At 67.7% G+C, this 49,664-nt stretch carries 45 protein-coding genes; 25 read left to right on the top strand and 20 right to left on the bottom strand.

Annotated elements, in window-relative coordinates:
• Positions 1 to 431 (top strand): metal-dependent hydrolase (locus WAQ08_RS19335; RefSeq protein ID WP_422193915.1); only part of this gene is annotated, 431 nt, incomplete at its 5' end.
• Positions 432 to 500: 69 nt separating this feature from the next.
• Here WAQ08_RS19335 and WAQ08_RS19330 read toward each other — a convergent pair.
• From WAQ08_RS19330 to WAQ08_RS19320, 3 genes are all read right to left on the bottom strand, one after another.
• Positions 501 to 1,007, bottom strand: a complete 507-nt coding sequence (locus tag WAQ08_RS19330; RefSeq protein WP_422193914.1) for a hypothetical protein — start codon at positions 1,005 to 1,007, stop codon at positions 501 to 503.
• A 220-nt stretch (positions 1,008 to 1,227) separates the two neighbouring features.
• Entirely contained in the window at positions 1,228 to 2,205 is a 978-nt protein-coding gene (locus WAQ08_RS19325; protein ID WP_422193913.1) for a PEP-CTERM sorting domain-containing protein, read from the bottom strand.
• Between the two features lie 159 nt (positions 2,206 to 2,364).
• Complete coding sequence (locus WAQ08_RS19320) at positions 2,365 to 2,790, bottom strand: FKBP-type peptidyl-prolyl cis-trans isomerase (protein ID WP_422193912.1); 426 nt, start codon at positions 2,788 to 2,790, stop codon at positions 2,365 to 2,367.
• A gap of 123 nt (positions 2,791 to 2,913) precedes the next feature.
• Here WAQ08_RS19320 and WAQ08_RS19315 point away from each other — a divergent pair, with 123 nt between their 5' ends.
• From WAQ08_RS19315 to WAQ08_RS19305, 3 genes are all read left to right on the top strand, one after another.
• The gene (locus WAQ08_RS19315) at positions 2,914 to 4,218 is read left to right on the top strand and encodes a DUF445 domain-containing protein (RefSeq protein WP_422193911.1); all 1,305 of its coding nucleotides are present in this window, start codon (positions 2,914 to 2,916) and stop codon (positions 4,216 to 4,218) included.
• Between the two features lie 104 nt (positions 4,219 to 4,322).
• Complete coding sequence (gene yghU / locus WAQ08_RS19310; protein WP_422193910.1) at positions 4,323 to 5,195, top strand: glutathione-dependent disulfide-bond oxidoreductase; 873 nt, start codon at positions 4,323 to 4,325, stop codon at positions 5,193 to 5,195.
• Positions 5,196 to 5,204: 9 nt separating this feature from the next.
• Entirely contained in the window at positions 5,205 to 5,840 is a 636-nt protein-coding gene (locus WAQ08_RS19305; protein WP_422193909.1) for a glutathione S-transferase family protein, read from the top strand.
• Between the two features lie 18 nt (positions 5,841 to 5,858).
• Here WAQ08_RS19305 and WAQ08_RS19300 read toward each other — a convergent pair whose 3' ends face one another.
• Positions 5,859 to 6,794 carry a class I SAM-dependent methyltransferase gene (locus tag WAQ08_RS19300; RefSeq protein WP_422193908.1) on the bottom strand — a complete coding sequence of 312 codons (936 nt, stop codon included), beginning with the start codon at positions 6,792 to 6,794 and terminating at the stop codon, positions 5,859 to 5,861.
• 173 nt (positions 6,795 to 6,967) lie between these two features.
• On the opposite strand from WAQ08_RS19300, the gene WAQ08_RS19295 reads away from it, so the two are divergent.
• Positions 6,968 to 7,768, top strand: coding sequence for a CHAP domain-containing protein (locus WAQ08_RS19295; RefSeq protein ID WP_422193907.1), 801 nt, complete (start codon positions 6,968 to 6,970; stop codon positions 7,766 to 7,768).
• Between the two features lie 14 nt (positions 7,769 to 7,782).
• On the opposite strand, the gene WAQ08_RS19290 is transcribed toward WAQ08_RS19295, so the two are convergent.
• The 8 genes from WAQ08_RS19290 to nirB form a co-directional block, all read right to left on the bottom strand.
• The gene (locus WAQ08_RS19290) at positions 7,783 to 8,853 is read right to left on the bottom strand and encodes an alpha/beta fold hydrolase (RefSeq protein WP_422193906.1); all 1,071 of its coding nucleotides are present in this window, start codon (positions 8,851 to 8,853) and stop codon (positions 7,783 to 7,785) included.
• A gap of 148 nt (positions 8,854 to 9,001) precedes the next feature.
• Positions 9,002 to 10,738, bottom strand: coding sequence for a protein kinase domain-containing protein (locus WAQ08_RS19285; RefSeq protein WP_422193905.1), 1,737 nt, complete (start codon positions 10,736 to 10,738; stop codon positions 9,002 to 9,004).
• A 55-nt stretch (positions 10,739 to 10,793) separates the two neighbouring features.
• Complete coding sequence (locus tag WAQ08_RS19280) at positions 10,794 to 11,606, bottom strand: formate/nitrite transporter family protein (protein ID WP_422193904.1); 813 nt, start codon at positions 11,604 to 11,606, stop codon at positions 10,794 to 10,796.
• A gap of 237 nt (positions 11,607 to 11,843) precedes the next feature.
• A complete protein-coding gene (locus tag WAQ08_RS19275; RefSeq protein WP_422193903.1) occupies positions 11,844 to 13,205 on the bottom strand; it encodes a nitrate- and nitrite sensing domain-containing protein in 1,362 nt (453 codons plus the stop codon).
• Between the two features lie 114 nt (positions 13,206 to 13,319).
• A complete protein-coding gene (locus WAQ08_RS19270) occupies positions 13,320 to 13,481 on the bottom strand; it encodes a GreA/GreB family elongation factor (protein ID WP_422193902.1) in 162 nt (53 codons plus the stop codon).
• A 47-nt stretch (positions 13,482 to 13,528) separates the two neighbouring features.
• Positions 13,529 to 13,738, bottom strand: a complete 210-nt coding sequence (locus WAQ08_RS19265; RefSeq protein WP_422193901.1) for a hypothetical protein — start codon at positions 13,736 to 13,738, stop codon at positions 13,529 to 13,531.
• 273 nt (positions 13,739 to 14,011) lie between these two features.
• Complete coding sequence (gene nirD / locus WAQ08_RS19260) at positions 14,012 to 14,353, bottom strand: nitrite reductase small subunit NirD (protein WP_422193899.1); 342 nt, start codon at positions 14,351 to 14,353, stop codon at positions 14,012 to 14,014.
• Between the two features lie 20 nt (positions 14,354 to 14,373).
• Complete coding sequence (nirB, locus tag WAQ08_RS19255) at positions 14,374 to 16,917, bottom strand: nitrite reductase large subunit NirB (protein ID WP_422193898.1); 2,544 nt, start codon at positions 16,915 to 16,917, stop codon at positions 14,374 to 14,376.
• Between the two features lie 479 nt (positions 16,918 to 17,396).
• Here nirB and WAQ08_RS19250 point away from each other — a divergent pair, with 479 nt between their 5' ends.
• From WAQ08_RS19250 to WAQ08_RS19220, 7 genes are all read left to right on the top strand, one after another.
• A complete protein-coding gene (locus tag WAQ08_RS19250) occupies positions 17,397 to 19,271 on the top strand; it encodes a hypothetical protein (RefSeq protein ID WP_422193897.1) in 1,875 nt (624 codons plus the stop codon).
• A complete protein-coding gene (locus tag WAQ08_RS19245; protein WP_422193896.1) occupies positions 19,268 to 20,548 on the top strand; it encodes an MFS transporter in 1,281 nt (426 codons plus the stop codon). Before WAQ08_RS19250 ends, WAQ08_RS19245 begins: the two co-directional genes overlap by 4 nt.
• A gap of 73 nt (positions 20,549 to 20,621) precedes the next feature.
• Entirely contained in the window at positions 20,622 to 21,041 is a 420-nt protein-coding gene (locus WAQ08_RS19240; protein WP_422193895.1) for a hypothetical protein, read from the top strand.
• A gap of 185 nt (positions 21,042 to 21,226) precedes the next feature.
• Entirely contained in the window at positions 21,227 to 21,751 is a 525-nt protein-coding gene (locus WAQ08_RS19235) for a hypothetical protein (protein WP_422193894.1), read from the top strand.
• 87 nt (positions 21,752 to 21,838) lie between these two features.
• Positions 21,839 to 22,165, top strand: a complete 327-nt coding sequence (locus tag WAQ08_RS19230; RefSeq protein WP_422193892.1) for a nucleotide pyrophosphohydrolase — start codon at positions 21,839 to 21,841, stop codon at positions 22,163 to 22,165.
• Positions 22,166 to 22,355: 190 nt separating this feature from the next.
• A complete protein-coding gene (locus tag WAQ08_RS19225; RefSeq protein ID WP_422193890.1) occupies positions 22,356 to 22,823 on the top strand; it encodes a cyclic nucleotide-binding domain-containing protein in 468 nt (155 codons plus the stop codon).
• Between the two features lie 27 nt (positions 22,824 to 22,850).
• Positions 22,851 to 23,909: an HD domain-containing phosphohydrolase gene (locus WAQ08_RS19220; protein ID WP_422193888.1), complete on the top strand. Its 1,059-nt coding sequence runs from the start codon at positions 22,851 to 22,853 to the stop codon at positions 23,907 to 23,909.
• Between the two features lie 27 nt (positions 23,910 to 23,936).
• Here WAQ08_RS19220 and WAQ08_RS19215 read toward each other — a convergent pair whose 3' ends face one another.
• Positions 23,937 to 28,055: a response regulator gene (locus WAQ08_RS19215; RefSeq protein ID WP_422193886.1), complete on the bottom strand. Its 4,119-nt coding sequence runs from the start codon at positions 28,053 to 28,055 to the stop codon at positions 23,937 to 23,939.
• A gap of 75 nt (positions 28,056 to 28,130) precedes the next feature.
• On the bottom strand, positions 28,131 to 30,152 hold the full coding sequence (locus WAQ08_RS19210; RefSeq protein WP_422193885.1) for a cation:proton antiporter: 2,022 nt from the start codon (positions 30,150 to 30,152) through the stop codon (positions 28,131 to 28,133).
• A 44-nt stretch (positions 30,153 to 30,196) separates the two neighbouring features.
• Between WAQ08_RS19210 and WAQ08_RS19205 the strand changes: the two genes are divergently transcribed.
• Genes WAQ08_RS19205 through WAQ08_RS19190 form a run of 4 tightly spaced genes read left to right on the top strand, consistent with a single transcriptional unit; the run spans position 30,197 to position 33,341 of the window.
• Positions 30,197 to 31,240 carry a KpsF/GutQ family sugar-phosphate isomerase gene (locus WAQ08_RS19205; RefSeq protein WP_422193884.1) on the top strand — a complete coding sequence of 348 codons (1,044 nt, stop codon included), beginning with the start codon at positions 30,197 to 30,199 and terminating at the stop codon, positions 31,238 to 31,240.
• 30 nt (positions 31,241 to 31,270) lie between these two features.
• Positions 31,271 to 31,876 carry a KdsC family phosphatase gene (locus WAQ08_RS19200; protein WP_422193882.1) on the top strand — a complete coding sequence of 202 codons (606 nt, stop codon included), beginning with the start codon at positions 31,271 to 31,273 and terminating at the stop codon, positions 31,874 to 31,876.
• A complete protein-coding gene (gene lptC / locus WAQ08_RS19195; RefSeq protein WP_422193881.1) occupies positions 31,873 to 32,499 on the top strand; it encodes an LPS export ABC transporter periplasmic protein LptC in 627 nt (208 codons plus the stop codon). Before WAQ08_RS19200 ends, lptC begins: the two co-directional genes overlap by 4 nt.
• Positions 32,496 to 33,341, top strand: a complete 846-nt coding sequence (locus tag WAQ08_RS19190) for an SDR family oxidoreductase (protein ID WP_422193880.1) — start codon at positions 32,496 to 32,498, stop codon at positions 33,339 to 33,341. Before lptC ends, WAQ08_RS19190 begins: the two co-directional genes overlap by 4 nt.
• 27 nt (positions 33,342 to 33,368) lie before the next feature.
• On the opposite strand, the gene WAQ08_RS19185 is transcribed toward WAQ08_RS19190, so the two are convergent.
• Positions 33,369 to 33,767 (bottom strand): hypothetical protein, encoded by a 399-nt coding sequence (locus tag WAQ08_RS19185; RefSeq protein ID WP_422193878.1) that lies wholly within the window; start codon positions 33,765 to 33,767, stop codon positions 33,369 to 33,371.
• Between the two features lie 230 nt (positions 33,768 to 33,997).
• Complete coding sequence (locus WAQ08_RS19180; RefSeq protein ID WP_422193876.1) at positions 33,998 to 34,417, bottom strand: RNA recognition motif domain-containing protein; 420 nt, start codon at positions 34,415 to 34,417, stop codon at positions 33,998 to 34,000.
• A gap of 241 nt (positions 34,418 to 34,658) precedes the next feature.
• Here WAQ08_RS19180 and WAQ08_RS19175 point away from each other — a divergent pair, with 241 nt between their 5' ends.
• Entirely contained in the window at positions 34,659 to 35,648 is a 990-nt protein-coding gene (locus tag WAQ08_RS19175; protein ID WP_422193874.1) for a hypothetical protein, read from the top strand.
• 58 nt (positions 35,649 to 35,706) lie between these two features.
• Here WAQ08_RS19175 and WAQ08_RS19170 read toward each other — a convergent pair whose 3' ends face one another.
• On the bottom strand, positions 35,707 to 36,507 hold the full coding sequence (locus tag WAQ08_RS19170) for an SDR family oxidoreductase (RefSeq protein ID WP_422193872.1): 801 nt from the start codon (positions 36,505 to 36,507) through the stop codon (positions 35,707 to 35,709).
• A 107-nt stretch (positions 36,508 to 36,614) separates the two neighbouring features.
• Here WAQ08_RS19170 and WAQ08_RS19165 point away from each other — a divergent pair, with 107 nt between their 5' ends.
• Both WAQ08_RS19165 and WAQ08_RS19160 read left to right on the top strand, forming a co-directional pair.
• Entirely contained in the window at positions 36,615 to 37,022 is a 408-nt protein-coding gene (locus WAQ08_RS19165; RefSeq protein WP_422193870.1) for a YchJ family protein, read from the top strand.
• Positions 37,023 to 37,201: 179 nt separating this feature from the next.
• A complete protein-coding gene (locus tag WAQ08_RS19160) occupies positions 37,202 to 38,272 on the top strand; it encodes a sterol desaturase family protein (protein ID WP_422193868.1) in 1,071 nt (356 codons plus the stop codon).
• Here the strand turns inward: WAQ08_RS19160 and WAQ08_RS19155 are convergent.
• Positions 38,244 to 38,495 (bottom strand): YkgJ family cysteine cluster protein, encoded by a 252-nt coding sequence (locus tag WAQ08_RS19155; RefSeq protein WP_422193866.1) that lies wholly within the window; start codon positions 38,493 to 38,495, stop codon positions 38,244 to 38,246. The two genes, WAQ08_RS19160 and WAQ08_RS19155, sit on opposite strands and share 29 nt — an antisense overlap.
• Before the next feature lie 827 nt (positions 38,496 to 39,322).
• On the opposite strand from WAQ08_RS19155, the gene mnmG reads away from it, so the two are divergent.
• The 4 genes from mnmG to WAQ08_RS19135 all read left to right on the top strand — a co-directional run bounded on the left by mnmG (position 39,323) and on the right by WAQ08_RS19135 (position 44,032).
• Positions 39,323 to 41,419, top strand: coding sequence for a tRNA uridine-5-carboxymethylaminomethyl(34) synthesis enzyme MnmG (gene mnmG, locus WAQ08_RS19150; protein WP_422193865.1), 2,097 nt, complete (start codon positions 39,323 to 39,325; stop codon positions 41,417 to 41,419).
• A 140-nt stretch (positions 41,420 to 41,559) separates the two neighbouring features.
• The gene (gene rsmG / locus WAQ08_RS19145; protein WP_422193863.1) at positions 41,560 to 42,219 is read left to right on the top strand and encodes a 16S rRNA (guanine(527)-N(7))-methyltransferase RsmG; all 660 of its coding nucleotides are present in this window, start codon (positions 41,560 to 41,562) and stop codon (positions 42,217 to 42,219) included.
• A 79-nt stretch (positions 42,220 to 42,298) separates the two neighbouring features.
• Entirely contained in the window at positions 42,299 to 43,105 is an 807-nt protein-coding gene (locus tag WAQ08_RS19140; protein ID WP_422193862.1) for a PEP-CTERM sorting domain-containing protein, read from the top strand.
• Positions 43,106 to 43,252: 147 nt separating this feature from the next.
• Positions 43,253 to 44,032: a ParA family protein gene (locus tag WAQ08_RS19135; RefSeq protein ID WP_422193860.1), complete on the top strand. Its 780-nt coding sequence runs from the start codon at positions 43,253 to 43,255 to the stop codon at positions 44,030 to 44,032.
• Positions 44,033 to 44,035: 3 nt separating this feature from the next.
• Here WAQ08_RS19135 and WAQ08_RS19130 read toward each other — a convergent pair whose 3' ends face one another.
• On the bottom strand, positions 44,036 to 46,057 hold the full coding sequence (locus WAQ08_RS19130) for a PAS domain-containing hybrid sensor histidine kinase/response regulator (protein WP_422193859.1): 2,022 nt from the start codon (positions 46,055 to 46,057) through the stop codon (positions 44,036 to 44,038).
• Positions 46,058 to 46,219: 162 nt separating this feature from the next.
• Positions 46,220 to 47,692: a cytochrome P450 gene (locus tag WAQ08_RS19125; RefSeq protein WP_422193857.1), complete on the bottom strand. Its 1,473-nt coding sequence runs from the start codon at positions 47,690 to 47,692 to the stop codon at positions 46,220 to 46,222.
• Positions 47,693 to 47,808: 116 nt separating this feature from the next.
• Here WAQ08_RS19125 and WAQ08_RS19120 point away from each other — a divergent pair, with 116 nt between their 5' ends.
• On the top strand, positions 47,809 to 48,459 hold the full coding sequence (locus WAQ08_RS19120; RefSeq protein ID WP_422193855.1) for a TetR/AcrR family transcriptional regulator: 651 nt from the start codon (positions 47,809 to 47,811) through the stop codon (positions 48,457 to 48,459).
• Positions 48,460 to 48,625: 166 nt separating this feature from the next.
• Complete coding sequence (locus tag WAQ08_RS19115; protein WP_422193853.1) at positions 48,626 to 49,525, top strand: ParB/RepB/Spo0J family partition protein; 900 nt, start codon at positions 48,626 to 48,628, stop codon at positions 49,523 to 49,525.
• The last annotated feature ends 139 nt before the right edge of the window (positions 49,526 to 49,664 follow it).

The raw sequence follows: 49,664 nt of genomic DNA, 5'->3' as shown, positions 1-49,664 counted from the left end.
CCCAGGCCGATCACCGCATGCGCGCCATGTACGCCTGGCACGCCATGGAAGAGATGGAGCACAAGGCCGTGGCCTTCGATGTGCTGCAGAAGGTGGCCAAGGTGGGTTACCTGCGCCGTACCCTGGCGCTGGTGTTCGTGACGCTGGGCTTCAACCTCAACGTGATGCTGAACACCAGCTACATGCTCAAGATCGATGGTTTCAGCCGTGCCCAGCGCTGGAAGATGGGCGCCAAGGGCCTGTGGTGGCTGTTCGGCTGGAACGGGCTGTACTCGCGCCTCACGGGCAAGTACCTGCGCTATTTCAAACCCGGCTTCCACCCCTGGGACACGGGCGTGATCAAGAGCTACCAGGTCTGGGTGGACACCTACAACCGCACGGGCGATCCGATCCAGGCGGGCGAAGCGCTGCAGGCGTTGCACGCCGTTTGAGCTAGCCAACCAACCGAGTCAAAAACAACCCGCCCCGGGCCTGTGAAGGCTGCGGGGCGGCTTGCCTGGTCAGTTCACCATGCGGTTGCCCTTTCGGGCGGCTGTGCCGGGATCCGGGGCGCCGGTGGCACGCATGATGTGCCGGTCCGTCACGCCGATGCCGCGCAGAAACTCCTCGCGCAGACGCAGCACGTCCTGGATGGTGTCTTCGGTGGCGTCGACCAGGTAGCCCTGGATGCGTTCGAGCTCTTCGATCTGCTGCTCGCTGAAGCTGGGGCGGGCCCAGGTGGGCAGCACGACGCAGGGGCAGAAACCCCAGGCGCCGGGCCGGTAGTGCACGTCCTGCTCCAGCAGGGCCTGGGTCAGGTCTTCCAGGGCGCTGCTGCCCAGGTCCTGTTCCAGGCCGGTCTCGATCACCTGGGCCGCCACCACGCGGGGGGCGGCCAGGTCGATCACCAGGCGGCACATCACGGGGTCGGCAAAGGGGTGAGGCTGGTATCGCCAGTGACCTTCCATCAGGCAGGCCGCCGCGATCGGTTGATCGCAGTCCGACGAAACATTGTCGAGCCAGTTCATGCGCCATCCTCCAGTGAAAGGGGTTTCAGGAAGGTGGCCTCTGCGGTGTGTACAGCACAGGGCACTGAACACATCATGCAGAAACCAGGCCATTCGTGTTGGGCAAATTGCATGCCCTTCCCCTTCTTCGGCGTATCTTTGCAACGCGCCCCGGGATGTGCCAACTTCGCCTATATTCTGGAAGGCTGCACTGAGTGCTGAATGAGCCCGGGAGGGCGTCTCAGCGCCGCGCGTGCCCGCAGTGTGCCCACCCCAGCCCGACCAGGCCCAGCCCCATCAGGGCGTAGGTGGAGGGTTCGGGCACGCCAGGGACCACAGGCGGGCTGACATAGGCGTATTGCATGCTGAAGGTCTGGTCGACCAGCGCACCAGCCAGGAACAGCAGGTTGACATCCAGGTCGCCACCGGTCGTGTTGGTGTACGAGAAACTGAACGTGTCGCTGGCCTGCGAGGTCAGGTCGATCAAGCTGCAGTCGGTGCACAGGTCGTTGTCGACACGGAGCTCGTTCCCCATGCCGAACGACTTCATCGAAGGGTCTGCCAGGGAGTCCACATAGAAATAGGCCCCTACCCCGGCCCTCGCCGTTGCCGAATACGAGTAGTAGCTCAGGTCGCGGGTGGGGTCCTTCTGGGCCAACATGGTGTCCCGGAGATCGGCCACCTGTTGCTGCGACAGGTTCAGCGAGGTGGCATACGAGCCTTCGAGCACGATCGTCGTGCCGGCACCCAGGGTGATCTGGAACGGGAAACCCAGGCCTTGTGTGCCATAGGCATAGTCGTAACCGATGGTGGCCATCGAATTGGACGTGCCTGAGACGGACATCCCATATGACGAACTGGACTGGCCGGTCAGGTCATTGCTGCTGCCCAGCGTGGCCGACGCCGAGCCGCCTGTTCCGCCCAGGGTGGCCGAGCCCAGCGAGGTCGCAGCAGAAATCGATGGCAGCGGCAGGCCGGGCAGGTTGCCGAGCTGGCCATCGCTTTGATAGCCCACGTCGGTGACGCTGCTCACCGACGTGTCCGTCGGGTTGAAGGCGGGCAATGGGAGGATGCTGCCGCCGTTGTTGTCATCGATGAGGGTGAGGCGCAGGTCGCTGAAGCTGACTTGCGCGCTGATGGCCGCGTGCGCATTGGTGAGGCTCAGCGTGGCGAGCAGGCAGGCCGCGGCGACGGCCGATGATGTGGCGTTGAAGGCCATTCGAAACTCCCTTGGATTGGTGACGAGAAGTTTCTGCGGCGCAGCAGGCCAGGGTCAACAGACGTTGGGGTGCGATTTGGCGCCCGTGCCACATGGGCAGGGGCTGATCCCCCGCTTCGGGGGATCAGCGGCTACGGGTTAGACCTGTGCGTGCCGTGCTCAGCGCTCGATGCTGATCAGCTCGACGGTGAAGGTCAGGTCGGCATTGGGCGGGATCACGCCGCCGGCGCCGGAAGTCCCGTAGGCTGTTTTGGCCGGGCATTGCAGGGTGGCCTTGCCACCCACCTTCAGCGTCTGCACGCCTTCTGTCCAGCAGGGGATCACGCGGTTCAGGGGGAACACGGCCGGCGAGCCACGCTTGTACGAGCTGTCGAACACGGTGCCGTCCTTGAGCTTGCCTTCGTAGTGCACCTTGACCACGCTGGCGGCGGTGGGCTGCGCGCCGGAGCCGGCCGTGAGGTGGGTGACGACCACGCCGGAGGGTAGGGTCTGGGTGGCGGCCGCGGTGCTGGCCAGGGCGGGCAGGCTCAGGCCGCACAGGGTTGTCAGGGCGAGGGTGGCCAGCAGGGGGCGGGTGCTCAGCATGGTGATGACTTTTCTGGGATGTTGAGGGGGGATGCCGGGTGGCAGCTTGCCACGTTTCCCGTGTCCGGCAAGTCACAGCTTGTTCGATCCGGGTAAGCTGGCAGGACCACTTTGCTGCAGGACATGCCCGCTGCCTTGATCGACGACCCTCGTCTGCGTGAGCTGGCGCGCATGAAGCGCGTCTCGCTGGCCTGCCTGCTGCTGGCGGTGGTGGGCCTGTTCACCAGCGTGGCGGCCATGGGGCAACCCGGCGCGCACGGCGGCTGGGCCTGGTTCAAGGCCTTCTGCGAGGCGGCCGTGGTGGGCGGCCTGGCCGACTGGTTCGCCGTGGTGGCGCTGTTCCGCCGGCCGATGGGCTTGCCGATCCCGCACACGGCGCTGATCCCCCGGGGCAAGGAACGCATCGCCGACAGCCTGGCGGTGTTCGTGCGTGACAGCTTCCTGGCGCCCGAGGTGCTGCTGGCCAAGCTCAAGGTGTTCAACCCGGCCGAGCGTCTGGGCCAGTGGCTGCGCCAGCCCGAGAACCTGGAGACGGTGGCCGGCTCGGTACGGTCGATGGCGCTGGAGGCGCTGTCACTGCTGAACGAGCAGGCGGTGCGCCGCGCCATCGGCGAGTTCCTGGTGGCCCGGGCCCTGCGCTGGGATGCAGCCGCCACGGCCGGCAGCGTGCTGGACGTGCTGACGCGCGGCGGGCGCCACCAGCAGGTGCTGGACGCGGCCCTGCAGAAGGTGGGCGACTACCTGGCCACCGACGAGATGCGTGAACTGGTGGCCGGCCGCCTGGTGGGCTATGCGCGCAAGGAGTGGCCCAAGATCACCACCGTGGTCGACACGTTCGGCAGCATCGACAAGATGGCCGCGAACATGTCGGACCGCCTGGCGCTGGAACTGGTGAGCGAGGTGCACAAGGCCGTGTCGCAGCCCGACCATGCCGTGCGCCAGCGCTTCGATGCGTGGATGGCGGATTTCATCGAGCGGCTCAAGGGCGATCCGTTCTTCGCGCAGGAGGTCAATGCGCTCAAGGACCGCGTGGTGCAGCGCGACGATGTGCGCGACTACCTGGAAGGCGTGTGGACCACGGTGCGCGACAGCCTGGAGGCCGACATCCGCCGGGAGGATTCGGCGCTGCTGGGCCACCTGCGGGCCTCGCTGGCGGCGCTGGCTGGCCGGCTGGGGCGCGATCCTGGTCTGGCCGATGCCATCAACGAGCACGTGCTGTCGGCCAGCGGCGCGCTGGTCGAGCGCCTGCGCGAAGGCGTGGCCGGCCACATCTCGGCCACGGTGCGCGCCTGGGACGACCGCAGCCTGGTGCAGCAGATCGAGCTGGGCGTGGGCCGCGATCTGCAGTTCATCCGCCTGAACGGTACGCTGGTGGGCGGGGTGATCGGGCTGGTGCTGTATGGCGCCACCTGGTGGGTGTCGCACTGAGGCAGCGCGAGGGCCGGGCATTGGATGGGGCTTTTGCGAATCTGCTCCAATCGTGCGCAAGCGTGCGTGCACCTTTGTTTTGAGCGCGCCCTGTGGAGCAACACATGTCCGAATCCGACAACTACACGCCTCCCGCCGTCTGGACCTGGAAGCAGGGCAACGGTGGCCAGTTCGCCAACATCAACCGCCCGATCGCCGGGCCGACGCACGACAAGGATCTGCCCGTCGGCAAGCACCCCTTGCAGCTGTACTCGCTGGGCACGCCCAACGGCCAGAAGGTCACGGTGATGCTGGAAGAGCTGCTGGAGGCTGGCCACACCGGTGCCGAGTACGACGCCTGGCTGATCCGCATCAACGAGGGCGCGCAGTTCGGCTCGGGCTTCGTCGAGGTGAACCCCAACTCCAAGATCCCGGCCCTGGTGGACCGCAGAGGCCCCGAGCCCATCCGCGTGTTCGAATCCGGCGCCATCCTGATCCACCTGGCCGAGAAGTTCGGCGCCTTCCTGCCCACCGAGCCGGCCAAGCGGGCGGAGTGCCTGTCGTGGCTGTTCTGGCAGATGGGCAGCGCGCCCTTCCTGGGCGGCGGCTTCGGCCACTTCTATGCCTACGCGCCCACCAAGATCGAGTACGCCATCGACCGCTACGCGATGGAAGTCAAGCGCCAGATGGATGTGCTGGACCGCCACCTGGCCGAGCACCGCTTCCTCGGTGGCGACGAGTACACCATCGCCGACATGGCCATCTGGCCGTGGTACGGCGCGCTGTCCAAAGGCCAGCTCTACGGGGCTGGGGAATTCCTGCAGGCGCACACCTACACCAACGTCGTACGCTGGGCGGACGAGATCGCGCAGCGCCCTGGTGCGCGGCGCGGTCGCATGGTCAACCGCACCTTCGGCGATCCCGCGAGCCAGCTGCACGAGCGGCATGACGCCAGCGATTTCGACACGAAGACGCAAGACAAGCTCAACCCCGCCTGACGCCCTCGCATGACCATCACCCTCTACGACTGCGCCACCGCTCCCAGCCCCCGCCGCGCCCGCATCCTGCTGGCCGAAAAGGGCGTGCCCCACGAGACCGTGCAGGTGGACCTGCGCAGCGGTGAGCAGATGGGCGAGGCGTTTCGTCTGGTGAACCCGTCATGCACGGTGCCGGCCTTGCGCACGGAAGAAGGCCCGGTGCTGACGGACAACGCCGCCATCGCGGCCTACCTGGAGGCGCGCTTTCCCGAGCCGCCGATGATGGGCGTGACCCCGCTGGAGAAGGCCGAGGTGGCCAGCTGGTTCTGGCGCGTGGAGTTCGAAGGCCTACTGGCCATCGCCGATGCCTTTCGCAACAGCAGCCCGGCGATGCTCAACCGCGCCCTGCCCGGGCCGGTGGACCACCCGCAGATCCCGGCGCTGGCCGAGCGAGGGCTGCTGCGCATCGGGCAGTTCTTCGACACGCTCAACGAGCGGCTGGCGCAGCGCGAGTTCATCGCGGCCGACCGATTCAGCATCGTCGACATCACCGCCGTGGTGGCGGTGGATTTTGCGCGGGTGGTGAAGGTGCGCGTGACCGAGGCGCACCCGCACCTGCTGCGCTGGCGCGAGGCCATGGGGCAGCGGCCGTCGATGTCTCTTTGAGAGACACGGGCCTGGCGCTCAGTCGGGCGCCTTGAACACCAGCACCTTCAAGGCGCGGTCGGGGGACACGTCGGTGAAGGCCGCAGGGTTGGCCAGGCGCTCCACGAAGCCGATGCCGGGCGCCTCTGCCGTGACCAGGTCCTTCAGGACATCCGGCCCCAGCTTGGTCGAGTTGAGGCACAGCAGTGCATGGCCGCCCGGCGCCAGCAGGTCGGGCAGGCGGCGTACCAGCCGGGCATAGTCCTTCTCGGCCACAAAGCTGCCCTTCTGGTAGGTGGGCGGGTCCATGATGACCAGTTCGTAGGGGCCGCCCCGGGTGATCTTGCCCCACGAGCTGAAGATGTCGTGCGGCAGGAAGCTGGCGCCCTGCGTGATGCCGTTGAGGTGGTGGTTCTGCTTGCCGATGGACAAGGCGCCGCCGGCCATGTCCACGTTGATGACTTGCCCCGCGCCGGCCTGCATGGCCACGACCGAGAAGGCGCAGGTGTAGGCGAACAGGTTGAGCACCTTGGCGCCTGGGCGGGCCGCCACGTGCGCGCGCACCCAGCGGCGGCCCTCGGCCATGTCCAGGAACAGGCCGTGGTTCATGCCGCGCAGCAGGTGCACCTTGAAGCGGGCGCCCTGCTCGGACACGTCGTGCGGATCGGGCACCTCTCCGGCCAGCAGGCGGGTGGTGGCGCGTACCTCGTCGCGGTGCTGGAAGACCAGGTTCAGGGGCTGGCCAGGCGCGATGGCGTCCCAGCGCTGCTGCAGTGCGGCCTGCACGGTGGCCAGGTCGTCGTCTGACACGGGCTGGAAGCTGGTGAGCAGCCAGGCGGGCGGGTAGGCGTCCAGCGTCCATTGTTCGCAGCCGGGGTAGAGGCCGCCGCGGCCATGGAAGAGGCGCTGCGCATCGGTGGGGATGTGGTCGATGCGGGCGATGGCATCGAGCAGGGCTTGGAAGGGCAGGGACACGGGAGCGAAGGCGCGCGGGGCGGTGAAGGGATGTGCAGGGACGCGAGGCCTGCATTGTCGGCGACCCGGCCGCATCCCTAAGGCCAGGGATGGGCGCCGGGGCCTGCGTCGATAGCATCGGGGTGCAGTTGCTGGCGATGTCGGCATGCACGCCATGCACAAGGGAGAGGCGCATGAAATACCCGGGCCGCATCATCAAGGCGGGCGAGGCCGAGGCCCGCATCGTGAAGGCGCTCAAGACGGCACTCAACAAGGCGCTGGGCTTGCGGGGCGGGGGCGGTGAGGCCATCGTGCTCGACGCCGACAACCCCACCTTCGGGCCGCGCATGAAGCAGGCCGTGCAGCTGTTCCAGGCGCGCAATGTGGACGACGAGGGCCAGCCGCTCAAGACGGACGGCGAGGTGGGCGCGCTGACCTGGGCAGTGCTGTTCGGCGCGGCGCGCGTTCCGCAGGCCGATGCGCCGAAGGATGCCTTCCTGGCGGCGGTGGTGGCCAAGGCGGGCAGCCAGGCCGATGCGGGTGTGCGCGAGCAGCCCCGCAACAGCAACCGCGGGCCGGAGGTCGATGTCTACCTGCGCCGATCCGGCGTGACACCCGGCCTGGCCTGGTGCTGCGCCTTCACCTACTGGTGTTTCGACGAGGCGGCCAAGGCCGCGGGCCGTGCCAACCCCATGTTCCGCACCGCCGGCTGCATGGCCCACTGGAACAATGCGCAGCGTCAGGGCGCGCGGCGCATCCCGGCTGCGCAGGCTGTGGCCGATCCGGCCCTGGTCAAGCCGGGCATGGTGTTCATCATGGACTTCGGCGGGGGCCTGGGCCACACGGGCTTTGTCGAGCGCATCGACGGCGGCTACATCCACACCATCGAAGGCAACACCGACGCCTCGCAGACGCGCGAGGGCGGCGGTGTCTACCGGCTGCAGCGCAAGCTGTCGAGCATCAACAAGGGGTTCATCGATTACGCTGGGGTGTGAGGGTTCACAGCGCTTCAGCCCTTCAGCCCCCGCAGCAGCGCCTCATGAAACTCCTTGGGCGATTCGACCTGGGGTGAGTGGCCCAGCGCCGGGAACTCCACCAGCTGAGCGCCCGGGATCGCCTTGGCCGTGGCGCGGCCCAGTGCGGGGTAGTCACCCAGCTTGTCGGCGATGGCCTTGGGCGCTCGCGCGGCGCCGGGGGCGGTGCGGTCCTTGCCGCCGATCACCAGCAGGGTGGGCACCTTGAGCTGGGCGAACTCATGCACCACGGGCTGGGTGAACACCATGTCGGAGGTCTGGGCCTGGTTCCAGGCCACGCTCTCGCGGCCGGGGCCGGCGTACAGGCCGGCCTGCATGTGCACCCAGCGGTCGTACTCGGGCTTCCACAGGCCGTTGTAGTAGAAGCGGAGCTGGTAGGCCTTGATGCCCTCGAAGCTGGTCTTGAGCTCGCCCTGGTAGAGCTGGTCGATGGTGGCGTAGGGCACGCCTGCGGCCTGCCAGTCTTCCAGGCCGATGGGGTTGACCATCACCAACTGTGACACGGCCTGCGGGTGGTTGAGGGCGAAGCGTGTGGCCAGCATGCCGCCCATGGAGTGGCCGATCACGGTGGCCTGCTTGATGTTCAGCGATTGCAGCAGGGCGTGCGTGTTGGCCGCGAGTTGGCCGAAGCTGAACTGGTAGCCCTTGGGCTTGCTGGACGCGCAAAAGCCGATCTGGTCCGGGGCGATCACGCGCCAGCCTTGCTCGCTGAGCACGCGGATGGTCTCTTGCCAGGTGGCGCCGCAGAAGTTCTTGCCATGCAGCAGCACGGCGGTGCGGCCGTTGGCCTTCCCCTTGGGGGCGATGTCCATGTAGGCCATCTCCAGCGCCTGTTGCTGCGATGTCAGCTTGAAGCGCTGGATGGGGTGCGGGTAGTCGAAGCCTTCGAGCTGCGCGCCGTAGGTGGGGGCTGGCGCTGCGGCAGCGGCCTCGGTGGTGGTCTGGGTAGCGGCCTGGCTAGTGGCGGCCGTGGCAGTCGGTTGGGCCGCGTAGGCGCAGGGCAGGGTCAGGGCGGCCAGGGTCAGGCCGGCGGCGACAGGCTTCATCAGCAACTCCGTTGTCGGGGTGGGTGTGCGGCCGTGTCATCGTGTGGCGCGGCCTTGATGGCTTGGTTCGTTCAGATATGAACGGAAAAGTTCGCTGTTGGGATGCTGCTCTGTGTGACAGGCAAGGGCCCTGTCCTGTCGCCCGAGATCAGTGTCCGGCAATCCTCAGCCACAGCAGCAGCAACACAGCCAGCGCCAGGGCCGCGCTGAGCACCTTCCAGAACACCACCGGGTGCCGTTCGATGAGGGCGGGCGCCCGGCGCGGCTGGTACTGCAGGCCGGGATCGTGCAGATCGTGGATGAACTCGGACAGCGCTTCCTGCCGCTTGTGCGCTTGGGGGTGCAATGCGCGCCGCAGCACGGCGTCGAGCCAGGCAGGCAGTTCGGGCCGGTGTTCGCGCAACGGGGTGTAGTGCAACCGGGTCACGTCGCGCTCGGTGCGCACGCGCGTGACCTGCAGGCCGTAGGGGAGCTGGCCCGTCAGCATCTGGTAGGTGAGCACGGCCAGCGCGAACAGGTCGGAGGCGGCGCTGCCGCCCTGGCCCGTGAAGTACTCGGGCGCGGTGTACTGCAGCGTGCCGACCAGCGCATCCGGGCGTGGCGCATCGCTGCCTTCGGCCAGACCGGCCACGTGCACCGCGCCGAAATCGATGATCTTGACGGTGCCGGTGACGTCGATCATCACGTTCTCGGGGCGCAGATCCTGGTGCAGCATCTCCTTGCGGTGAAAGGCCTGCAAGCCGCGCGCGATCTGCTCGGTGATGCGGCGCACGGCGTCCAGGCTGGGCGCGGGATGGTCGGTCATCCACTGGGCCAGGGTGTGGCCTTCGATGTGCTCCATGGCCACGAACAGGTGCTGGCGTGGGCGTTCGATGGCGCAGGGTTTGAGCACATGGGCGCTGTCGATGCGGCGGGCCACCCATTCTTCCAGCAGGAAGCGGTCAAGCCAGGCGGGCTGCTCGCGCAGGTCCACCGCCGGGGTCTTGAGCACGACCTGCTGGCCGGTGGCCTCGTCCAGCGCCAGGTGCACATGGCTGCGGGCGCTGGCGTGCAGTTCGCGCACGATGGTGTAGCCCTCGAAGCGCATGCGTGGCTGCAGGGGCGGCGGCAGGGCCAGGCCCTCGCGCTGCACGGGCAGTTCACGGGCTTCGGGCTCGGGCAGGGTGTCGATGCGCACCAACTGCACGGTCAGGTTGTCCTGGCTGCCGCGTTCCAGCGCGGTGTCGATCAGGGCGCTGGCGGCTTGGTCGACATCATCGCCATGGGCCTGAAGTGCCTTGTGCACGGCGGCGGCATCGAGGTGCTCGTAGGCGCCGTCGCTGGCCAGCAGGTAGACCTCGCCGGGTGTCAGTGGCCAGTGGCGGTAGTCGATTTCGATGGACGGGCCCATGCCCAGCGCGCGGGCCAGGTAGGTCTCCACGGACGAGGCGTGGAGGCGATGATCCTCGGTGAGCTGCTCCAGCGCCTGGGCGTGCAGGCGGTACACGCGCGTGTCGCCCACGTGCAGCAGGTGCGCCTCGCGGCCTTTGAGGATGAGGGCGCTGAAGGTGCAGACGTAGCCGCGATCCGGATCGAAGCGGGCGTCGCTGCGGCGGGTCTGGGCGTGCAGCCAGGCGTTGGTGGCTTCCAGCACGCGCTGCGCGGAGCGGCGCACTGTCCAGGCCTCGGAGGTGTCGTGGTAATCGTCCAGGAAGCTGCGCACGGCGGCGGCGCTGGCCACCTGGCTCACGGCGCTGCTGCCGATGCCGTCGGCGATCGCGATGGCGATGCCCTTGGTGGCCAGCAGCGTGCCGGTGGGCACGGCCGCGCCGTGGAAATCCTGGTTCACGGCCTTGCGCCCGGCCCGCGAATGCTGGCCGAGCGTGATGCGCAGCGCGCCGGTCATGGCCGGGGCACCGCCCGGCGAGCCGGTGCGGTGGGGGCTTGAGGCATGGGCGCGATCAGGCCACGATGCGCTTGGGCGCGGTCTTGTAGTGCGTGGCGTACAGCGTGGCACCCACGAAGGTGAGGCCGCCCACCAGGTTGCCGATCACGGTGGGGATCTCGTTCCAGATCAGGTAGTCCATGATCGTGAAGTTGCCGCCCAGCAGCAGGCCGGAGGGGAACAGGAACATGTTGACGATGCTGTGCTCGAAGCCCATGTAGAAGAAGATCATCACGGGCATCCACATGCCGATGGCCTTGCCCGACACGGACGTGGACATCATGGCCGCGACCACGCCAGTGGACACCATCCAGTTGCACATCACGCCGCGAATGAACAGGGTGAGCATGCCGGAGGCGCCGTGCGCCGAGTAGCCCACCGTGCGGCCTTCGCCGATGTGGCCGATCTTCTGGCCGACGGCGTTGGCGGCCTCGCTGAAGCCGAAGGTGAAGATGATGGCCATGAACACGGCCACCGTGAGGGCGCCGGCGAAGTTGCCGAAGAACACCAGCGTCCAGTTGCGGAACACGCCGGCCCAGGTGGCGCCGGGCCGCTTGTCGAACACGGCCAGCGGGACCAGCGTGAACACGCCGGTCAGCAGGTCGAAGCCCAGCAGGTAGAGCATGATGAAGCCGACCGGGAACAGCATGGCGCCGACCAGCGCGTTGCCCGTGTTGACGGTGACGGTGACCGCGAAGGCCGCGGCCAGTGCCAGGATGGCACCGGCCATGTACGAGCGGATCAGCGTGTCGCGGGTGGACATCAGCAGTTTGGATTCACCGGCGTCGACCATCTTGGTGACGAATTCGGCGGGGGCGAGGTAGGCCATGGGGTTCCTTTGGGGCAATAAGGACAGGCCACGGTGAAGGTGCTGTCTTTCGGTGCCGCGAAGGCCATGAAAAAAGCGCCCACCACCGCACCCTGCCGGAGCAGGACACTGGGTTGGACGCCGTTATCCACACGTTGGTGCACCACCCCGGGGCGCGTTGGCACCATGCAGGGTGGTTGTCAGGCCGCCTTTAGCCTGATGGCGTCAAGGCAAGCTAGAGGCATGCCAGCATGGGCTTCACTTGGAGGTGCCGGGCTTGGGGAAGGCGAAATCCGGCAGCGAGAGCGTGGCCTCGGCCACGTCCAGCAGGCGGCGGTTCTGGTCCATGGAGGTTTTCTGCAGGGCGCGGAAAGCCGCTTCTTCCGTGAGGCCCATGCGCGACATCAGCACGCCCTTGGCGCGCTCGATCACCTTGCGCTCGTTGAGCGTGCGGCGCGCGGTCTCCAGCTCGGCCTCCATGGTGGCCAGGCGGGCGGACTGGGCCTGCAGCATGTCCAGCAGCGACGAGGCCTGCGCCTGCTGCGCGGCGGTGTCGATGTGGTTGGCCAGGCCCTCGGTGACGGCGGCGGGCAGGGGCATGCTGCCCGGCTGCGCGGCTGCGTCGAAGAAGCGCTCGACCGCCTGCGCATGCGGCGATGGGTTGTCGCGCAATTGTTGCAGCAGGCCTTCGGCGTCGAGCAAGGCCTGCTCGGCGGCGCGTACCTGGGCCTCGCAGTGTTGGCGCAGGGCCTGCACCAGCTGTTGCTGCAGATCCCATTGCGCGGTGATGTGGGCGCTGCTGACCTCGAACCAGTCGTCGCTGAGCTGCGCGTCGAGCGCGGCGCCGGGGCGGGCGGTGCACAGGGTGCGGCGCAGGCGCTCCAGGCGGGCCACGCCGGGCGTGAGCAGGTGCTGCTGCCAGTGGGTGCGCAGGGCGGGCTCGGCGAACTCCTCGAACACGCGCAGGCTGCTTTCCTGGGCATCGATCAGGTGGATCAGGCGCTGCTGCTGGGCCTCGTCGCCATGGCCGGAGGCGTAGAGCAGGGCGCCCACGGCGCGCTCCTGGCCGGCGGCTTCCTTGCTCTGCACCAGGTGCAGGAAGGCCACCAGCAGGCGCGAGATGCCGGGGTGCGCGGTGGCGTCGGCCACGTGGAAGATCAGCTCGACCAGGCCCGCGATCAGGCGGCTGAAGGCGGCCACCGAGTCATGGGCGCTGAGCGTGCGTTGCTCGATCTGGGTGCGCAGGCCGTCGAGCATGTCCAGGCCCATCAGGGCCCAGGCCATCATCGAGATCATGCGGGCCGAGGCGCCCTGGCCCGGCTCCGTCTGTGTGGCGAAGATGGCGCGCGCTTGAGCCTCCAGTGGCTGGGCCTCCAGCACGGCGGCCTGGCGCACCTCGGTGAACTGTTGTCCGCCCGAGGCCAGGTACACACTGGTGGCGCCGCGCTCGCGCTGCAGGGCGTGGATCAGCTGGCCGATCACATCGACCAGCTCGGCGCGGGCGGCCAGGTGCTTGAGTGCGTCGATCTCGAGCTGCTTGGCGCGGAGCACGAGGTGCGAGACGGACAGCGCCGGCAAGGCGGCGGGAGCAGGGGCAGAGAGGGCAGCGGGCAGGGACATGGGGGCGCAAAGACATCGCTTTGCGCCCATTGTCCGCAACTTGGCCGCGTTTGGGCGAGGCGGCGCGGTTTTTCCGCGCGTCTCGGGGTGCCCGGTCGTTGTGCTCGGTGATGCTCAGAGGTGCAGTTGTCCAGCCGCCTCGGGCTGGTACTGGATGGCGGCCACCACCGCGTGGTGGATGGCGCCGTCCACGCCTGTCCAATTCACCTGCTGGCCCACGCGCGCGCCCAGCAGGGCGGTGCCCAGGGGCGTGAGCACGGACAGGCCGCCACTCACGTCGTCGTGGGGTAGCTCAGCGTCAGGCTGCGGGTGCTGCCGTTGGCCTACCCCATCAGCACCACGCGTGAGCGCATGGTGACCACGTGGCCCGGCACAGCTTGAGGCGGTACCAGGTCGGCAAAGTCGAGGATGTCCATCAAGGCCTCGGTGGCGCTGGTGTGGGCCGAGGCGGTGTCCTGCCGTTCGACCAGGGCGAACAGGCGTTGGTGATCGACGTTGGTCAGGACGCGCGGGGCGGTTTGCGGCGAAGGCATGCGGTTCTCCGGTGGGTGTTGCGCTGGGGACGCCCGGAGACCAGAGATGCGCTGAAGGTGAAGGAGGGGTGGGTGGTCGCCGGGCTCAGGAATGTGCGGCGAGGCACGGGTGGGCCAGGCCACCTCCGGCCAGGGCATGCAGCGGCGCCACGGCGAGCGCGGGGGCGCCGTGCATGTCGTGCGTGTGGTGCTGCAGGGATGAGCGGGTGACCATGCGGGCCTTTGTTGGAAGGAACGGCGGCCCCTGCAACGAGGCCGCCGACCAGGCCGGGCTCAGGGTGCCAGGGCCACCACCACGTGGCCTTCGTCCACGCGCACGGCATGGGCGCGCACCGAGTGCTCGGGCGCCTCGATGCAGGCGCCGGTGCGCAGGTCGAAGTGGTTCTTGTACAGCGGCGAGGCCACGACGATGTGCTCGCCCAGGTTGCCCACCAGCCCGCGCGAGAGCACGCTGGCGCCGGATTTCGGGTCCACGTTGTCGATGGCGTAGAGCTGGTCGCCGCCCACGCGGAAGACGGCCACGTGGCGTCCCTCCAGCAGGGCGCAGACGCCGGTGTTGGGCAGGATGTCGCTGGCCGCGCAGACGGGGGTCCAGGTCAGGGTATCGGTACTCATGATGTTGTCCTCCCGGTCAGTCAGGCGGTGGTGGTGTCGGTAAATGCCGTGGTGCGTTCTTCGTCGCGCGCCGGGCGGATCTGCCCGCGTTCCTTCACGAACACGATGCGCTCGTCCTTGGCGTCGCTGTTGACGAAGGCGCGGAAGCGCTGGCGCACGGCCGGGTCGGTCACGGCGGTCTTCCACTCGCACTGGTAGGTGTTGACCACGTGCTGCATCTGCTGCTCCAGCTCGGCGTTGATGCCGAGGCTGTCCTTGATCAGCACGTCCTTCAGATAATCGAGGCCACCTTCGAGGTTCTCGCGCCAGGTGCTGGTGCGTTGCAGGCGGTCGGCGGTGCGCACGTAGAACATCAGCACGCGGTCGATCAGCTTGATCAGGTCGGCCTTGGTCAGGTCGGTGGCGAACAGCTCGGCATGGCGGGGCTTCATGCCGCCGTTGCCGCACACGTACAGGTTCCAGCCCTTCTCGGTGGCGATCACGCCGATGTCCTTGCCCTGAGCCTCGGCGCATTCACGCGTGCAGCCCGACACACCGAACTTGATCTTGTGCGGGGCGCGCAGGCCCTTGTAGCGGTTCTCCAGCTCCACGGCCAGGCCGACGGAATCGTCCACGCCGTAACGGCACCAGGTGCTGCCCACGCAGCTCTTCACGGTGCGCAGCGACTTGCCATAGGCGTGGCCGGATTCGAAGCCGGCGGCGATCAGCTCTTCCCAGATGGCGGGCAGTTGCTCCACACGCGCGCCGAACATGTCCACACGCGCACCGCCCGTCACCTTGGTGTACAGGCCGTACTTCTTGGCGACCATGCCCACGGCGATCAGGCCATCAGGGGTGACCTCACCACCGGGCATGCGTGGCACCACGGAATAGGTGCCATCCTTCTGGATGTTGCCCAGGAAGTAGTCGTTGCTGTCCTGCAGGCCGGCCAGATCCTTCTTGAGCACGAACTCGTTCCACACCGAGGCGAACACGCTGGCGGCGGTGGGCTTGCAGATGTCGCAGCCCAGGCCCTTGCCGTGCTTGGCCAGCAGCTCGTCAAACGTCTTGATCTGGCCGACGCGCACCAGGTGGTACAGCTCCTGGCGCGAGTAGGGGAAGTGCTCGCACAGGTGGTTGTTGACGGCCATGCCGCGCTTGGCCATCTCCACCTTCATCACCTGGGTGACGAGGGGCACGCAGCCGCCGCAGGTGGCGCCGGCCTTGTTGCAGGCCTTCATGTCGGCGATGGTGCACACGCCGTCGCCCACGGCCGCGCAGATCTGGCCCTTGGTCACGCTGTTGCACGAGCAGATCGTGGCGGTGTCGGGCAGCGCGTCCACGCCCAGGCCGGGCTTGGCCTTGCCGTCGCCCCCTCCCTCAAAGACGGGCAGGATCAAAAATTCCGGGTCGGCCGGCAGGGTGATGCCGTTCAGGGCCATCTGCAGCAGGGTGCCGTATTCATCGGCATTGCCCACCAGCACGGCGCCCAGCAGTTGCTTGCCATCCTGGCTGACGACGATCTTCTTGTAGATCTGCTTGATCTCGTCCACGTACTGGTAGGTGCGGGCATGCGGCGTCTTGCCGTGCGCGTCGCCGATGCTGGCCACGTCCACGCCCATCAGCTTGAGCTTGGTGCTCATGTCGGCGCCCACGAAGGCGGCGTCCGTCTGCCCGGCGATCTGCTTGGCCACCACGCGGGCCATGTCGTAGCCGGGGGCCACCAGGCCGAAAGTCTGCTCGTTCCAGCTGGCGCATTCGCCGATGGCGTAGACATCGTGGTCGCTGGTGCGGCACTCGCTGTCGATCACGACGCCGCCGCGTGGGCCGATGGCCAGCGCGCACTGGCGGGCCAGCTCGTCACGCGGGCGGATGCCGGCCGAGAACACGATCATGTCGGTCTCGAGGTGGCTGCCGTCGGCGAAGACCATGCGGTGGCGGGCCGTGGCGCCATCGACGATCTCGGTGGTGTTGCGGCCGGTGTGCACGTGCACGCCCAGCGCTTCGATCTTGCTGCGCAGGATGCGACCGCCACCGTCATCGACCTGCACGGCCATCAGGCGGGGGGCGAACTCGACGACGTGGGTTTCCAGGCCCAGGTCACGCAGGGCCTTGGCGCACTCCAGGCCCAGCAGGCCGCCACCCACCACCACGCCCTTGCGCGAGGTGGCGCCGGCCGCCGTCATGGCCTCCAGGTCTTCGATCGTGCGGTAGACGAAGCAGTTGGGGCGCTCGCGGCCGGGCACGGGCGGCACGAAGGCGTTGGAGCCGGTGGCCAACACCAGCTTGTCGTAGGACAGCACCTCGCCGTCGGCGGTGGTCACGGTCTTGTTGCGGCGCTCGATGGCCACGGCGCGGGCGGCCAGGCGCAGGCTGTAACCGGTGCGCTCGAAGAAGCCGGGCTCGACCAGGGAGAGGTCATCGGCCGTCTTGCCGGCAAAGAATTCGGAGAGGTGGACCCGGTCGTACGCGGCGCGGGGCTCTTCGCACAGGACGGTGACCTCGGCATCTGCCAGGCCTTGCTCGGCCAGGGATTCGAGGAACTTGTGGCCGACCATGCCATGGCCAACGACGACGATCTTCATGTGTGCACTCCTGGGAAGACGGGGTGCGCGGGTCAGCACAGAAGACCACGGCGCACCTGTGATCGCGCGGTGCTGGGGCACCTCGGGACCAAGGGGGTCAGAAGGGGCGGGCCTCAGTGAAGGGGGAAGGCCTGCTCCGACGGATCCGCCGTCGTTAGCGGAGTTGGTTTGGGGCATCTGCAGCGTCAGCACCGCGGATGCGTGCCTGAACTCATGCAAGGGCTATGCCTGGTTTTGCAGACATCTTGTCCAGAGGGAAGGCCTTGCCGGATGGGCCACAGCGGCCCTTCAGCTGACCCCAATGTGGTGCGACGGCGCACCGCCCTGGGGTGGTGCGGGCCGCGTGCGGGGGCGCAACACCCGTACGAAAGGACGTGGACGGCAGCTGGCGGCGTGCCTAGACTGCGCCTGCATCGTCGACATGGCCGGAGTGTTTACCTGGTGGCGGGTAGGCCGGCCTTGTCCTTGCGGAGGCCACCATGCCCTTCAATGAAGCAGCCGATTTCGACACCCCCGAAAAGTACGTCAAGCAGTTCAAGATGGAACTGTCCAAGCTGGGCGGGGAACTGGGCGAGTTCTATTTCGCGGAGAGCTACCCCATCGGGGGCGAGGACAGCGACGTGCTGCTGGTGGGCCGCATCAAGGCGCCGGCCATCAAGGCGCTCAAGACCGGCGGCGCCAAGTTCACCTGGGGGCAGGTGACGCCCGACAAGAAGCACCTCCAGTTGCAGGTGATGAAGGGCAAGCTGATCCCGGGCAAGCTCAAGAAGCTGTTCAGCGGCACGGGCTTCACCTTCGAGATCGTGGACGGCATCGACGAGCCCGAAAAGCCCTCCAAGGACGACGTGGCCCTGGAGCAGAAGACGGTCAAGGCCAAGCGGGCGCTGTTCTCCGTGTCCGAGACCTTCAAGGACATGGGCCACATCCTGGCCAGCTCGGTGCGCAGCGAGATGCGCAAGGCGCTGGAGAAGGCTGAGGCGCTGATCGAGGACAAGAAGCCCGAGCAGGCCCAGCTCCTCATCGACAAGGCCACCAAGGATCTGGAAGAGGAAAAGGCCGCCACCAAGCAGGAGTTTGCTCAGCGCAAGGCCAGCCTGCAGGAGTCGCTGGATGAGGAGCTGCGGGAGATCGCCCGCCAGCTGAGCCCGCTGACGAAGGAGCTCGACACGGCGGAGAGCACCGTCAAGCAGCTCACGAACACCATCAAGAGCATGGAAGAGGCTCAGAAGAAGCCGAACATCAAGCAGAAGGATTTTCTCGAGCGCAAGGGGCGTATCGAGGCCCTGACGCTGGATTTGCAGAACGCCAACAAGAAGCTCAAGGAAGTGCAGGACCGCCTCAGCCCGCAGATCGAATCCCTCAAGCAGCTCAAGGACAAGGCCCCCTCCAAGATGCTGACGGTGGTGCAGAACATGCAAAAGCGCCTGGACGTGGTCGAGGCGGCCTCCAAGTCGGCCGAGCAGTCGCACAAGGAGCTGTCCGCGCTGGTGGGCAAGATGGCCGAGGCCACGGTCTGGCAGGAAGACAACGTCGACAAGGTCAAGAACAAGGACGGTTCGACCACGGTCAAGGGTGATGGCGTGGGCACCGGCCAGGGCCACGGCACCGGCCGCCACGGCGCCCAGACGGGCCTGGACCGCCAGGCGCTGCGGGCCGCCACCCAGGGCGTGACGCCGGACAAGCAGGGCAACAAGCACGGCGTGACCCAGCACACGGCCAAGTGGAACAAGGTGACCATCGAGTACGAAGAGAACGAGAACGGCGAGAAGGTCATCAAGAACCGCAGCTCGGTGGAGAAGAGCATCATTGCCGCGGCCGACACCATCGTCAAAAGCGACATCGGCTCCACCTGGGCCACGCCCGTGCTGGAGCGCGAGGCCGTGAAGAAGGCCATCGCCACGGCCAAGGCCATGCAGAGCTACCTGCAGTTCGAAGACAAGAACGGTGTCTGGAAGGATTTCAGGAGCCTGGCCATCACGCTGGGCAAGCCCGATACCTCGGTGGGCTGGGGCTATGCGGTGGAGCGCACGGGCGTCGTCGTCGATGCGACGGTGGCCAAGCAGCTCCTGACCGAGTTCGAGAAGGGCAAGAAGACGCAGGAGCAGCTGTTCAAGGACTTGAACGTCAAGCTGGTGGCCAAGGACGGCGGCGCGCAGATGATCCGCCACGCCGTGGTGGTGTTCAAGCGCGGCGCTGGCGGGGCTGCCTGGGAGCTGGTGACGCACTACCCCAACCATGAGCTGACCGCCAGCGACGTGGGCTGGGAGTGCGAGCGCAACTGGCGCCCGGGCAAGGTCAAGTTCAAGAAGGCTGGCGGCGTCACGGCCGAGGTCAGCAACAAGACGCTGGCTTGACGGCGCCGCTGGACACCGCGCCCGGCGTAGGCACGCGGGCGCGGCAACTGATCCTGCTCACATGCCTGTACGCCGCGCAGGGGCTGCCGTTCGGCTTCTTCACGCTGGCGCTGCCGGTGCTGCTGCGTGAGCAGGGATGGTCGCTCACGGCCATCAGCTTCCTGCAGTTCCTGGCGCTGCCCTGGGGCATCAAGTTCCTGTGGGCGCCGTTGGTGGACCAGCATGGCGCGCGCCGCACCTGGCTGCTGAGCCTGCAGGGCGCGGCCATCGCCATGGCGCTGCTGCTGTCCGAGCTGCACCTCTCGCTGGACAGCGTGCTGCTGTTCGTCGCGGTGTTCCTGTTCAACCTGATCGCGGCCACGCAGGATGTGGTCACCGACGGGCTGGCCGTGCGCCTGCTGAACGCGCAGGAGCGGGGCCTGGCCAACGGCATCCAGGTGGGGGCCTACCGCCTGGGCATGATCCTGGGCGGCGGGCTGCTGCTGTGGGTGTTCGCGCAGATGGGCTGGCGCGTGATGTTCCTGGGCATGGCGGGCATGCTGGCGCTGACCACGCTGCCGGTGCTGGGGCTGCGCGAGCCTTCGCGGGTGCCGCACGACGAGCCCCCGGTGCTGCCGGCGCAGGCCAAGTCTTCGTCCTTCTTCAGCGGCTGGCGCCTGGCCATCGCCTGGCTGCACCGCGCGCTCACGCCGGGCATGCTGGTGCTGGCCGGGCTGATCTTCTGCTACCGCTTCGGGGACCAGATGGTGAGCTCGCTGCTCACGCCCTTTGTCAGCGACCAGGGTGTGGGCAAGGAAACCATCGCCCTGATGAAGGGCACGGTCGGCTCGGCCACCAGTCTGCTGGGTGCGGTGGTAGGTGGGTGGCTCACCTTCCGCGCCGGGCGGCGCCAGGCGCTGCTATGGAGCGGACTGCTGCAGGCAGCGGGTTTCGGCTTCTACATCGCGGCGGCGATGGGCCTGGGCGGTGTCGAACTGCTGTGGACGGCGACGGTGGTGGAGGGCGTGGTCGGCACCATGGCCTCGGTGGCGCTGTTCGCCCTGATGATGGACGCGTCCGATCCGGCCCACGCCGGCACCGACTACACGCTGCTGGCCAGCGTGGTGGTGGCCGTGAGCAGCCTGGGCGGGCTGGCGGGGGGCTTCCTGGGCGACCGCCTGGGCTATACCGCCACTTTCGGCATCGGCACGGCGCTGGCGGCGGCGGGCTGCGTGTTCCTGGTGTGGTGGCTGGACCGCCACCCGACGCACACGCGGGTGGCGCAGGCCTGGCGGTGAACCATGCCTTGATGGCGGGATGGACCTGCGTACACTCCCTAGAAGAAGCAGTGTTCCCTCAAGCCTGATCCCGATGCCTTACAGCAACGAACTCGTCACACCAGCCGACATCGAGCACTACGACCTCAACAGTCTGTGGAAACGCTACTACTTTGTGTTCACCGGCCTGTCCTGGACCATTGATCGCGAGAGCGAGTCCTATCTGTTGCTGGTGCGCAGGAACCCGGAAGACATGAGCACCATGGCTTTTGCCTTTCTGTGGGATGGTGAACTCAAGGAAGAGCTGCTGCACATGGATGGCAACCGTGCGGCAGACGGCCGCTACCTCATCCGGTGGCGTTTGCTGACCAAACCATTGAATGCCGCGCCGTCTGGGCCGGCGACGCATCACCAGGCCAGGCTGGCTGCGCTGAAGGCCGCGCTCACCGCCTACAAGAGCAGAGGTTTGAACAGTTCGAGCGAACTGAGCTATGCCATCGAGTTCGAGTTCTGAGCCGGCGTTGCAGGACAAGGAATTTTCCGGTGGCATCACGGCGGATGCCGCCGCCCAGCTGTTGCAGCGCTCCCCGGATGCCTATGCGACACCGCAGGCGCTGATGTCCTTGGTGGGCCAGGTGTCGGTCGCGCATGCTGACGGTTTGCCAACCGACCGCACGGTGCTGTACAGCGGAGACATTGATGAAGGCCCCCCTCCGCTGGGGTCGTGGAAGCTGGCCACCGCCATGCAGGGCCAAGACCTCGCACAGTTTTGCCCAGTCCCTTGAGGGTGATGTCGTCGTCCTGAGCAGCCAGGCCAATCCTGCACGCACCTTTGGCCTGGTCGAGCTACCCGCCCTGCTGGCCAACCCCAAGGTCAAGTCCGTCAACGGCATTCCGAAGAGCACCCTGGCGCAACTGGCGCTTCAGCCCAATGGGCAGGCGTTTGTGTTCAAGGCCCTGGCGGAGACGGCCAAGTCGCTGCTCAACCAGTGTGCGGTGGCGTGGGACGAGAACCAGCGCATCGCCCACGTGGACACCATGCCTTTGATCGGGCGCACGTGTCCAGGCCCGTCATCGAATCAAGACGGAGGCCGGGCCAGGCTGATCCGTGCAGGTGAACCCGACCCGAAGACCTTGACCGGTTTGAACAAGGCTGCTCGCCTGGTTCAGCGCAAGTGGCTGGAGCGGGTGCTGGGGGTCAAGGTCAAGCGCCGAGTCGCTTGATCGATGGCGCCTCGGGGCTATCGTCAGACCGCCCTCGTCCCGCCTGATCTGGAACAATCAGGGCTACCTGATTCTTGGTTCACCACCATGTCCGACACGGATTCCCTGCGCCAGCTGACGCATCGTCTCGAAGCCTTTGCCGCCGAGCGCCACTGGCAGCCCTTCCACTCGCCCAAGAACCTGGCCTCGGCGCTGAGCGTGGAGGCCGCCGAGCTGCTGGAGCACTTCCAGTGGCTGACCGAGGATCAGAGCCGCCAACTGCCTGCGGACAAGAAGGAAGAGGTCGCCTTCGAGATGGCCGACGTGCTGCTCTACCTGGTGCAGCTGTCGTCCGCGCTGGAGGTGGACCTGCTGGACGCGGCGCGGCGCAAGATGGTGGTCAACGCGCGCAAGTACCCGGTCGGTGGGCCATGAGCCGGTAGACCCAGGTCCCTGAAACAGCCGCGTAATGTCATTGATCCGCAGCGATCTGTCTGAAAAGGTCTGTGAACCTCTGTATTCCTCGTGTAAGCCTGGGCCGGATGGGATAAATTAACGACTTATCCCCTTCAAATGAGGGATCCCCTATGCCGCACGTGGTTACAAGAGCTTAAAGAGGACCTGCATGGATGCCAACGAACTGGTTCACGCGATCCAGACGCTGAACGCCGAGGATTCGTTTCGACCTCGGCTGGACGCGCAGCAATGGCGCGTGTTCTGCCAGTACCTGACACGCCATGAACTGCGCTCCGGCGATCTGCTGATCAAGCAGGGCGACCACGACCGCACGGTCTACTTCCTGGGGCAGGGTTCGCTGCAGGTCTTCGTCACTGGCGCGGCGCCGGGTGCGTCGCGCATCGCCATCCTGCGGGCGGGTTCGGTGCTCGGCGAGCCGGGGTTGTTTGCCGACGGCCCGCGCATGGCCAACGTGGAGGCCATGACGCCCTGCGTGGTGTGGGCGCTGCGCCTGCCGCGCTTTGAAGAACTGGCCGCCCGCGTGCCGCAGGTGGCCGTCGAGGTGGTGCGGGCTGCTGGGGCGCTGATGGCCCAGCGCATGCGCGCCAACATGCAAAGGCAGATCCCGAGCGCCTGATCGACGCCCGACAGAGGAGCTAGCAGGATGTCCGCAGGGGTGCATGAAGTCCACCGTCCCACCATCCTGGTGGCCGACGATTCGCCACAGAACATCGAGCTGCTGTCGCGCGTGCTGGGGCAGGACTACCGGATCAAGGTGGCCACCTCGGGCGAGAAGGCGCTCAAGATCGTCTACTCCGATGAGCCGCCCGAGCTGATCCTGCTCGACATCATGATGCCCGACGTGAGCGGCCACGAGGTGTGCCGCCGCGTCAAGGCCAACCCCGACCGCCGCCGCATCCCCATCATCTTCGTGACGGCCATGAGCTCGATCGAGGATGAAAGCCTGGGCCTGGCCATCGGCGCGGTGGACTACATCACCAAGCCCATCAGCCCGCCGCTGGTGCAGGCTAGAGTGCGCACGCACCTGGCCCTGTACGACCAGGCCCGCGAGCTGGAGCGCATGGTGTCGCAGCGCACGGCCGAGCTGGTGGCCACGCGCCAGCAGGTCATCCGCCGGCTGGGCCGCGCCGCCGAGTTCCGCGACAACGAGACCGGCAACCACGTGGTGCGCATGAGCCACATCAGCCGCCTGGTGGGCGTGCAGGCCGGCCTCGGCCCCGCCTCGCTGCAGCTGCTGTTCCAGACGGCGGCCCTGCACGACGTGGGCAAGATCGGCGTGCCGGACCACATCCTGCTCAAGCCCGGTCCGCTCAACGATGAAGAGTGGGCCGTGATGCGCCAGCACCCGCAGATCGGCGCGGACATCATCGGCAAGCACGACAACGAGCTGCTGGCCGCGGCGCGTACCATCGCGCTCAGCCACCATGAGCGCTGGGATGGCAGCGGCTACCCGCTGGGCCTCAAGGGCGATCAGATCCCGCTGTTCGGGCGCATCGTGGCCCTGGCCGATGTGTTCGATGCCTTGATGAGCAAGCGGCCCTACAAGGAGGCCTTCTCGCCGGCCAAGTCGCTGGAGCTGATGGAGGCTGGCCGGGGCACGCACTTCGACCCGGTGCTGCTGGACGCCTTCTTCGCGCAGCAGCACGAGATCCTGCAGATCATGGCCCAGTACGCCGACGAGCGCGGCTCGCAGGTGGACTGAGCTTCTTGGCGGCGCGTCAGCAGGCCGTCAGGCCTGTTCGCGTGAGGAGGCGCCGCTGGCCGGGGCCTTGTCGGTGTCGCCCGCCGTCTGCGATTTGGACGCTGCTGCCGCCTCGGTGCCGGCGCGCTGGCGCCAGTCTGCCAGGGCCGCTTCCGCACTGTCGAAGTCATAGCGCAGCAAGGCCTGGCGCAGGCGCGCGACTTCATCGAGCGCGTCCAGCGCGGGGTGGGCATCGAGCAACTGGCGCAGCACGTCGGGGGCCTGAGCGTCTTGATCATGGATCAGCGCGGCCAGGCGGCTCCACCAGGGGCTGAGCTCGGCCAAGGGCACGGGGCTGGCGGGCATCGGGCTGTCGGCGGTGTGGCCGTTGCCGTGGGCCTTGACCAGGGTGTGGATGTCATGCAGCACGGCCTGCAGGCTGTCCTGCGCGGCACGGGCGCGGGCCACGCTTTCATCCGGGTCGGCGCGCAGGCAGGCTTCTTCCAGCTGGGCGATGGCGTTGACCAGCTGGTGCGCGCCGATGTTGCCGGCCAAGCCGCGCACGTTGTGGGCCACGCGCAGCACCTCGTCGTAGTCGTGGCGGGCCAGGGCCTGCTCGATCTGGTCGGAGGCCGGGCCCTGTGTCTTGTCGAAGCCCTTGAGCAGGCGCCGGTACAGGTCGGTGTTGCCCAGGCAGCGGGCCAGGCCGTCGCGGGTGTCCAGGGTGGCACAGGCGGGCAGGGTGTCGCTGTCGGCCAGCCAGGGGCGGGCGGCGGCGGGGCGTGTGGGCGTGATCCAGCGCCCCATGATGGCGAACATCTGCGGCAGCTCCAGCGGCTTGGGGATGTGGTCGTTCATGCCGCAGGCCAGCACGCGTTCGCGGTCGGAGGCCATGGCGCTGGCCGTCATCGCGATGATAGGCAGGTGTTGCCAGGCGGGGTTGGCGCGGATCTTCTCCGTGGCGGTGTAGCCGTCCATCACGGGCATCTGGCAGTCCATCAGCACGCCGTCGAAGGGGCCGTCGTTGCGCAGCTTGTCCAGGGCCTGCTGGCCGTTGTCGACGGTGACCACGTCCATGCCGGCGCGCGTCAGGAGGTCGCAGGCCAGCTCCTGGTTCATGGGTTGGTCTTCCACCAGCAGCACGCGGGCACCGGCCAGGCGCTGCTGGGCATGTTCCAGCAAGCGCGCGGCGGGGCGGGGCGCGGGGGCCAGCGCGTCCTGCTCGTGGCCCAGGGCGTAGCTCAGGCTGTCCAGCAGGGTGGAGGGCGTGACGGGCTTGTTGAGCACGCCGGCCAGGCCCACGCCGGCCGCGGCACGCAAGGCCTCGTCGCGCGCGAAGGCGGTGACCAGCAGCACGCAGGGGCGGTGCTCGGGCGGCAGGGCCAGGGCGTGCTTGGCGAAGTCGATGCCGTCCATGCCGGGCATCTTCCAGTCGGTCAGCAGGATCTCGTGCGGCTGGCCGGCGGCCATGGCCTGGCGCATGCGGTCCAGCGCGGCGGGGCCGCTTTCGGCCAGCTCTACCTGCAGGCCCATGCGGCTGACCATCTCGCCCAGGATGTCGCGGGCGGTGGGGTTGTCGTCGACCAGCAGCAGGCGCCGGCCGCGCAGTTCGTGCGCGAGCAGGGCGCGGCGGGCGGGCGATTGCTGGCTCTGCAGGCCCATGCGCGCCGTGAAGTGCATGGTGGTGCCTTGGCCGGGCTGGCTGTCGGCCCAGATGCGGCCGTCCATCAGGGTGACCAGTTCACGGCAGATGGCCAGGCCCAGGCCGGTGCCGCCGTACTGGCGGGTGGTGGAGGTGTCGGCCTGGGTGAAGGGCTCGAACAGGCGGTCGACCTGCTCGCGCGTCATGCCGATGCCGGTGTCCTGCACCCAGAAGTGCAGCTGCACGGCCTCGGCGTCGAACTGCTGCACCTCGCAGCCGATGATGACCTCGCCCTTCTCGGTGAACTTGATGGCGTTGGTGCCCAGGTTGATCAGGATCTGGCCCAGGCGCATCGGGTCACCCACCAGGGCGGTGGGGATGTCGGGCTCGGCGGTGAAGAGCAGCTCCAGGCGTTTTTCTTCGGCGCGCACACCGAGCACCTCGGCCATGTGGCTGACCACGCTTTCGAGCTGGAACTCGGTGCACTCCAGCTCCAGCTTGCCCGATTCGATCTTGCTGACATCGAGGATGTCGTTGAGGATCTGCAGCAGGTTGCCAGCGGCGCGGTGGGCCTTGTTGACGTAGTTGCGCACCTTGGAGGGCATCTCCTCCATCAGGGCCAGGTGGGTCATGCCCATCACGGCGTTCATGGGGGTGCGGATCTCGTGGCTCATGTTGGCCAGGAAGCGCGACTTGGCCTGGGTGGCGGATTCGGCGGCCTGCTGGGCGGCCTGGGTGAAGGCCTCGGCCTGCTTGCGCAAACTGATGTCCTGGATGATGGCGCAGTAGAGTTGTTCGCCGTCGTGCTCGAAGGGGATCAGCACGACCTCGGCATCGAAGGCCCGGCCGTCCAGCGTGGTGTGGCGCCACTCGAAGCGGCGCGCCTGGCCGCTGGCGCGGACCTCGTCGAGCAGGGCGTGGGCCTGGTCCATCGCGGCCTTGCCGTCTTGCATGGCGTTGGACAGGGGCGGCAGCCAGGGCTTGAGGCCCAGCAGCGCGCGCTCGCTGTCGGCGCGGAACATGGCCAGGGCCTGCGGGTTGGCGCGCTGGATGCCCTGGTCGCGGCTGAAGAACAGGTAGGTGTTGGGCGCGTTGAGGAAAACGGCCACCGAGCGGGCCATCTGCTCCTTCTGCTCGGTGATGTCGAGCCAGTAGCCGTTGTAGGTGGCGCTGCCGTCGGCGCCGGTGCTCAGGGTGCTGTGGCAGCGCACCCAGCGCGGGCGGCCCTGCACCGTGACGGAGACCTCGACGGGCTGTGTGGGCGGGCGGTTGTCCGGCAGCTCGGCCAGGCGCCATGGCAGGGTGGGGTCGGCCTGCACGGTGATGGCGTCCAGCCCGATCACGCGTTCGACGGCCTGGCTCAGGAAGCCGAAGCGCACCTCGCCCTGCGCATCGCGGTGGTAGCGGAACAGCGCCAGGGGCAGGGTCTGGGCCATGTCGTGCAGTTCGCGCCGGGCGGCGGCCAGGGCACCCAGGCGCCGGCTGCGCTGCAGCAGCATGGCCAGCACGCCGTAGCCCAGCATCAGCACCAGGGCCCAGGCCAGCACGCGGGAGGAGATCAGCGCGCCTTCGCCCTCCAGCGGTGCCAGCACCCAGGCGTTGTAGGTGTCGGCCATCACGGTGCGTTGCACGGCCAGGTAGCGCCGGTCGCCGATGGTGACCAGGTCGGTGGTGCGTGCGCCCACGGTGGTGCTGCCGACTTCCCAGGGCAGGGTGGGCACCTTGCGCTGGTAGAGCTTGCTCTGGGCGGCGTCGGACAGGGTGAGCTTGTCGCGGATGGGCGCGTGGGCCAGCATCCAGCGCGGCTGGTTGCTCATCACGATGACGCCGTTGCGGTCGGTGACGAAGATCAGGCGCTGATCGCCGTCGAACAGGCGGGCCATGCTGGCCGGGTCGCGCTTGATGACGAGCACGCCCACCATCTGCCCTTGGCGCTCCACCCTTCCTGCGAAGTAGAAGCCGGGCGAGCGGTTGATGCGCCCCACCACGAACTGCGAGCCGGTGCCGACATCCAGCGCCTCGGTGTAGTAGTTGCGCGTGCGGTAGTTGCCGCCGATGGGGTTGGGCTGCGCATCGAAGCCGCTGTCGGCCAGCACGGTACCGTAGCGGTCCATCAGGAAGATTTCGGAGAGGTTGAAATCCTTGGTGGTTTCCTTGAGCTGCTGGCTCATCTGGCGCACGGGGGCCATGGCCAGCAGGTGGGCCTGCATGCGGGCGCGGTCGCTTTCAGCCAGGCTGGCCGAGTGCTCCAGCACGGTGTCCTGCAGGAACTGCTTCATGCCTTCTTCGCGGCCCAGGGCCCGGGGCAGGGCCACCATCTGCTGGAAGCTGGAGTCGAGCGTTTCGCGCAGGCTGTCCAGGCGCTGGGTGGTGCGGGCCAGGTTGTCGCGGCGGGCGTCGTCGAGGTCGTGGTTGATGTTCCAGGCCGCGCCGGCCAGCACCACCAGGGTCCACGCGGCGGCGGTCCAGCCCAACAGGAGGGCCGTGCGGCGTCTTGCCGGCATCTTGGGTGGTTCAGGGGTCATGGGAGCGATCTTCGTGCCTCGTTGCGTTGTTTTGCCATCGAGGCCGGGCATCGAGGCCGGGCCATCAACCGTTCATCAACCGTTGAGCAAGGTGTGTTCCGCGCGTGCCAGATCCTGCGGCCGGCCCGACAGCACCAGCGTGTCGCCTGCCTGCACACGGGTGGCCGGTTCGGGCACCACCACGGCGCCCCCCGCGCGGCGCAGGGACACCACCACCACCGCCTCCATCATGGGGTGCAATTCGCCGATGCTCAAGCCCGCGCAGGCCGCATCGGCGCCCAGCGTGACGGATTGCAGACGCTTGAGCTCCGGCTCGTCCACGGAGTCGTCGTCCGCGCCGTGGAAATAGTCGCGCAGCAGGCCGTAGCGGGCGGAGCGCTGGTCCTTCACCAGGCGCAGCACCCGCCGCATCGGCACGCCCACCAGGGCCAGCGCCTGCGAGGCCAGCATCAGCGAGCCTTCGATGGCCTCGGGCACCACGGCGGCGGCGCCGGCGGCCTGCAGCGCGTCCAGGCCGGAGTCGTCGATGGTGCGGACCACGGTGGGCACGTGCGGCGCCTGCTCGTGCACCAGCGCCAGGATCTTGAGCGCGGCCGGTACGCTGGGCCAGGTGATCACCACCGCGTTGGCGCGCGACAGGCCGGCGGCCATCAGGCTCTGCAGGCGTGTGGCGTCGCCGAACACCACGTGCTGGCCGGCGGCGGCGGCCTGCTGCACGCGGTCAGGGTCCAGGTCCAGCGCGATGTAGGGGATGTGCTCGATCTCCAGCAGGCGCGCCAGGTTCTGGCCGCTGCGCCCGTAGCCGCAGATCAGCACGTGCTGCTCGGTGTTGATGGCCTTGGTGGCGATCTTCGTCATCGCCAGCGACTGCATCATCCAGTCGCTGGCCGACAGCCGCGTCACGATGCGGTTGCTGTGCATGATGAGCAGCGGCGTGGCCAGCATGGACAGCACCATCGAGGCCAGCAGCGGGCTTTGCGCCTGGGCGTTGATCAGGCCGTGCTCGCCGGCCAGGCTCAGCAGCACGAAGCCGAACTCGCCGGCCTGCGCCAGGTACAGGCCGGTGCGCAGCGCCACGCCGGGCTGCGCGCCGAACCAGCGCGCCAGCGAGGCCACCAGCGCGAACTTGAACAGCACGGGCAGGGTGGTCAGGGCGGCCACCAGGGTCCAGTGGTCCACCACATGGTGCCAGTCCAGCTTCATGCCGATGGTGATGAAGAACAGGCCGAGCAGCACATCGTGGAAGGGCCGGATGTCGGCCTCCACCTGGTGCTTGTATTCGGTCTCGGCCACCAGCATGCCGGCCACGAAGGCGCCCAGCGCCAGCGACAGCCCGAAGTGCTCGGTCAGCCAGGCCAGGCCCAGCGTGACCAGCAGCAGGTTGAGCATGAACAGCTCTTCGCTCTTGCGCCGCGCCACCAGGGTCAGCCACCAGTGCATCACCTTCTGGCCGCCGGCCAGCAGCAGGCCCAGCAGGCCGCCGGCCTTCAGGGTGGCGATGAACAGGGCGCGGGTCAGGTCGGCCGGGCTGGCGCTGAGGGTGGGGATCAGCACCAGCAGCGGCACCACGGCCAGATCCTGGAACAGCAGGATGCCCATCACGCGCTTGCCGTGCTCGGTGTCCAGCTCCAGCCGTTCGGCCATCATCTTGACGACGATGGCGGTGGAGCTCATGGCCAGCGCGCCGCCCAGGGCGATGCTGCTCTGCCAGTTCAGGGCCCAGCCCAGCAGGCCGTCGGGGTGGGCGCGGTCGCCCATCCAGGCCAGCACGCCGGCCAGCGCGAAGTAGCCGGCCACGGTGGCCGCGATGGTCAGCAGCACCTGGCTGGAGCCCAGCCCGAACACCAGCGAGCGCATGCTGCGCAGCTTGGGCAGGTTGAACTCCAGCCCGATCACGAACATCAGGAACACCACGCCGAATTCGGCCAGGTGTTCGACGCCGGAGGAGTCCTGCGCCAGCGCCAGCGCATTGGGCCCGATGACCACACCGACGACGAGGTAGCCCAGCATGGGCGGCAGGCGCAGCAGACGGCACAGCACCACGCCGATCACCGCGGCGAACAGGTACAGCAGCGTCAGGTCGAGCGTGGTGGCCATGTTGTCCCTAGAATCCCTGGATCCTACTGTGTGGTTTCGCCTTCATGTCCCTTTCGTCCTCTTCTGCCGCGCCCCAGGCCGTGAATCCGCCCGCCGTCCCTGCTGACGAGGCGCTGGCGGGCCTGGCGCGCCAGGCGCTGCAGATCGAAGCCCAGGCCCTGCTGGACCTGCGCGCCCGCCTGGAGGGTGGCGGCGCGCCTGCCGCGGCCTTCGCGCGGGCCGTGGCCCTGGTACTGGCCTGCCACGGCCGGTTGGTGGTGATGGGCATGGGCAAGAGCGGCCATGTCGGACGCAAGATCGCGGCCACCTTGGCTTCCACCGGCACACCTGCCATGTTCGTGCACCCGGCCGAGGCCCATCACGGCGATCTGGGCATGGTCACGCCCGGTGACGTGGTGCTGGCCATCTCCAATTCAGGTGAAAGCGAAGAGCTGACCGGCCTGCTGCCCGTGCTCAAGCGCCAGGGCGTGCCCCTGATCGCGATGACCGGCAAGGCCGAATCGGCCCTGGCCCGCCATGCTGACGTGGTGCTCGACAGCGCCGTGGCCGTGGAAGCCTGCCCGCTGAACCTGGCCCCCACCGCCAGCACCACTGCGCAGATGGCCCTGGGCGATGCCCTGGCCGTGACCCTGCTGGATGTGCGCGGCTTCAAGCCCGAAGACTTCGCCCGATCCCACCCCGGCGGCTCGCTGGGCCGCCGCTTGCTCACCCATGTGCGCGACGTGATGCGCTCGGGCAATGCCGTACCCGCCGTGGGCCCCGACACCGCCTTTGGCGACCTGATGCGCGAAATGAGCGCCAAGGGCCTGGGCGCCGCCGCCATCGTCGATGCCGAGCGCCGCGTGCTGGGCATCTTCACCGACGGTGACCTGCGCCGCAAGATCGAGACAGGCGCCGACCTGCGCGCCACCACGGCCACCCAGGTCATGACCCCGGCGCCCCGCACCATCGGCGACGAGCTGCTGGCCGCCGAGGCCGTGGCCGTGATGGAAGAGCGCCGCATCACCACCTTGTTGGTGGTCGATGCCGATGGCCGCCTGGTGGGCGCCCTCAACACCAACGATTTGATGCGCGCCAAGGTCATCTGACCAGCGCGCCTTTGTCTCAACGCCGTTCGCATGCGACCCCTCACCCCCTCCCTGCGCTTCGATGAAGCCGTGCTGGCCCCGGCTCGCGGCATCCGCGCCTGCATCTTCGACGTCGATGGCGTGCTGACCGACGGCAGCCTCTACATCAGCGAGGCTGGTGAAACGCTCAAGGCCTTCCATGCGCTCGACGGCCACGGCCTGAAGCTGCTGGCCCAGGGCGGAATCACGCCCATCGTGATCACCGGCCGTGATTCCCCCGCCGTGCGCCGCCGCCTGAAAGACCTGGGCCTGACCCACGCCGTGTTCGGCGCGCACGACAAGCTGGCCGCGGCCACGCCGCTGCTGGCCTCGCTGGGCCTGGCGTGGCCCCAGGTGGCCGCCATGGGCGACGACTGGCCCGACCTGCCCCTGCTGCTGCGTGCTGGCTGGGCCTGCGCGCCGGTCAATGCCCATGCCGATGCCCGCGCCGCGGCCCACCATGTCACCAAGGCCCAGGGCGGCCATGGCGCCGCGCGTGAATGCTGCGATCTGCTGCTGCAGGCCAGTGGCCGCTATGAAGCGCTGCTGCACGGCCACCTGACCACGCTGGACAGCAACGTGAGCAACACGGGCAATGCGCCGGAGGCCCGCCCGTGAGCAAGGCCCCCCGGCTCCTGGTGCGGGTGGTCGACCAGGCCCGCGCGGCCTTCCCGATCGTGATGATCGCGGGGCTGGCCGCCTACACCTGGTGGCTGGTGCAGTCCGTGCCCTCCGAGGACGGTGCGGACCGCACGGCCCTGCCGCCCTCCATCCCGGACTACGTGCTGTCGGACGCCATGGTCGAGCGTTTCGACCTGAACGGCCAGCGCATCTCCGTGCTGCGTGGCACCACCATGCGCCACTACCCCGAAGGCGACCGCCTGGTGGTCAGTGAGTTCCACATGGTCGGGCAGGATGCCCAGGGCCAGCACCTGACCGCACGCGCCCTGCAGGGCACCTACCAGGGCGATGACGCCGTCGTGAACCTCAAGGGCCAGGCCCACGTGGTGGCCACGCCGGTGGCACCCAACCAGGCGCGCGGCCCCGTGGTGTTCGATGGCGAAGAGCTTGTGGTGCACACCGACACGCGCCGCGTGACCTCGCGCCAGCCCGTGCGTTTGACCAGCCCCGAAGGCGTGGTCAATGGCAGCAGCCTGGACTACGACAGCCGCACCGGCCTGACCCAGATAGGAGGCCGTGTGTCCGGCCGCCTGCAGCAGAACAAGGCGCCCGCGCCGTGAGCGGCCTGGGTGGCCCTACCCCGGCATCGGCAGCGCCCCTGGTGTTCATCACCGGGGCGTCCAGCGGCATCGGGCTGGCGCTGGCCCGGCGCTACCTGGCCCAGGGGGCGCGGCTGGCGCTGGTGGCCCGGCGCACCGATGCGCTGCAGGCCTGGGTGGCGCAGCAAGGCACGGACGCAGCGCGCGTGGCCATCTACCAGGCCGACGTGCGCGATACCGGCACCTTGAGCGCCGTGGCCGCCCGTTGCCTGGCCGAGCAGGGCGTGCCCGACACCGTCATCGCCAATGCCGGTATCAGTGTGGGCGTGGACCTGGCCCTGGCCGAAGACCTGCCCGTGCTGCGCGACCTGTACGAGACCAATGTGCTGGGCATGGCCGCCACCTTCCAGCCCTTCATCGGGCCGATGGTGCAGCGTGGCCGCGGCACCCTGGTGGGCGTGGCCAGTGTGGCGGCAGCGCGGGGGCTGCCCGGCCATGCGGGTTACTGCGGCACCAAGGCCGCGGTGGTGCAGATGTGCGAAACGCTACGGGGCGAACTGCGCGGCCAGGGCGTGAAGGTGGTGACCCTCACACCGGGCTACGTGGACACGCCGCTCACGGCGCACAACGACTACCCCATGCCCTTTTTGATGGATGCTGACGCGTTCGCGGCGCGCGCGGTGCCTGCCATCGAGCAGGGCGCGCGCTTCACCGTGATCCCGTGGCCCATGGGTGTGGTCTACGCCGTGCTGCGGGCCTTGCCGCGTGGCCTGTTCGATGCCGTGGTGGGTGCGCAGAAGCACCGCAAGAAGCGGCGCCGCGAAGCGCCCGGGCAGGGCAAGATCCCGCCCTCAGCCGGCTGACGACCGAGTGCCAGCCAGCGCTCTGTATCAGCGGCGATGATCGCCGCGGTGGTCATCGCGATCCCTGTGGCGACCGCCTCGGTCTTGGACAAACACGGGGCTCGACGCATCCTGCACGAAATACACCGGCTGGCCACAGGCGCTATAGCGGCCGCAGTAACGCGACCAGTGCTTGTAGTGGCCTGGAGGCACGTTCATGTAGATGGGCTGCTGCACCACGGCCGTGGGTGAGGACTGGATGATGACCGGCTGCGGGTAGATCACGGCGGGGCGGTGATCGCCCACGATCACACGGCCATAGAAGCCGGGCTGGTTCACACCCACGCTGACGTTCACGCCGGCCTGTGCGGCACCGTGTGCCAGGGCCAGGCCCGTGGTGGCGGCCAGCAGGATGCGGCGGGGGAGGGTGATGGCGGTGTGTTGCATGTTGTCGACTCCTGTGCCTGTGGTGTCAGGCTTGTGTGCCTTTTCAACGGATGGCGGGCGGGAGGCGACGACAGGAATTGTGTAAGCAAATGACAAAGATTCGGTTCAGCTTGTGAACGTGGCGGCTGGTGAAAAATCGAAGCAGGGCCTGGGCGCAGATTTGCGACAGGCAAAAAAAACGGTGCCCGAAGGCACCGCTTTATGCAGTTTCGCGAGGAAACCGGTGGGGATCAGTAGCCACCGTCGCGGCGACCGCCGCCGTAGCCACCACCGCCGCCTTCGCGACGGCCACCACCGAAACCACCGCCGCCGCCTTCGCGACGACCGCCGCCGAAGCCGCCGCCGTCACCACGGCCGCCGCCGCCGCCGTACGGGCTGCGGAAACCGCTGGGACGCTCTTCACGGGGGCGAGCGACGTTGACCACGATTGAGCGACCAGCCAGGGGCTGACCGTTCAAAGCGTTGATGGCAGCTTGCGCTTCGGCATCAGAGCCCATTTCGACGAAACCGAAACCCTTGGAACGGCCGGTATCACGGTCCATCATGACCTTGGCGGACTGGACCGCACCGTAGGCACCAAAGGCGTCCTGCAGATCCTGATCGCGGATGCTGTAGGCCAGATTGCCCACGTACAGCTTGTTGTTGCTCATGGAAAGGAGCTCCTTCTATCTATCAACCATGTGGAGCTTTCAACCATCGGGACCCATTCCATCGAAGGCGCCGCTACCAGACACAGGCTGCCATTATGTGGTCTTTATTTGGTTTCGAATAGCACCTACAACCTGATTTAGGGGCCCAATTGGTTCGGAAATGTCAAGCACTTAGCTGCGGTGTTGCTCCAGGTCGTCAAAATCACCTAGGGCTAGCCCCTAATTTTTGAAAATGCTGTCCATGAATACCAGAAACTCAAATCACGAGCTTGACGCGCAGGCCTTCGCGCCCGGGCTGCAACCTCTTCAAAACATCCAGGGGCCGTTTGATTGGTGGCGTGCCATTGTGCGCGTGCTGGGCAGCATCGAAGCTGTGCGCGATGGGCGTGCCATGTACGTGTTGCTGGCGGCTTTCGCTGGTGCTGGCTTGGCCTTTGCCACGGCGCAGGCATCGATGGCGCGGGGCGAGCTGCCATGGGCCGTGGGGCAGGGCGCGGCGGCGCTGTTCATCGTGTTCTATGGCTCGAATGCGGCGGGGCTGCTGCTGATGGACCGGGCGCTGGGCCGTCCGCCGCGTGAGGTGGCCGATGCGGTGCTGGACGCGCTGGGCGTGGGGCACCGCGTGTTGATCACGCTGGCGGTGGTGGGCCTGGCGGCGGCTGCCCTGGTGGGCGCGCTGGCCGGGCTGTTCTGGCTGTGCCGCATGCCGATGGCCGGCCCCTGGCTCTATGGCCTGGTCGTGCCCCTGACGGTGGTGGTGGTGGGGCTGGCGATGCTGGCGGGCGGGGCTGTGGTGGGGCCGCTCACGGGGCCCACGGTGTGGGCCGGCGCCTCGTCATGGCAGAGCGTGCGGCAGGTGCTGCGCTTCCTGCGCCTGCATGTGCTGCATGCCGCCGTGATGATGGTGGGTCTGAGCCTGGTGACGGGCCTGGTGGGCGCGGGCACGGGCTTCGTGGTGATGGCCGGTGGCCGGCTGATGGCGGAGGCTTCGGTGTGGTTGACCGGGGTGGACGTGCCGCCCGAGGTGCTGATGGTGGGCCTGTTCGGTGGCGGTTTGCACAACGTCAATGCGCAGGTCGTGCCGCCTGAGGCCGTGGGCTACATCCGCGCGGCGGCCATCGGCGGCGGGGTGGTGTTCTCGCTGGCGCTGGTCATGCCGACGCTGGTGTACCTGCGTGGCGTGTGCGAGATCTACCTGGCGCTGCGTGATCGGCAGGATCCGCAGGGCTGAGGGTGGATCGAGGTACATGGGGCGCCTGGGGCAGGGCGACCTGCAAGGCCGGGGCCGGTCAGAAGTGCGCCAGGTAGCCGCCGTCCACGGCCAGGGTCTGCCCGGTGATGTAGCTGGCCGCGGGTGAGGCCAGGAAGACCACGGCGCCGGCGATCTCTGCCGGTTGGCCCCAGCGGCCCAGCGAGGTGCGGCGCGACAGCCAGTCGGCCACGCTGGGGTCGGCGCTCATGGCGGCGTTGGCCTCGGTGGCGAAGTAGCCCGGGGCCACGGCGTTGACGGTGAGGCCGCGCGGGCCCAGCTCGGCGGCCAGCGCACGGGTGGCGGCATCCAGACCGCCCTTGCTCACGGTGTAGGCCGCATCGCCGGCGCGTGAGATGGGCCCGGCGATCGAGGTGATGTTGATGATGCGCCCCTGGCCATCGGGCATGAGCCGCGCGGCATCGCGGGCCAGCAGCAGGGGGGCGACCAGGTTGGTGTCGAGCAGGCGCAGGATGTCGTCGCCCTCGAAGGCATCCAGCGGGCGGCGATCACGCTGGCCCACGTTGTTGACCAGGATGTCCAGGCGGCCGTGCGTGGCGTCGATGTGCGCCAGGGCGCGCGCACGGGCTGCGGCGTCGGCGATGTCGAAGGGCAGGGCCTGCGGTAACGGGCTGCCTTCTGGCAGAGCCTGGGTTATCGCTTGTGCGGCTGCCTTTGTGGCGTCGGCATCACGGCTGTTGAGCCACACGGTGGCACCAGCCTGGGCCAGGGCCTGCGCCATGCACAGGCCCAGTCCGCGTGCGGCGCCGGTGAGCAGTGCCACACGGCCATCGAGCCGGAAGGGGCTGGATGGGGGCAGGGCGGTGGCAGGCGTTGTCATGCCATGATTGTGCCCGCCTGCCCTGGGTGGGGCGCCGCCTCTGGTGCGCGTGCCCATGCATGGGCCGGCTGTTGAATCTCCGTCCTTGTCTTCACGCCACCGCCGATATGAATTCGCCCCGCCGTTCTCCCATCGAACCATGCCCTTGTGGTGGCGCCGCGGGCTATGCCGAGTGCTGTGGCCGCTATCACCCGGGCGGCATGTTGCCCATGCAGGCGCCCACGCCTGAAGCGCTGATGAGGTCTCGTTACACGGCCTTCGTCAAGGACATCAGGCCCTATCTGCTGGAGACCTGGCACCCCACCACACGCCCGGCCGGCATCGAGCCGCCGGAGCCGGGCATGAAGTGGCTGGGCTTGAGCATCAAGGCAGCGCCGCCCCCTTCTGAAAGTCGAGGACGTGTCAGTTTCGTGGCGCGCTTCAAGATCGGCGGGAAGGCCGAGCGCCAGGAGGAGACCAGCGACTTCGTGCGCGAGCAGGGGCACTGGTACTACCTGTCTGTCGTCACGCCCTGAGCTGAGTGCGGGGCCGGCGCGCTCTTGAGGAGCGGTAGTTTGTGCGTTATGCATGCAATGCACACCCTCGATCAGGGGGTTAGGCGCCTGCGCAAAGGGCTTCCCCGAGAGACAGCGCCAGGGCAAGTCCTTATGGTGCTGAACAGGTGCTGTACCTGATCCACCCTGCGTGGCCCAACATGTTCGAGACGATCACCCAATCCCTGACGGACTTCTGGCAGACCCTGGATTCGACCCGGGTGCTGATGCTGGTGCTCGGCGGCCTGGCCGTGAGCATCACGGCGATGGAAGGCCTGGCCATTGCGCGCCGCCACCGCAGCAACAAGGCCTATGACTGGCGTGCCTTCTGGACGACGGTGCGCATCAACGGCTGGCGTCTGGTGGTCGAGGCGATCCCCATGGGGGCCGTGCTGGGCGCCTCGCTGCCGCTGGGCGCCTGGATGTACGAGCACCGCTTCTGGACGGTGCCGATGGACACGTGGTGGGGTTGGGTGGCCATGTTCTTCACCACCGAGTTCTTCTATTACTGGATGCACCGCGCCGGCCACCGCATCCGCTGGTACTGGGCTTCGCACCAGGTGCACCATTCGGGCAACCAGTACAACCTGGCGGCAGCGTTCCGCCAATCCATCACCGGCAAGATCACGGGCGCTTTCGTGTTCTTCGCGCCGCAGTGCCTGCTGGGCTTCCCGCCCGAGGTGGTGCTGTTCTCGTACGCGATGAACCTGGTCTACCAGTTCTGGATCCACACCGACCTGGTGCCCAAGCTGGGCTGGCTAGAGGGCATCCTGAACACACCGTCGGCACACCGTGTGCACCATGCCGCCAATGTTGAGTATCTGGACGCGAACTATGGCGGCACCATCCTGCTGTTCGACCGCCTGTTCGGCACCTACGTGCCGGAGAAGGACGACGTGCCGATCCGCTATGGCCTGGTCAAACAGGTGACCACGTACAGCGCGATCAAGATCTGCCTGCACGAGTGGTTCAGCATCGGCCGCGATGTGCTGCGCGCCCGCAGCCTGAAGGATGCCCTGGGCTATGTGTTCATGCCGCCGGGCTGGGCCCCGGATGGCAGGGGCCTGACCACGGAGCAGCTGCGCGCCCACATGAAGGCGCTGACTGGTTCGGCCACGGGGGTGCCGCCCGAGGCGCTGCTGGATGGCAAGTTGGCTGCGGTGGTGGCGGCTGAGAAGGGTGGGGGGGCGGCTGCTGGTGCAGTCAACCCGTCGCACGTTCCAGCTCGCTGAGCCAGTGCATGGCCTGGGCGCGGTCTGCGCCACACATCTCCGCCGACGGTTTCAGTGAACCGCACACGGCCGGCCGTTCGGGCTGGCCGAACAGGCGGCAGCGCAGTGCTTCATCCAGATGAGGGCAGGGTACGCCCGCCGGTTTGCCGTGAGGCAGGCCGGGCATGGGTGAGCTGATGGAGGGGGCGGTGCAGCAGGCGCCGCAGCCTGGGCGGCATTGCATGGGGGTGGATTGTGCCTTGGCGTTGCGGGCTGTGGGTCGATGCCTTTTGTGTTTCACGTGGAACAAGTTGGGGCTCCTTGTATTTTTTGTGCTGCCCTGCATGCATGAGAGTGAGCGCTTTGTCGGGGCAGCGCGGGGCGGGGTCTGAGGGGGCCTCTGGCCGGTCTTCGAAGTTGGCGATCCTGCCCTTGGCAGGACTGCTCTCCGGTGCTCGTACGGGACAGGTGGCTGCGTGACTCGCCCTTCGTGCTCAAACATGCTCGCCATCCCCTGGCCGCAGGCCAGGGGCAGACCTGTCCCTCCCTGCGCGCCTGCGACGCCAACAAGGCGCCTGGTCAGAGGCCCCCTCAGCCCTTTGATGCCCCGCTCTCCGCATGCGGGGGGCTTGTCCTTTGATTGGGTAGGCCTGACGCCTCGAAGGCTGCGCTTGAACTGCTGCCTTGGCCAGTGGACCACCGCCGCGCTCACTGCCGCAACTACCGCGTGAGCGCTAGCGGTATTGGCGTCGCTTCACGCTCTACATGTCTGTCACGCGCAACCTCTTCTACGCATGCCACCCCCACATCCCGCGCCCCGCGCTGCCACGACAAAGCGCGCCGGTCGTCGGCATGCCGGATCCCGGAAGCTTGATCGAACCAAAGAAGCGCCAGTTAGCCCCAGGCATCAAGCACACGATCAGGATGAATGCCCGCACCGCCACACCCCATCCCAGCCACACGAATGCTGGGGAAACGTGCGCCAGCCCCTGGTGGCCAGGCAGCCCGTCCGGGATAATCGAGCCCGTGCGCGGCCCTCAGGCCGCGTCTTCACTTGTTGATGGTGTTGTGATGATCTACCCCAAGGAATTCGATGTGATCGTGGTCGGTGGCGGCCACGCAGGCACTGAGGCCGCGCTGGCCGCCGCGCGCATGGGCTGCGCCACCTTGCTGCTGAGCCACAACATCGAGACGCTGGGGCAGATGAGCTGCAACCCCTCCATCGGTGGCATCGGCAAGGGCCACCTGGTCAAGGAGGTGGATGCGCTGGGCGGGGCCATGGCCGCCGCCGCCGACGAAGGCGGCATCCAGTTCCGTATCCTCAATTCCAGCAAGGGCCCGGCTGTGCGCGCCACCCGGGCCCAGGCCGACCGCATCCTCTACAAGGCCGCCATCCGCCGACGCCTGGAGAACCAGCCCAATCTGTGGATCTTCCAGCAGGCCGTGGACGACCTGATGGTGGAGGGCGACAAGGTGGTGGGCGCTGTGACCCAGGTGGGTGTGCGCTTCCGTGCCCGTACCGTGGTGCTCACCGCCGGTACCTTCCTGGACGGCAAGATCCACGTGGGCCTGCAGAACTACAGCGCTGGCCGTGCGGGTGATCCTCCAGCGGTCAGCCTGTCGGGCCGACTCAAGGAACTCAAGTTGCCCCAGGGGCGCCTGAAAACCGGCACGCCGCCCCGCATCGACGGCCGCAGCATTGACTTCAGCAAGCTGTCGGAGCAGCCGGGCGATGGCGTCGGCCTGGTGGGACAGTGGGGTGAATCCGCACCCACGGGGCCCGAGGTGCCGGTGTTTAGTTTTCTGGGCACACCCGATCAACACCCCCGCCAGTTGCCTTGCTGGATCACCCACACCAACGAGCGCACGCACGAGATCATCCGCTCCGGCTTCGACCGCAGCCCGATGTTCACGGGTGTGATCGAAGGGGTGGGGCCGCGCTACTGCCCCAGCATCGAAGACAAGGTCAACCGCTTCGCCGACAAGGATTCGCACCAGATCTTCCTGGAGCCCGAAGGCCTGACCACCAACGAGTTCTACCCCAACGGCATTAGCACGTCGCTGCCCTTCGACATCCAACTGGCGGCGCTGCAATCCATGCCAGGACTGGATCAGGCCTACGTGCTGCGTCCGGGCTATGCGATCGAGTACGACTACTTCGATCCACGTGAACTCAAGTCCACCTTCGAGACCCGTGCCATCCAGGGCCTGTTCTTCGCCGGGCAGATCAATGGCACCACTGGCTATGAAGAGGCCGCTGCCCAAGGCCTGTATGCCGGGGTCAACGCGGGCCTGCAGGCCCTGGGCCGTGAGCCCTTCACCCTGCGCCGTGACCAGGCTTACCTGGGCGTGCTGGTGGACGACCTGATCACCAAGGGCGTGACCGAGCCTTACCGCATGTTCACCAGCCGCGCCGAGTTCCGCCTGCAGCTGCGTGAAGACAATGCCGACCTGCGCTTGACCGAACTGGGCCGTGAGATCGGCCTGGTGGACGACGTGCGCTGGGATGTCTTCAACCGCAAGCGCGACGCTGTTTCACGTGAAACAGAGCGCTTGCGTGCCATCTGGGTACGCCCGGCCACCTTGCCTGCGCAGGACGCGGAGCGCTTGGTGGGCAAGGCCCTGGAGCACGAATACAGTCTGGCTGATCTGCTGCGCCGCCCCGGCGTGAGCTTTGACACCGTGGCGGAAGTGGCTGCGATTGCGGGCGCCAAGCCCAATGTCAAGCTCAAATCGGCCACCGATGTTTCACGTGAAACCGACGCGCAAGCTCCGTCACGCCAGACACTGCAGACTGAACTGGGTGGCAGCTTGGCCGACGCCGTGATCGAGCAGGTGGAGATCAGCATCAAGTACGCCGGCTACATCGACAAGCAGAACGACGAAGTGCAACGTGCGGCGCACTATGAGCACCTGAAACTGCCGGACGAACTGGATTACACCCAGGTCTCGGCCCTGAGCCATGAGGTGCGCCAGAAGCTGCAGCGCCATCGCCCTGAAACTCTGGGGCAAGCCTCACGCATGTCAGGCGTCACGCCCGCAGCCATTTCACTGCTGCTGATCCACCTGAAGAAGGGCCGCTTCAAGGGCTTTGAAGGCGGCGCGGTCAATGATGAGTCGCACGCCGGTGCGCCGCTGGAGAAGCTGGAAAAGGGCGCCGCCGCATGAAGCCGGGAGCACGTGGGCGCAGCGGTACTGCGCAGTCGATGCCCCGGCCGGTGAACTCTGCACCTCGCCCGGAAACGCCATCATCCCGGCAAGAGCCGCCTTGGTCTGTTGAGCAATGGGCCGAGCAGATGCCGCCAGTGATGGCTTCCGTGGGCCTGTCGCCAACGCCCGAACAACTGGCGGCCTTGGCCGGCTACATGGCCCTGCTGCAGCGCTGGAACGCCACCTACAATCTCACGGCCCTGCGCAGCCCGCAGGACATGCTGAGCCACCATCTGGCCGATTGCCTGGTGGTGGTCGAGCCCTTGTTGGCGCACCTGGGTCTCGACTGGGCCCAGGCCCAGGCCGTGCCCAGCCGATTCAACCTGCTGGACGTGGGCAGTGGCGGCGGGTTGCCCGGGGTGGTGCTGGCCATCCTGTGCCCGGCCGTGGCCGTGACCTGTGTGGACACGGTGGGCAAGAAGGCCGCCTTCATCCGCCAGGTAGCGGCCGAATTGAAGCTGCCCAACCTGCGCGCGGAGCACGCCCGGGTGGAGCAGCTGAAAGGTCGCTTCGATGTAGTGGCATCCCGGGCCTTTGCCTCGCTGGGGGATTTCACCGATTGGACCCAGCAACTGCTGCATCCGGCGCACGGGATCTGGATGGCCATGAAGGGGAAGATGCCGGACGATGAACTGGCGGCCCTGCCCAAGACCGTGAGCGTGCAACGCCACCAGGTTTTGCAGGTGCCGGGCCTGGACGCCGAGCGCTGCCTGCTCTGGTTGATACCCCAGGCTGGGGGGGGCACGAAAAAGGGTTAACGTCAGGTGTTCTTTGCGGGCGCCGCTGCTAAGGTACCGGGCATCGATCCCGAATACATGCCAATCTGAGGAGCCCACCATGCAGCACACCGTCAAGCAGTTGTTCGCAGCTTCGTTGATCGCCCTGGCATCGGCAGCCCAGGCCGCGACCATCACCGTTGAACCAGGCGAAACCCAGCAGGGCTTGACCTTGATCGGCGGCAATGCGGTCCTGTCGTTCAGCACCAGCCTGGTGACGGCGCTCAATGTGGGCAAGGTGGTGTTCACCGAACTGGCCCCCGCCTCGGTCGACGAAATCTTCACGAGCCGCCCGCCCTTCGGTTCGGTGCGCACCGGCGTCACGGCCGATGCCCCTCTGAGCTTCATGACTGTCAATGACGTCACGGGCGATGTGCTCGCCGCGGGCTCTCAGGGCGGTGCGATCCTGACCATCGCGCCCCTGGCCGGTGTGTCCACGGGGGGCTCTGTGACGGTGGCCAATCTGAGTGTCGACCTGACCCAGAAGCGGGTGTACGCAGACCTCACGGGCAACTTCTCTGGTGTGGATGGCGCCGCCGCCACCACGCTGCAGCATTTCTACCTCTGGGATTACGCCTCGCTGACGGGGCCGACCAATGTGCAGGTCGGCGCGGGCAGTTACACCAACGTGATCTCCGGCCTGAAGATCACGCAGGAAGGCCTGGCCAATTTCTCGGCGGCCCTGGGGCTGGTTGAACTGGGGTTGAGCACCATCCAAGGCGTCTCGGATTACGGCACCATCACCTCGACCATCGTGGCCCAGGGCACGCTGGTGATGCCCGAGGTGCCCGAGCCGGGAACCTGGGCCATGATGGGCCTGGGCTTGGTGGGCGTTGCCGTGGCGGCACGCCGTCGCCGCGCGGCCTGAGCCAGCAGTCACAAGCAGTAGCGCCTGTCACGGCGCCGCAACGAAGCCGTCCCTTGGCAGTGAGGGGCGGCTTTTTTGTGCCTAACACCCGCCTGATCCGGCATGCCCCCGCTGCCCAGCCACAGGCCCTGCAGCCATAATTCAGGCATGCCGCACATCTTCTGCATTGCCAACCAAAAGGGCGGGGTCGGCAAGACCACCACCACCGTCAACCTGGCCGCCGGCCTGGCCCAGATCGGGCAGCGGGTGCTGATCGTGGACCTTGATCCACAAGGCAATGCCACCATGGGTTCGGGCGTGGACAAGCGCACGTTGGAGCACACGGTGTACGACGTGCTTCTAGAGGATGTGTCCATCGCCGAGGCGCGCCAGCCCAGCCCCAAGGGCGGCTACGACGTGCTGGGCGCCAACCGTGAACTCTCGGGCGCCGAGATCGAACTTGTCAACCTGGAGCGCCGCGACCGGCGCCTCAAGACGGCCATCGAGGCGGCTGCGGCTGAGTACGACTTCGTGCTGATCGATTGCCCGCCCAGCCTGAGCCTGCTCACGCTCAACGGCCTGACCTGCGCGCATGGCGTGATCGTGCCGATGCAGTGCGAGTACTTCGCGCTCGAAGGCCTTACCGACCTGGTCAACACCGTCAAGCAGGTGCACGCCAACCTCAACCGCGAGCTGCAGCTGATCGGCCTGTTGCGGGTGATGTTCGACCCGCGCATCACCCTGCAGCAGCAGGTGAGTGACCAGCTCAAGAGCCACTTCGGCGAGAAGGTGTTCAACACCGTGATCCCGCGCAACGTGCGCCTGGCCGAGGCGCCCAGCCACGGCATGCCCGGCGTGGTGTTCGACCGCAGCAGCAAGGGCGCGCAGGCCTTCATCGAGTTCGCGCAGGAGTTGGTCGAGCGGGTCAAAGGTGGCCGGCTGAAGTAAGGTTTAGCTGGCAGCCGTCAGGCGCCGCATGTGCTCGTCAAGGCAGTCCAGCAGGTTGCTCACGTCCAGCGGCTTGGTCAGGTAGGCCTCGAAGCCGCGGGCCTTGGCCGCATGGATCTGGTCGGGCATGGCGTCGGCCGACAGGGCCACGCGCGGGATCTGCGACAGGCGGTCGTCCTTGTCCAGTTCGGTGACGACATCGAAGCCCGTCATGTCGCCCAGGTGCATGTCCAGCAGCAGCAGGTCGGGACAGGTCTCGCGGGCCAGCGCCAGGGCCTGCGTGCCGCTCACGGCCACCAGCAGGTTCCACTCGGGCCGCAGCGCCAGGATCTGCTCCACCAGCATCACGTTGACGTCGTTGTCCTCGGCGTAGAGCAGGGTGGCCGTGCGGGTGGGCAGGGGGGCGGGCTCGTCCTCGGGCGTGCTGCGGGCCGTGGGCAGTGCGGGCGTGGCCGGCAGCGCGCTGGCCATCGTGACGCTCACGGTGGTGCCGCGGCCCTTGTGGCTGGAGACGCGCACCTCGCCCTTCATCAGCTCCAGCAGCTTGCGCACGATCACCAGGCCGATGCCGGTGCCGTCCACGCCACTGGATTCGACCCCCAGGCGGTTGAAAGGCTCGAACAGGTGCTGCTGCTGCTCCTCGCTCATGCCGATGCCGTTGTCGCTCACCTCCATCAGCACCTCGCTGCCCTGGGGGCGGGCCTTGAGCTGCACGGTGCCGCCCTGGCGGTTGTACTTGATGGCGTTGCTCAGCAGGTTGACCAGCACCTGGCGCAGGCGTACACGGTCGCCGCGCACGTACAGGTCGCCGGCGATCTCGGGCGGCAGCAGCTTGACGGCCGCGCTGTGGGCCATCTCCTCGACCATGTTCAGCGCCTCGTCGCCCAGGGCCCGCAGGTTGAGCGATTCGATCGACAGCGGCAGGCTGCCCACCTCGATGCGGGACAGGTCGAGCACATCGTTGATCACGGCCTGTAAGTGAGCACCTGCTTCCTCGATAAGCGCTACACGGCGCTGCTGCTCTTCGTCCATCGGGCGCTGGGTGTCCATGCGCAGCAGCTGGGCGAAGCCGATCACGGCGTTGAGCGGGGTGCGCAACTCATGGCTCATGCGCGAGAGGAAATCGCTCTTGGCCTGGTTGGCGCGCTCGGCCGCCTGGGCGTTGACCACGGCCTCCTGGTAGAGCTTCTGGTCGGTGATGTCGGTCATCACGCCGTACCACTGGGTGCTGCCGTCGGGCATGCGGTGGGGCATGCTGCGGGCCGCGACCCAGCGCAGCCCGCGCGACGGCAGCAGCACGCGGTACTCCTGCTGGATGGGCGTGAGGTGGCGGTGGCTGTCCTCGGCCTCGACGGACAGGCGGTGCACGTCGTCGGGGTGGATGCGCTGTGCCAGCAGGGTGGCGTCCTCGCGCAGCGTGGGCAGATCCAGCTCGAACATGGTGCTCATGCTCTCGCTGAGGTAGGGCAGGCTGCGGTGGCCGCGCTCATCGACCTTGTAGATGAACAGGGCGCTGGGCATGTGCGCGCTCAGGCCGGCCAGCACATCGTTGCGCTCACGCAACTCGGATTCGATGCGCTTGCGCTCGGAGATGTCGTTGATGACGGCCAGCACGGACTTGGGCTCGCCCTCGGCGTCGCGCACCATGGCCACGTGGATGGCGCACCACACCGCGCTGCCGTCGGCGCGCAGGTAGCGCTTGTCCATGCGCATGCTGGGCACGATGCCCAGCACGAGCTGTTCAAGCAGGGCAGCGTTGAGCTTGAGATCCGCGAGGTGCGTGATTTCGCTGAAGTGCTTGCCGATCAGCGCTTCACGCGTGTGGCCCAGGATGGCGCAGGCCCGGTCATTGACCACCTTGATGCAGCCTTCCAGGCTGGAGATGACCTGGCCGGAGGCGCTCAGCTCGAAGCCGGCGCGGTAACGCTCGGCCTCCGAGCGCAAGGTGGCCACCTCGGCCCGCAAGACCTCGAGTTCGGCGGCCATGGTGGCCGTCGAGTGGCTGGAACCTGCTGTGTCTGACATGGCCTGACTTTATCGGAGCGCACGCGCGCTGTGGCGGGTGGCGGGACAGGTCAGGTGTGTCGAAGCGGCCTTTTGTTGTGTTTCAACCGCGCCCATGTACGGCAAGACGAGACGCTCGCGAAAGCGGAGCACCTATCATCAAACACCAGGCGGCTGATGGCGTCAAGCCGAAAATGTGAGCAGGGTGTCGCTTGCGGGCGATGCCGGGCGCAGCATCAGGGTCAGCGGCGAGGGGCCCATGGTGAAAGCCATGGTCTCGCGCGCCTCGCCGCCGTCGTCGGGACGCACATCGGCGATGTCGAAGGCCGACAGCAGCAGGGCCATGGCCATCTTGATCTCCAGCAGCGCCAGGTAACGGCCGGGGCAGATGCGCGGGCCGCTGCCGAAGGGAATGGAGAGGTTTTTGGCGGGGTTGTGCTCGGCCAGCCAGCGCTCGGGCTGGAAGGCCGCGGCCTGGGGCACGTGCTCCTCGGAGACGCTTTCATGGCGTAGCACGTTCCAGATCAGCGTGCCGGCGGGCACGGCCACATCGCCGATCACCATGTCCCGCAGGGCCTCCACGGGCATGAAGGGGCCCACGGGCTTGAGGCGCATGGTTTCGTGGGCACAGGCGCCCAGGTAGTCCAGCGCGTCCATCAGCTCGGGGGTGAAGTCGGCCAGGCCATTGGGTGCGGCGGCGCGGACCTCGTCACGGGCACGGGCCAGCACCTGCGGGTGCTTGTGCAGCAGCCAGATCATCCAGGCCAGGGTGTTGGCGGTGGTGTCTTCGCCGGCCAGCAGCATGGTCAGCACGTTGCCGGTCACGTCGTCGTCGCCCACGCCGCTGTCTTCCTGCTCGGACGCCACCAGGAAGACCTCCAGCAGGTTGGGCGGGTTCTCGCGCCGGGCCGGATCCTGCTGCAGGCGCTCGCGGGCGCGGGCCATGAAGTCGGCGATGGCGCGGTGCACCTCGGCCACGCTGCGGTCCACGGCATGGTCGGATGGCAGCTTGAACAGGCGCCAGTAGGGCACCACGCCGAGCACGCGGTTGAACAGGGTGGGGAAGATCACGTCCAGGTGGCGTTGGATCACATCGCCCTCGGCCTCCAGGGTGTTGACCTCCTGCCCGAAAGCCAGGCCGGTGATGGTGTCGACCGTATAGCGCATCAGGTCGGCCTGCAGGTCGATGGGCGCGCCTTCAGTGGCAGCGCGCTGCCAGCGGGTCTGCAGGCGCTGGAGCACGCGCAGCATGGCCGGGAAGTAGGCGCGCACGCGCTGGGGCGTGAAGCCGGCCATCACCATGCGGCGCTGGCGGTGCCAGGTCTCGCCCTCGGCGTTGAACAGGCCGGGTTTCAAACGCAGGTCGCGCATCTCGCGCTCCAGACGCCGTGAGCGGCTGAAGTCGTGCGGGCGGGCCCGCATGATCTGGTGCGTCAGGGCGTGGTCGGCCACCACCAGGATGGGCATGTCCATGAAGCTCACCAGGAAGCAGGGGCCGTACTCCCTGGCCAGGGCTTCCATGTCCTGGTGCACGTGCGGTCGGTCGAACTGCAGGGCATTGCCGACCAGGGGCCAGGGCTTGGGGCCGGGCAGATCCTGCAGGCGGCGCAAAGCGGGGGCTTGGGCCCCGGAAGCGGTGGTGGCGCGTTCTGTCATGCTCGTCTCCTGATCAACGTTGGGTGTGTGTTGTTTTGAAACTGAATAATATTCAGGTATTCTCATTCCGGCAACTCGTTTGCCGCTCGCTTACCGCTCAGCTTTGAATCACGCCCATGGCCCGCCCCCGTCAGACCACCGCCGCCCAGCAGAAAACCATGCGCAAGGCCCCCGTGCAGGGCCGCGCGCAGCACACCGTGCGGATGATTTATCAGGCCACTGCTCAGATCATTGAGAACGAAGGGCTGGCCGCGCTCAGCACCAACAAGATCGCGCGGGTGGCCGGTTTCTCGGTGGGCACGCTCTATCAGTACTTCCCCAGCAAGGAGGCGGTGCTGCAGGCGATGATCGCGGACGAGCGCCAGCGGGTGATGGACGAGATGCGCACCGTGCTGCTGGATGTGGCCGCCGGCCGGCAGGAGCCGCTGGAAGGCCTGCGCTTGCGCATCCGCGCGCTGATCCAGGCTTTCGGGCTGGGCAACACGCTCAACCGGGCCATCGTGAAGCTGGCCTGGCAGATGGACCATGTGGACACGGTGGCGCAGGCGCAGCGCGAGGGGGCCGAGCACGTGGCGATCGCCTGGGCGCAGGTGCAGGCGCGCGAGCAGGGCCTGCGCCCCCCCACGCCGGCCCTGCTGTTCGTGGCCACGCGCGCGGTGATCGGCACGATCCGGGCGGCCTCGCTGGAGAACTCGCCGCTGCTGGGCACCCAGGCCTTCGAGGACGAGTTGGTGCGCATGGTGTGGGAGCTGATCCGCGAACACTGACAAGGGATCGTCCAAGCCCGCGGATCCTGGTGCCGCGATGCCCTTGCGGCGTATGCCGCACCTTCGCGCCGATGCCGATCGGCAAAGGGGTTTGCTACCATCGGCCACTTGCGCCCCGCGTTTTCTTACCTTTGCGCCGCGCGCCCCATTTCCCGACACCACTCTCATGGCCACCAAGAAAACCAAGGGCCTCGGCCTGGGCCTGGAGGCCCTGCTGGGCCCCAAGGTCAGCGACACGCCCGCGGCACCCGCGGTTGAAGGCGCGCCCACCACCCTGCGCCTGGACCTGATGCAGGCCGGCAAGTACCAGCCGCGCACGCGCATGGACGAGGGCTCGCTGTACGAACTGGCCGAGAGCATCCGCTCGCAAGGAATCATGCAGCCGATCCTGGTGCGCCCCATCGGCAGCGGGCGCTACGAGATCATCGCCGGTGAACGCCGCTCGCGCGCGGCCAAGCTGGCCGGGCTCACCGAGGTGCCCGTGTTGGTCAAGGAGGTGCCCGACGAGGCCGCCGCCGTGATGGCCCTGATCGAGAACATCCAGCGCGAAGACCTGAACCCGCTGGAAGAAGCCCAAGGCCTGCAGCGCCTGACGCAGGAGTTCGGCCTCACGCACGAGCAGGCCGCGCAGGCCGTGGGCCGCTCGCGCAGCGCCGCCAGTAACCTGCTGCGCCTGCTGAACCTGGCCGAGCCTGTGCAAGGCATGCTGATGGCCGGTGACATCGACATGGGCCATGCCCGTGCGCTGCTGCCGCTGGACAAGGCCGTGCAGATCACCACCGCGCACGAGATCGTGGGCAAGAAGCTCAATGTGCGCGATGCCGAAAAGCTCGTCGCCAAGGTGAACGGGGCAGGGCGCCAGACGCCGCTGCTGCGCGTCAAGCAGGACAAATCCCGCGACGTGCTGCGCCTGGAAGAAGAGCTCTCTGACCTGCTGACCGCGCAGGTGGAGATCAACGTGAAGCGCCGCACCAAGCGCGGCGAGCAGGGCGAGATCACCATCCAGTTTGGCTCGCTCGACGAGCTCAATGGCCTGATCGACAAGCTGCGCGGGCCGCAGGCTTGAGCATCGAGCGCCTGCTGTCCCGCTCCTGGCCGGCGCCGGCGCTGCTGACCTGGGTGCTGGCCTGGGCGCTGTGCAAGGCCCTGGCCGATGCCGGTGCGCCTTACTGGGCCGTGCTGGCGCTGCCGGCGGCACTGGGGGT

The sequence above is a fragment of the Aquabacterium sp. genome, from assembly GCF_049274795.1.
Taxonomy (GTDB): domain Bacteria; phylum Pseudomonadota; class Gammaproteobacteria; order Burkholderiales; family Burkholderiaceae_C; genus Aquabacterium.
Note: the sequence above shows the minus strand (reverse complement) of the source record. Positions and strands in the feature narration are given on the sequence as shown.

Coding starts and splice junctions, on each gene's coding strand:
- WAQ08_RS19330 (WP_422193914.1), bottom strand. CDS start 1,007: ATGAACTGGCTCGACAATGTTTCGTCGGACTGCGATCAACCGATCGCG.
- WAQ08_RS19325 (WP_422193913.1), bottom strand. CDS start 2,205: ATGGCCTTCAACGCCACATCATCGGCCGTCGCCGCGGCCTGCCTGCTC.
- WAQ08_RS19320 (WP_422193912.1), bottom strand. CDS start 2,790: ATGCTGAGCACCCGCCCCCTGCTGGCCACCCTCGCCCTGACAACCCTG.
- WAQ08_RS19315 (WP_422193911.1), top strand. CDS start 2,914: ATGCCCGCTGCCTTGATCGACGACCCTCGTCTGCGTGAGCTGGCGCGC.
- yghU (WP_422193910.1), top strand. CDS start 4,323: ATGTCCGAATCCGACAACTACACGCCTCCCGCCGTCTGGACCTGGAAG.
- WAQ08_RS19305 (WP_422193909.1), top strand. CDS start 5,205: ATGACCATCACCCTCTACGACTGCGCCACCGCTCCCAGCCCCCGCCGC.
- WAQ08_RS19295 (WP_422193907.1), top strand. CDS start 6,968: ATGAAATACCCGGGCCGCATCATCAAGGCGGGCGAGGCCGAGGCCCGC.
- WAQ08_RS19290 (WP_422193906.1), bottom strand. CDS start 8,853: ATGAAGCCTGTCGCCGCCGGCCTGACCCTGGCCGCCCTGACCCTGCCC.
- WAQ08_RS19285 (WP_422193905.1), bottom strand. CDS start 10,738: ATGACCGGCGCGCTGCGCATCACGCTCGGCCAGCATTCGCGGGCCGGG.
- WAQ08_RS19280 (WP_422193904.1), bottom strand. CDS start 11,606: ATGGCCTACCTCGCCCCCGCCGAATTCGTCACCAAGATGGTCGACGCC.
- WAQ08_RS19275 (WP_422193903.1), bottom strand. CDS start 13,205: ATGTCCCTGCCCGCTGCCCTCTCTGCCCCTGCTCCCGCCGCCTTGCCG.
- WAQ08_RS19265 (WP_422193901.1), bottom strand. CDS start 13,738: ATGCCTTCGCCGCAAACCGCCCCGCGCGTCCTGACCAACGTCGATCAC.
- nirD (WP_422193899.1), bottom strand. CDS start 14,353: ATGAGTACCGATACCCTGACCTGGACCCCCGTCTGCGCGGCCAGCGAC.
- nirB (WP_422193898.1), bottom strand. CDS start 16,917: ATGAAGATCGTCGTCGTTGGCCATGGCATGGTCGGCCACAAGTTCCTC.
- WAQ08_RS19250 (WP_422193897.1), top strand. CDS start 17,397: ATGCCCTTCAATGAAGCAGCCGATTTCGACACCCCCGAAAAGTACGTC.
- WAQ08_RS19240 (WP_422193895.1), top strand. CDS start 20,622: ATGCCTTACAGCAACGAACTCGTCACACCAGCCGACATCGAGCACTAC.
- WAQ08_RS19235 (WP_422193894.1), top strand. CDS start 21,227: ATGAAGGCCCCCCTCCGCTGGGGTCGTGGAAGCTGGCCACCGCCATGC.
- WAQ08_RS19230 (WP_422193892.1), top strand. CDS start 21,839: ATGTCCGACACGGATTCCCTGCGCCAGCTGACGCATCGTCTCGAAGCC.
- WAQ08_RS19225 (WP_422193890.1), top strand. CDS start 22,356: ATGGATGCCAACGAACTGGTTCACGCGATCCAGACGCTGAACGCCGAG.
- WAQ08_RS19220 (WP_422193888.1), top strand. CDS start 22,851: ATGTCCGCAGGGGTGCATGAAGTCCACCGTCCCACCATCCTGGTGGCC.
- WAQ08_RS19215 (WP_422193886.1), bottom strand. CDS start 28,055: ATGACCCCTGAACCACCCAAGATGCCGGCAAGACGCCGCACGGCCCTC.
- WAQ08_RS19210 (WP_422193885.1), bottom strand. CDS start 30,152: ATGGCCACCACGCTCGACCTGACGCTGCTGTACCTGTTCGCCGCGGTG.
- WAQ08_RS19205 (WP_422193884.1), top strand. CDS start 30,197: ATGTCCCTTTCGTCCTCTTCTGCCGCGCCCCAGGCCGTGAATCCGCCC.
- WAQ08_RS19200 (WP_422193882.1), top strand. CDS start 31,271: ATGCGACCCCTCACCCCCTCCCTGCGCTTCGATGAAGCCGTGCTGGCC.
- WAQ08_RS19185 (WP_422193878.1), bottom strand. CDS start 33,767: ATGCAACACACCGCCATCACCCTCCCCCGCCGCATCCTGCTGGCCGCC.
- WAQ08_RS19180 (WP_422193876.1), bottom strand. CDS start 34,417: ATGAGCAACAACAAGCTGTACGTGGGCAATCTGGCCTACAGCATCCGC.
- WAQ08_RS19175 (WP_422193874.1), top strand. CDS start 34,659: ATGAATACCAGAAACTCAAATCACGAGCTTGACGCGCAGGCCTTCGCG.
- WAQ08_RS19170 (WP_422193872.1), bottom strand. CDS start 36,507: ATGACAACGCCTGCCACCGCCCTGCCCCCATCCAGCCCCTTCCGGCTC.
- WAQ08_RS19165 (WP_422193870.1), top strand. CDS start 36,615: ATGAATTCGCCCCGCCGTTCTCCCATCGAACCATGCCCTTGTGGTGGC.
- WAQ08_RS19160 (WP_422193868.1), top strand. CDS start 37,202: ATGTTCGAGACGATCACCCAATCCCTGACGGACTTCTGGCAGACCCTG.
- WAQ08_RS19155 (WP_422193866.1), bottom strand. CDS start 38,495: ATGCAATGCCGCCCAGGCTGCGGCGCCTGCTGCACCGCCCCCTCCATC.
- mnmG (WP_422193865.1), top strand. CDS start 39,323: ATGATCTACCCCAAGGAATTCGATGTGATCGTGGTCGGTGGCGGCCAC.
- rsmG (WP_422193863.1), top strand. CDS start 41,560: ATGGCTTCCGTGGGCCTGTCGCCAACGCCCGAACAACTGGCGGCCTTG.
- WAQ08_RS19140 (WP_422193862.1), top strand. CDS start 42,299: ATGCAGCACACCGTCAAGCAGTTGTTCGCAGCTTCGTTGATCGCCCTG.
- WAQ08_RS19135 (WP_422193860.1), top strand. CDS start 43,253: ATGCCGCACATCTTCTGCATTGCCAACCAAAAGGGCGGGGTCGGCAAG.
- WAQ08_RS19130 (WP_422193859.1), bottom strand. CDS start 46,057: ATGTCAGACACAGCAGGTTCCAGCCACTCGACGGCCACCATGGCCGCC.
- WAQ08_RS19125 (WP_422193857.1), bottom strand. CDS start 47,692: ATGACAGAACGCGCCACCACCGCTTCCGGGGCCCAAGCCCCCGCTTTG.
- WAQ08_RS19120 (WP_422193855.1), top strand. CDS start 47,809: ATGGCCCGCCCCCGTCAGACCACCGCCGCCCAGCAGAAAACCATGCGC.
- WAQ08_RS19115 (WP_422193853.1), top strand. CDS start 48,626: ATGGCCACCAAGAAAACCAAGGGCCTCGGCCTGGGCCTGGAGGCCCTG.